This window comes from Nocardia sp. bgisy118, from assembly GCF_057708605.1.
Genome location: NZ_JBYISM010000004.1, coordinates 112,892 through 170,562 on the forward strand (window position 1 = coordinate 112,892; position 57,671 = coordinate 170,562).

Annotated in this window: 45 protein-coding genes (2 of these 45 running past the window's edge); 22 read left to right on the top strand and 23 right to left on the bottom strand. The window is 68.3% G+C overall.

Translation table 11 applies throughout. The features are described from left to right. From AC3EO7_RS06345 to AC3EO7_RS06360, 4 genes are all read left to right on the top strand, one after another. Positions 1 to 2,307, top strand: the 3' portion of a protein-coding gene (locus tag AC3EO7_RS06345; protein ID WP_435590674.1) for a fumarate reductase/succinate dehydrogenase flavoprotein subunit. The gene continues 378 nt to the left of window position 1, outside the view; the window shows 2,307 of its 2,685 coding nt (coding positions 379-2,685); its start codon lies off the left edge, out of view; its stop codon occupies positions 2,305 to 2,307. Positions 2,308 to 2,513: 206 nt separating this feature from the next. Continuing rightward, the gene (locus AC3EO7_RS06350; RefSeq protein ID WP_435590675.1) at positions 2,514 to 3,008 is read left to right on the top strand and encodes a phosphoribosyltransferase; all 495 of its coding nucleotides are present in this window, start codon (positions 2,514 to 2,516) and stop codon (positions 3,006 to 3,008) included. Positions 3,009 to 3,121: 113 nt separating this feature from the next. After that, positions 3,122 to 3,808, top strand: coding sequence for a HEAT repeat domain-containing protein (locus tag AC3EO7_RS06355; RefSeq protein ID WP_435590820.1), 687 nt, complete (start codon positions 3,122 to 3,124; stop codon positions 3,806 to 3,808). Beyond that, entirely contained in the window at positions 3,802 to 4,839 is a 1,038-nt protein-coding gene (locus AC3EO7_RS06360) for a HEAT repeat domain-containing protein (RefSeq protein WP_431969789.1), read from the top strand. Before AC3EO7_RS06355 ends, AC3EO7_RS06360 begins: the two co-directional genes overlap by 7 nt. Before the next feature lie 48 nt (positions 4,840 to 4,887). Here AC3EO7_RS06360 and AC3EO7_RS06365 read toward each other — a convergent pair whose 3' ends face one another. Further along, positions 4,888 to 5,844 (bottom strand): helix-turn-helix transcriptional regulator, encoded by a 957-nt coding sequence (locus AC3EO7_RS06365; protein ID WP_435590676.1) that lies wholly within the window; start codon positions 5,842 to 5,844, stop codon positions 4,888 to 4,890. A 63-nt stretch (positions 5,845 to 5,907) separates the two neighbouring features. Between AC3EO7_RS06365 and AC3EO7_RS06370 the strand changes: the two genes are divergently transcribed. Then, positions 5,908 to 6,324, top strand: coding sequence for a VOC family protein (locus AC3EO7_RS06370; RefSeq protein ID WP_435590677.1), 417 nt, complete (start codon positions 5,908 to 5,910; stop codon positions 6,322 to 6,324). A 150-nt stretch (positions 6,325 to 6,474) separates the two neighbouring features. Here AC3EO7_RS06370 and AC3EO7_RS06375 read toward each other — a convergent pair whose 3' ends face one another. Together AC3EO7_RS06375 and AC3EO7_RS06380 are read right to left on the bottom strand one after the other, a co-directional pair. Then, on the bottom strand, positions 6,475 to 6,858 hold the full coding sequence (locus tag AC3EO7_RS06375) for a hypothetical protein (RefSeq protein WP_435590678.1): 384 nt from the start codon (positions 6,856 to 6,858) through the stop codon (positions 6,475 to 6,477). Positions 6,859 to 6,968: 110 nt separating this feature from the next. Continuing rightward, positions 6,969 to 7,391 (bottom strand): MarR family winged helix-turn-helix transcriptional regulator, encoded by a 423-nt coding sequence (locus tag AC3EO7_RS06380; protein WP_435590679.1) that lies wholly within the window; start codon positions 7,389 to 7,391, stop codon positions 6,969 to 6,971. 92 nt (positions 7,392 to 7,483) lie between these two features. Here AC3EO7_RS06380 and AC3EO7_RS06385 point away from each other — a divergent pair, with 92 nt between their 5' ends. After that, complete coding sequence (locus AC3EO7_RS06385; RefSeq protein ID WP_435590680.1) at positions 7,484 to 9,043, top strand: MFS transporter; 1,560 nt, start codon at positions 7,484 to 7,486, stop codon at positions 9,041 to 9,043. A 25-nt stretch (positions 9,044 to 9,068) separates the two neighbouring features. On the opposite strand, the gene AC3EO7_RS06390 is transcribed toward AC3EO7_RS06385, so the two are convergent. Then, complete coding sequence (locus AC3EO7_RS06390) at positions 9,069 to 9,569, bottom strand: MarR family winged helix-turn-helix transcriptional regulator (protein WP_435590681.1); 501 nt, start codon at positions 9,567 to 9,569, stop codon at positions 9,069 to 9,071. An 85-nt stretch (positions 9,570 to 9,654) separates the two neighbouring features. On the opposite strand from AC3EO7_RS06390, the gene AC3EO7_RS06395 reads away from it, so the two are divergent. Then, positions 9,655 to 10,770, top strand: coding sequence for a serine hydrolase domain-containing protein (locus AC3EO7_RS06395; protein ID WP_435590682.1), 1,116 nt, complete (start codon positions 9,655 to 9,657; stop codon positions 10,768 to 10,770). Between the two features lie 10 nt (positions 10,771 to 10,780). On the opposite strand, the gene gndA is transcribed toward AC3EO7_RS06395, so the two are convergent. The 3 genes from gndA to AC3EO7_RS06410 form a co-directional block, all read right to left on the bottom strand. Further along, positions 10,781 to 12,226, bottom strand: coding sequence for an NADP-dependent phosphogluconate dehydrogenase (gene gndA / locus AC3EO7_RS06400; RefSeq protein WP_435590683.1), 1,446 nt, complete (start codon positions 12,224 to 12,226; stop codon positions 10,781 to 10,783). A 203-nt stretch (positions 12,227 to 12,429) separates the two neighbouring features. Then, the gene (locus AC3EO7_RS06405; RefSeq protein ID WP_431969780.1) at positions 12,430 to 12,846 is read right to left on the bottom strand and encodes an organic hydroperoxide resistance protein; all 417 of its coding nucleotides are present in this window, start codon (positions 12,844 to 12,846) and stop codon (positions 12,430 to 12,432) included. A 142-nt stretch (positions 12,847 to 12,988) separates the two neighbouring features. Beyond that, entirely contained in the window at positions 12,989 to 13,270 is a 282-nt protein-coding gene (locus AC3EO7_RS06410; RefSeq protein ID WP_431969779.1) for a hypothetical protein, read from the bottom strand. 282 nt (positions 13,271 to 13,552) lie between these two features. On the opposite strand from AC3EO7_RS06410, the gene AC3EO7_RS06415 reads away from it, so the two are divergent. Continuing rightward, the gene (locus AC3EO7_RS06415) at positions 13,553 to 13,699 is read left to right on the top strand and encodes a hypothetical protein (RefSeq protein ID WP_431969778.1); all 147 of its coding nucleotides are present in this window, start codon (positions 13,553 to 13,555) and stop codon (positions 13,697 to 13,699) included. A gap of 90 nt (positions 13,700 to 13,789) precedes the next feature. Then, the gene (locus AC3EO7_RS06420) at positions 13,790 to 14,143 is read left to right on the top strand and encodes a hypothetical protein (protein ID WP_431969777.1); all 354 of its coding nucleotides are present in this window, start codon (positions 13,790 to 13,792) and stop codon (positions 14,141 to 14,143) included. 23 nt (positions 14,144 to 14,166) lie between these two features. Here AC3EO7_RS06420 and AC3EO7_RS06425 read toward each other — a convergent pair whose 3' ends face one another. Then, a complete protein-coding gene (locus tag AC3EO7_RS06425) occupies positions 14,167 to 15,114 on the bottom strand; it encodes an antibiotic biosynthesis monooxygenase (protein WP_431969776.1) in 948 nt (315 codons plus the stop codon). A 10-nt stretch (positions 15,115 to 15,124) separates the two neighbouring features. Then, positions 15,125 to 16,528 (bottom strand): amidohydrolase family protein, encoded by a 1,404-nt coding sequence (locus tag AC3EO7_RS06430; protein ID WP_435590684.1) that lies wholly within the window; start codon positions 16,526 to 16,528, stop codon positions 15,125 to 15,127. A 236-nt stretch (positions 16,529 to 16,764) separates the two neighbouring features. Between AC3EO7_RS06430 and AC3EO7_RS06435 the strand changes: the two genes are divergently transcribed. Together AC3EO7_RS06435 and AC3EO7_RS06440 are read left to right on the top strand one after the other, a co-directional pair. Continuing rightward, entirely contained in the window at positions 16,765 to 17,766 is a 1,002-nt protein-coding gene (locus AC3EO7_RS06435) for an Acg family FMN-binding oxidoreductase (protein WP_435590685.1), read from the top strand. A gap of 288 nt (positions 17,767 to 18,054) precedes the next feature. Further along, positions 18,055 to 18,807: an LGFP repeat-containing protein gene (locus AC3EO7_RS06440; RefSeq protein ID WP_431969773.1), complete on the top strand. Its 753-nt coding sequence runs from the start codon at positions 18,055 to 18,057 to the stop codon at positions 18,805 to 18,807. 12 nt (positions 18,808 to 18,819) lie between these two features. Here AC3EO7_RS06440 and AC3EO7_RS06445 read toward each other — a convergent pair whose 3' ends face one another. Next, a complete protein-coding gene (locus AC3EO7_RS06445; protein ID WP_435590686.1) occupies positions 18,820 to 19,194 on the bottom strand; it encodes a hypothetical protein in 375 nt (124 codons plus the stop codon). Between the two features lie 265 nt (positions 19,195 to 19,459). Between AC3EO7_RS06445 and AC3EO7_RS06450 the strand changes: the two genes are divergently transcribed. The 4 genes from AC3EO7_RS06450 (at position 19,460) to AC3EO7_RS06465 (ending at position 22,755) form a co-directional block, all read left to right on the top strand. Further along, on the top strand, positions 19,460 to 19,936 hold the full coding sequence (locus tag AC3EO7_RS06450) for a MarR family transcriptional regulator (RefSeq protein WP_431969771.1): 477 nt from the start codon (positions 19,460 to 19,462) through the stop codon (positions 19,934 to 19,936). 100 nt (positions 19,937 to 20,036) lie between these two features. After that, the gene (locus AC3EO7_RS06455; protein WP_435590687.1) at positions 20,037 to 20,864 is read left to right on the top strand and encodes an NmrA family NAD(P)-binding protein; all 828 of its coding nucleotides are present in this window, start codon (positions 20,037 to 20,039) and stop codon (positions 20,862 to 20,864) included. An 86-nt stretch (positions 20,865 to 20,950) separates the two neighbouring features. Continuing rightward, positions 20,951 to 21,784 (top strand): ADP-ribosylglycohydrolase family protein, encoded by an 834-nt coding sequence (locus AC3EO7_RS06460; RefSeq protein WP_435590688.1) that lies wholly within the window; start codon positions 20,951 to 20,953, stop codon positions 21,782 to 21,784. 161 nt (positions 21,785 to 21,945) lie between these two features. Further along, entirely contained in the window at positions 21,946 to 22,755 is an 810-nt protein-coding gene (locus tag AC3EO7_RS06465) for an APH(3'') family aminoglycoside O-phosphotransferase (RefSeq protein ID WP_435590689.1), read from the top strand. A gap of 7 nt (positions 22,756 to 22,762) precedes the next feature. Here the strand turns inward: AC3EO7_RS06465 and AC3EO7_RS06470 are convergent, their stop codons facing one another. From AC3EO7_RS06470 to AC3EO7_RS06485, 4 genes are all read right to left on the bottom strand, one after another. Then, positions 22,763 to 24,124: a DUF8176 domain-containing protein gene (locus tag AC3EO7_RS06470; protein ID WP_435590690.1), complete on the bottom strand. Its 1,362-nt coding sequence runs from the start codon at positions 24,122 to 24,124 to the stop codon at positions 22,763 to 22,765. Beyond that, entirely contained in the window at positions 24,111 to 25,412 is a 1,302-nt protein-coding gene (locus tag AC3EO7_RS06475; RefSeq protein WP_435590691.1) for a hypothetical protein, read from the bottom strand. Before AC3EO7_RS06475 ends, AC3EO7_RS06470 begins: the two co-directional genes overlap by 14 nt. Further along, positions 25,409 to 25,732, bottom strand: a complete 324-nt coding sequence (locus AC3EO7_RS06480; RefSeq protein WP_431969765.1) for a hypothetical protein — start codon at positions 25,730 to 25,732, stop codon at positions 25,409 to 25,411. Before AC3EO7_RS06480 ends, AC3EO7_RS06475 begins: the two co-directional genes overlap by 4 nt. Before the next feature lie 313 nt (positions 25,733 to 26,045). Continuing rightward, positions 26,046 to 26,339: a hypothetical protein gene (locus AC3EO7_RS06485; protein WP_431969764.1), complete on the bottom strand. Its 294-nt coding sequence runs from the start codon at positions 26,337 to 26,339 to the stop codon at positions 26,046 to 26,048. A 217-nt stretch (positions 26,340 to 26,556) separates the two neighbouring features. Between AC3EO7_RS06485 and AC3EO7_RS06490 the strand changes: the two genes are divergently transcribed. Further along, positions 26,557 to 27,972, top strand: coding sequence for an MDR family MFS transporter (locus AC3EO7_RS06490; RefSeq protein WP_435590692.1), 1,416 nt, complete (start codon positions 26,557 to 26,559; stop codon positions 27,970 to 27,972). A gap of 12 nt (positions 27,973 to 27,984) precedes the next feature. On the opposite strand, the gene AC3EO7_RS06495 is transcribed toward AC3EO7_RS06490, so the two are convergent. The 3 genes from AC3EO7_RS06495 to AC3EO7_RS06505 all read right to left on the bottom strand — a co-directional run bounded on the left by AC3EO7_RS06495 (position 27,985) and on the right by AC3EO7_RS06505 (position 30,534). Then, a complete protein-coding gene (locus tag AC3EO7_RS06495; RefSeq protein ID WP_431969762.1) occupies positions 27,985 to 28,743 on the bottom strand; it encodes a hypothetical protein in 759 nt (252 codons plus the stop codon). After that, positions 28,740 to 28,949 carry a hypothetical protein gene (locus tag AC3EO7_RS06500; protein ID WP_431969761.1) on the bottom strand — a complete coding sequence of 70 codons (210 nt, stop codon included), beginning with the start codon at positions 28,947 to 28,949 and terminating at the stop codon, positions 28,740 to 28,742. The genes AC3EO7_RS06495 and AC3EO7_RS06500 overlap by 4 nt, the downstream gene beginning before the upstream one ends. A gap of 148 nt (positions 28,950 to 29,097) precedes the next feature. Continuing rightward, positions 29,098 to 30,534, bottom strand: a complete 1,437-nt coding sequence (locus AC3EO7_RS06505; RefSeq protein ID WP_431969760.1) for an amino acid permease — start codon at positions 30,532 to 30,534, stop codon at positions 29,098 to 29,100. 165 nt (positions 30,535 to 30,699) lie between these two features. Here AC3EO7_RS06505 and AC3EO7_RS06510 point away from each other — a divergent pair, with 165 nt between their 5' ends. From AC3EO7_RS06510 to AC3EO7_RS06520, 3 genes are all read left to right on the top strand, one after another. After that, entirely contained in the window at positions 30,700 to 31,392 is a 693-nt protein-coding gene (locus AC3EO7_RS06510; protein WP_431969759.1) for a TetR/AcrR family transcriptional regulator, read from the top strand. Continuing rightward, the gene (locus tag AC3EO7_RS06515) at positions 31,385 to 32,572 is read left to right on the top strand and encodes a serine hydrolase domain-containing protein (protein WP_435590693.1); all 1,188 of its coding nucleotides are present in this window, start codon (positions 31,385 to 31,387) and stop codon (positions 32,570 to 32,572) included. Before AC3EO7_RS06510 ends, AC3EO7_RS06515 begins: the two co-directional genes overlap by 8 nt. A gap of 65 nt (positions 32,573 to 32,637) precedes the next feature. Next, the gene (locus tag AC3EO7_RS06520; protein ID WP_435590694.1) at positions 32,638 to 33,630 is read left to right on the top strand and encodes an LLM class flavin-dependent oxidoreductase; all 993 of its coding nucleotides are present in this window, start codon (positions 32,638 to 32,640) and stop codon (positions 33,628 to 33,630) included. Positions 33,631 to 33,679: 49 nt separating this feature from the next. On the opposite strand, the gene AC3EO7_RS06525 is transcribed toward AC3EO7_RS06520, so the two are convergent. Beyond that, on the bottom strand, positions 33,680 to 34,507 hold the full coding sequence (locus AC3EO7_RS06525; RefSeq protein ID WP_435590695.1) for an NADPH-dependent oxidoreductase: 828 nt from the start codon (positions 34,505 to 34,507) through the stop codon (positions 33,680 to 33,682). A 136-nt stretch (positions 34,508 to 34,643) separates the two neighbouring features. On the opposite strand from AC3EO7_RS06525, the gene AC3EO7_RS06530 reads away from it, so the two are divergent. After that, complete coding sequence (locus AC3EO7_RS06530) at positions 34,644 to 35,402, top strand: siderophore-interacting protein (RefSeq protein WP_431969755.1); 759 nt, start codon at positions 34,644 to 34,646, stop codon at positions 35,400 to 35,402. 179 nt (positions 35,403 to 35,581) lie between these two features. Here AC3EO7_RS06530 and AC3EO7_RS06535 read toward each other — a convergent pair whose 3' ends face one another. The 5 genes from AC3EO7_RS06535 to AC3EO7_RS06555 all read right to left on the bottom strand — a co-directional run bounded on the left by AC3EO7_RS06535 (position 35,582) and on the right by AC3EO7_RS06555 (position 40,920). After that, positions 35,582 to 36,316: an HD domain-containing protein gene (locus tag AC3EO7_RS06535; protein WP_435590696.1), complete on the bottom strand. Its 735-nt coding sequence runs from the start codon at positions 36,314 to 36,316 to the stop codon at positions 35,582 to 35,584. A gap of 64 nt (positions 36,317 to 36,380) precedes the next feature. After that, positions 36,381 to 37,328, bottom strand: coding sequence for a GlxA family transcriptional regulator (locus tag AC3EO7_RS06540; RefSeq protein WP_435590697.1), 948 nt, complete (start codon positions 37,326 to 37,328; stop codon positions 36,381 to 36,383). Positions 37,329 to 37,414: 86 nt separating this feature from the next. Further along, positions 37,415 to 38,965 (bottom strand): dolichyl-phosphate-mannose--protein mannosyltransferase, encoded by a 1,551-nt coding sequence (locus tag AC3EO7_RS06545; RefSeq protein ID WP_435590698.1) that lies wholly within the window; start codon positions 38,963 to 38,965, stop codon positions 37,415 to 37,417. A gap of 9 nt (positions 38,966 to 38,974) precedes the next feature. Next, on the bottom strand, positions 38,975 to 39,637 hold the full coding sequence (gene yczE, locus AC3EO7_RS06550; RefSeq protein ID WP_435590699.1) for a membrane protein YczE: 663 nt from the start codon (positions 39,635 to 39,637) through the stop codon (positions 38,975 to 38,977). Positions 39,638 to 39,696: 59 nt separating this feature from the next. Continuing rightward, positions 39,697 to 40,920: a cytochrome P450 gene (locus AC3EO7_RS06555; RefSeq protein ID WP_431969750.1), complete on the bottom strand. Its 1,224-nt coding sequence runs from the start codon at positions 40,918 to 40,920 to the stop codon at positions 39,697 to 39,699. A 388-nt stretch (positions 40,921 to 41,308) separates the two neighbouring features. Between AC3EO7_RS06555 and AC3EO7_RS06560 the strand changes: the two genes are divergently transcribed. Continuing rightward, the gene (locus AC3EO7_RS06560) at positions 41,309 to 42,943 is read left to right on the top strand and encodes a GMC oxidoreductase (protein WP_435590700.1); all 1,635 of its coding nucleotides are present in this window, start codon (positions 41,309 to 41,311) and stop codon (positions 42,941 to 42,943) included. 399 nt (positions 42,944 to 43,342) lie between these two features. Beyond that, positions 43,343 to 57,671, top strand: the 5' portion of a protein-coding gene (locus AC3EO7_RS06565; protein ID WP_435590701.1) for an amino acid adenylation domain-containing protein. 2,945 nt of this gene lie beyond the right edge of the window; 14,329 of the gene's 17,274 nt are visible here — the first part of the coding sequence; the start codon lies at positions 43,343 to 43,345; its stop codon lies off the right edge, out of view.

The window sequence follows — 57,671 nt, forward strand, 5'->3', positions numbered from 1 at the left end:
CGCTCCGGGTCGTACGTGCTGCCGATGCCGGAGGGCAAGGACGTCAAGAAGGCGCTGTATCGCGTGCTGCGCCAGCGCTCGATGCGGGAGAAGATCCGGATCGAGAACCGGCTCATGCCCGTTCGGGTGCTCACCGAGAACGGTCGCGCGGTCGGCGCCGCCGCGTTGCACACGCGTACCGGCGAATTCGTGGCGGTCGGCGCGAAAGCGGTGATCCTAGCCACCGGACCTTGCGGACGACTCGGGCTACCCGCCAGCGGCTACCTGTACGGCACCTACGAGAACCCGACCAACGCGGGCGACGGCTACGCGATGGCCTATCACGCCGGTGCGGAACTCTCCGGCATCGAGTGCTTCCAGATCAACCCGCTCATCAAGGATTACAACGGTCCCGCCTGCGCCTACGTCGCCAATCCGTTCGGCGGCTATCAGGTCAACGCCGAAGGCGAGCGGTTCGTCGACTCCGACTACTGGTCGGGCCAGATGATGGCGGAGGTCAAGCGCGAGATCGAATCCGCGCGCGGCCCCATCTATCTGAAGGTGTCGCACCTGCCCGACGAGACGCTGTCCACGCTCGAAGGCATCCTGCACACCACCGAACGCCCGACCCGCGGCACCTTCCACGCCAACCGCGGCCACGACTACCGCACCCACGACATCGAGATGCACATCTCCGAGATCGGTTTGTGCAGTGGCCATTCCGCCTCGGGCGTGTGGGTGGACGAACACGCGCGCACCACCGTGCCCGGCCTGTACGCCGCGGGCGATCTGGCCTGCGTGCCGCACAACTACATGATCGGCGCGTTCGTCTACGGCGATCTCGCGGGCGCGCACGCCGCCTCCACCCTCGCCGATCTCGAAGCGCCGCAGGACCTTCCCGAGGACCAGCTGTCCGAAGCGCACGAACTCGTCTACCGGCCGCTGCGCCAATCGGACGGGCCGCCGCAGCCCCAGGTCGAATACAAGCTGCGCCGCTTCGTGAACGACTATGTGGCGCCGCCGAAGACGGCCACCAAGCTGTCCATCGCGGTGGAGACGTTCGAGCGGATGCGCACCGAGGTCGACGGCATCGGCGCGCGCACCCCGCACGAGCTGATGCGCGCGGTGGAGGTCTCGTTTATCCGCGATTGCGCCGAGATGGCGGCGCGCAGCTCGCTGACCCGCACCGAATCCCGGTGGGGCCTCTACCACGAGCGCGCCGATCTGCCCGAACGCGACGACAATGCCTGGCGCTATCACCTGAATCTGCGCAAGGACGCGGACGGGGCGATGGAGTTCCTCAAGCGTCCGGTCGCGCCGTATCTCGTGCCGGTGCCCGGACTGGACGACGTGCCGTCGACGGACCCCACCATCGTGGCGGTCGAACAGCCGCGGCTGCGCTCGGGCCGACCTCCGCAGCGCGACGACACGGTGGTCGTCACCGAAGCCGCGGCGCCCGCCGCTCCCCCGTCACCGCGACTCGTCACCCTGCTCGCCTTGGATTCGCCTACGGTGCGGGATCTTTCGAGCTATCTCGTGGATGCCAACGCCGGTGTGCGTGGCGCGGCGATCTCGGTGCTCACCGAGCACACGCCGGACGGTTTCGCGTCCGCGCTCGCGAACGCGCTGGGCGACGCCGCCGCGTCGGTGCGGCGGGTGGCCGCCGAAAGCCTGCGGGAGCTGGTGGAAGTGCTGCCGGACGCGACAGGGCTGCCCGAACACCTCGACTCCGCCGACCCGCTCGTCCGCGCCACCGTCATCGATGTGCTGCGTGCCCTGCGCGCGGGCAGCGCGGCGCAATTCGGTGCGGCGCTGGCCGATCCGGACCACCGGGTGCGCATCGAAGCGGTGCGCGCGCTGGTCTCGCTCGACGACCGCGCCGGGGTCGCCGCGTTGGCGGACGATCCGAACCGAGAGGTGCGGATCGCGGTCGCCAACGGTCTGGCGGCCATCGGCGAGGGCGGGGTAGAGGTCGCGCGGACCCTGTCCGCCGACCGCGACCCGCTGGTCCGCGCGGCGGCGCTCACGGCGTTCGCCGCGCTCGGCGCCGGACCGGACGACGGCGCGAATCTGTCCGTCGCACTGCGTGATTCGGCCTGGCAGGTGCGCGTCGGCGCGGCCCGCGGCCTGGCGGGGGCCGCGCCCGAGCCGGCGATCCCCGTGCTCGCCGAGGCGTTGCTCGACCCGCACCTGGACGTCCGCAAGGCCGCGGTGCTCTCGCTCAGCACTTGGCGCACGGACGAATCGGCTCGCGAGGCGCTGAAGCGCGCGATCGACGACACCGACGCCGACGTGCGCGCTTACGCCCGGCGGGCGGTCGACGCGTGATCGCGCACTGTACCCATTGGTCGGGGGTCGCCTCGCCTCGCCTGGGCGCGGCGAACGCAGCCCGCCCTCCGCTCCGCACTCGGCCCCTGCGGCGTCCAACGCGGAACCGCAGGGCGGGCGCGGGCTCCGGCCGCGCCCGTTCCGCCGCCGCGCCGGATAACCATCCGTATGCTCGGAAACCACATTCGAGCGAGAGGAAAGGTCCGATGGCGGATCGGGAAGTGCTGTCCTGGGAGCAGTTCGGCATCGCGGGACGGGAGCTGGCGACCGAGATCGCGGCCGACGGCTTCCATCCCGACCTGATTCTGTCCATCGCCCGCGGCGGCCTGTTCGTCGCGGGCGCCCTCGGCTACGCGCTGGATGTGAAGAACCTGCACGTGATGAACGTCGAGTTCTATACCGGCGTCGATCAGCGCCTCGACATGCCGGTCATGCTGCCTCCGGTCCCCAAGTCCGTCGACCTCGAGGGCGCGACGGTGCTCGTCGCCGACGATGTCGCCGATACCGGCGCAACGCTGAAGCTGGTCCGCGACTTCTGTTCCGCGCACGTCGCCGAGGTGCGCTGCGCGGTGATCTACCAGAAGCCGCGCTCCGAGGTAGCGTGCGAGTACGTCTGGCGACACACCGACAGGTGGATCAACTTCCCGTGGTCCACCGAGCCGCCCGTGGTGCAGCGGGCCGCGCGCGTACTGGACGCGTAGCCGAACCCGGTGCTCGGGCCGGGCCACGAGTGCGATGGTGGACGATGCCCACGGCGGTCACGCCCGTGGACTTGACCTTGTCACTGTGTGAAGGCCTTGACTGGCTGTCGGAGGTGGTTCCCATCAACTCGACACACAGGAATACACAGGACAGGCGACTGCTCGACGCGTTGGCGGCCGGTAACTCGTCGACTCGGCTCGAGGCGGCTCTGGCGGCCGGCACGAATCCCGAGCCCGGTTTCGTCGATGCGCTGATAGAACGGTGCGCGATCGAGCCGGACTTCTTCGTGCGCGACATGCTCACATGGGCGCTTACCCGTCTTCCTTCGGAGATCACGGTTCCGAAGCTGCGCGCGGAGCTCCGTTCCGAGCACGCTCAGGCTCGCAGCCAAGCGTTGCACACGCTGTCCAAGATCGGGGACCCGAGTGTGTGGCCGGCGATCACGCGTTCGTTGCTGCGCGATGCCGACGACGACGTCGCGCGGAGTGCATGGCGCGCTGCCGCGGTTCTCGTGCCCGACGGAGCGAAGGAAGGGCTGGCCGCCGAACTGGCCAGGCAATTCGGGCGCGGCGACCGGGAGGTACGGCTGAGTTTGAGCCGTGCGCTCGTCGCGCTCGGCGATGTGAGCGAGCCGCTCCTTCGGACGGCGATGGCAAGTCACGACCCGATGGTGCGGGCGCATGCGCGCGCCACGGAGCGGCTCCTGCGCGACCCGGATGCCGGATTCGACCTCGCCGTCGATCAGGCGAGACGGGTCGTCGCGCTCGGTCCGGACCGGGAGGAGACAAGCGCGTGCTGATCGGTGAGGTGGCGCGCCGCTCGGGGGTGAGCGCCAGGATGCTCAGGCACTACGACTCCCTCGGGCTGGTACGGCCGACCGGACGAACCGTGGGTGGCTACCGGGAATACGCCCCCGAGGACATCCGGCGGATCTTCCACGTGGAGGGGTTGCGTTCCCTGGGGCTGTCCCTGAGCCAGATCGGGCGCGCTCTCGATGATGCCGAATTCACCCCGGCCGCACTGGTCGGCGACCTCATCCGAAAGACCGAGGAACGACTGCACCGGGAGCAAGAGCTCCTCGAGCGGCTCCGGACGGTCGATGCGGCCGAGCCCTTCGACTGGCAACACGTCCTGCGTATCATCGAGCTCCTGCACGGACTCGGTTCGCAAAGCGCCGCCCGGCGGCAGCAGGCCGTCCTGGCCCCGGCCGAGGATGTCTCGATGCCTGCCGAGCTGCTGGCCGAGGCGCTCCTCACCGAATCCGATCCAAACGTTGCCGGGGCCCTGCGGTGGGCCCTCGCACGGGCCGGCGGTGACGGTGCAGCGCGAGTGGCATCCGGAATGAGGTCAGACGACGTCGACGTCCGGAGGCGCGCGGTCTTGGCGCTGGCCGAGATACCGGGCGACGAGGCGACCGCGGTGCTCACGGACGCGCTCGGGGACGCGGACGCGACGGTCCGCAGACACGCTGCTCTCGCACTGGGTGCGCGTGGCGTGACCCAGGCTGTGCCGGAACTTGTCGGCACGGTGGTCGAGGGCCCGAATGATATCGAGGCGGCCGAGCTTCTGGGAACGTTGGCGTGCGACGAGACGTGGGCAGACCGGATCATGACTGCGCTGATCGACGAGCTGACCGCACATACAGCGGACTCGGCAGTGCGGATACGACTGACCCAGGCACTCGCCGAGATGCCTGGGACCATCGCGCTGGATACCCTGCGGCAACTGGCCCGCGACGATGATCGGGCCGTGGCCCTCCTCGCCTCTGCCCTCGTGGAAACGCTCGAAATACGGCCGGACGACGAACTGGGCAACCCTAGGAAAACGTAGGCGCGAACAACATCCCTGCGGCGACGCCGCGCGCGATGCACAGCCTTGTTACAGGTTGTCGACCCGCAGAGCGGCCACCCTGTCCAGGAGGGCTCGGCGGACGGTGTCGGGGCTCAGTACGCGCAGTGTGGCGCCCAGACCCATCAGATAGGTGACGAGAGAGTCGATGTCGTTGGCGCCGATATCGATGAGGGTGGCGTCGGGGCCGTCGGGGCGGTGGGTTCCGATGGTGGCCGGCACGATTCGCAAGGCTTGCTGGAGTGGCACGGCGAGCCTGATCGTGGTGTAGAGCGGGTAGGTGACCGCGGCGATCGCTTCGGTGACCAGCGTGGCGGGGTCGGGCGGGTTGTCGTGTTCGATGCGATGTCCGGTGAGTTCGGTGTGCAGTACCCGGTCCACCCGGAATGTACGCCATTGCTGTTTGTCGACGTCTTCGGCGAGGAAGTACCAGCGGCGGTTGGCGCGCACCAGACGATAGGGGTCGACGTAGCGGCGGGTGATGCGCTGGTGATGATCGCGGTAGGTCAGCGCAAGGCGTTCGCTCTGTCGGCATGCCGTGGCCAGAGCCCACAGCACGGACGCGTCGGCTTGCGGGGATACCTCCGCCCCGTCGGCGGTGTGGGCGAGGGTGCGGTTCACCGCGTCGAGGTGGCGCGCGAACCGTTCGGGTAGCAGGGTTTGCAGTTTGAACAGCGCCGACAATGCCGAGACGCTGCTGCCGAGCACGCCGCCCGCCGCGGCTTCCCGCAACGCCACGGCCACTGCGAAACCCTCTTCTTCGTCGAGGGCGAGCGCTGGAACCCGTGGTCGACGAGCCAGGCGATAGCCTCCCCACGGGCCGGGATCGGAATCGATGCCGTACCCCAGTTCCCGCAGGCGTGCGATATCGCGGCGTACCGTCCGGTCGGTCACTCCCAGCCGCCTGCTCAATTCCTGACAGGTCCATGCCGGGCGGGAGTCCAGCAGAGCCAATACATGCAGCAACCGCGTGGTAGATCCGATCACAGTCGGTATTCTCGTCCGGATCCAGGACCGGACCTGTCCTGGTCGGACCCTACGGTGTGGACCATGACTGCTGAACAGACAACACAGAACCGTGCCGTCGCCGAACCTCGGCCGATAATCCGTTGGCTCTCAATAGATTTCGACTGCTCAGATCCTGTCGAGTTGGCACAGTTCTACAGCCGTGGACTCGGCCTGCCGGTGCTCTACACCAGCGATGATTTCGTCCTGCTCGGGACCGGAGCCGGTGGGCCGGGGTTGGGTTTCATCCGCATCCTGGACTATCGACGCCCGAGTTGGCCGGAATCGGTGGTGGCCAAGCAGGCCCATCTGGAGTTCGGGGTCGATGATCTGGATTCTGCGCAAGCGTGGATGGGCGAGCTGGGCGCGGTACTGACCGCCTTCCAACCCGACATCAGCCACCGCCGGGTGATGCTCGATCCCGCGGGGCACCCGTTCTGCCTGACCACCCACGGTGTCTGAACCGTAGTATCGAATTCCGTGAGTCGGGTCGCCGGTGCTGTGGCGCAGATGTTCGAACCCGACGCGGTCCCTGCATAGCGGCGTTCAGCGGCAATCCAAGCATGGTGCCGACCAAGGAGATTCGTCGCAACGTGTTCCCCGAAGCTGCATTCACCCGACACGGCGCTCGGTTCGCGCCACACTCGGCAGACGGTCGCCGATTGCGGGATCGGCCGCGGCCAGCGCCTCGGCGATCGGCGTACCGGTGCGTTCAGCGAAAATCAGTCGCTCCCGAACTTCGCGCGGCGTGCGGGGCCGATAGCCAGGACCAGTGCCACAGCAGCCGCCGGAGAAGTTCAGCCCGGATTCGAGCACGGCTTCGAGCGCTCGCCAACTCGCCTTGTCGACTTTCCTGGGCACCTCCAGGTGCGGACCGGCGTCGAGGAGGTCCCCACGGCATTGCGGGCAGCGGGCCGGCCCCTGTCCGATCGAGTACTTGTAAGAGCCCCGGCAGCGCAGGCACACCAGATGTGTCCGGCTGGGGTAGATGCACATGCGGGCAACGTACATTCGCGACTCCGTCGGGTCGAGTCATTTCGGCCCTGGGATGCACGAGCCAGCGGTCGAGCAGCTGCAGGCGGCTCTCACGATGGCGCCCGATCCTGTCAGTGACAGGCGTCCGCGATTCCTGACATCCACTCGCGAATCGCCTTGCGCTGCGCGGGAGTAAGGCCGGCTTCCAGCTCCGCCTCGCGCCGCGCGACGGCCACCCGCGCCGCCGCGTATCGCTGCATTCCCGCCTCGGTCACCTGGATCTGATGCGTACGACGATCGGTCGGATGCGGGCGGCGTTCGATCAGGCCCTCCTTCTCCAGTCCGCCGATCATCTCGTTCGCGGCCTGCCGGGTACTCGCCACCTCTCGCGCGATATCGGCCACCGACATCCCCGGCTGTGCGGCGGTCATCATCAGCGTGGCGTACTGCGAGGTCGACAGTCCGAACTCCTTGAGCTCCTCACCGATCGCCGCCCGCATATTCAGCCAGACCTTGCGAACGATGAAGGTCAGCGACCCGCCTTCGGCATCCACGCACAGCCCTTTCCCAGATCTGATTGACAGGTTCCTGACGATAATGCACGCTCTACAACGTCAGGTTCCTACCAATCGTATCGAAGGTTTCCATGACCACGCCCGCGACACTGCCGAACGTCAGGCAGCGGTTGATCCTCGCCGTACTCCTGCTGTCCTCCTTGCTCATCTGGATGGACAACACGATCCTCAGCACCGCTCTCGAAACTCTCTCCGATCCGGTCCGCGGTTTGAATGCCAGCCCCGCACAACTGCAATGGACAACCGGCTCTTACACATTGGTCTTCGCCGCGCTGATGTTCACCGCAGGCGCCCTCGGCGATCGCTTCGGGCACCGGGCCGTGCTCGCCACCGGGATGACCGTCTTCGCCGCCTCGTCCATGTGGGCCGCCTACTCCGCCGACGCCGGGCAGCTCATTGCCGCCCGCGCCGCCATGGGGGTCGGCAGCGCGCTCATCATGCCCGCGACGATGGCCATCCTCACCTGGACCTTCACCGGGCCCGCGCGGGCGACCGCCATCGGTATCACCTCGGCGTCGGCCGGTGTGGGTATCGCGGCGGGACCCCTGATCGCGGGTGTGCTGCTCGACCGTTTCTGGTGGGGCTCGGTGTTTCTCGTCAACGTCCCGGCCGTTGCGCTCGGGTTGGTGGGGATCGCGACGCTCATCCCGGACTTCCGCAGTCCCACCCGGCGTCCGCTGGATCTTCCTGGATTGGCGCTGTCCATCACTGGGCTTGCGCTCCTGGCCTACGGCCTGATTCGCGCGGGTCAGGTCGCGACCTGGGGGCGCGTGGATGTCTGGCTGCCGGTCACCGCGGGTATTCTGCTGCTGGCCGCCTTCGTGATCGTCGAATTGCGCAGTGCCCAGCCCAGTTTCAACCCACGACTGCTCGCGCAGCGCACCTTCGGTGGCGGCAACGCCGCCATCGGCTTGCTGCTGTTCGCCATGACCGCCGTCGGTTTCTACGGCGCTTTCTATCTCCAAGGCGCACGTGGCTTCTCGGCATTGCAAGCGGGACTGGCCAGCTCCCCGGGCGCACTCGGCGCGATTGTCGGCGGCCCGCTCGGCATCCGCTTGGTCCGCCGCTGGGGGCTGCGTCCCGTCACCGTGACCGCACTGACCATCGCGGGACTGGCCATGGGTACCTTCGGCTGTTTCGGACTGGACACTTCGATGGTCTGGTACGAGATCCTCGTCCTCATCCAGGGCCTTGCCATCGGCCTGGTCATCGGCTCGGTGACAGCGGCCCTCATGGCCACCCTGCCGATGGAACAGGCCGGCGCCGGATCGGCCGTCACCAACACCGTGCGTCAGACCGGCAGCGTGCTGGGTATCGCGGTGGGCGGGACGATCATGTCCCTCGTATACAGCCGTGGCATCGAATCGGCGCTGCCCGGTCTGCCCCCTGACGTGCAGGATCGAGCGCGCATCTCCGCGGAACAGGCCCGGCATGTCGCCGACGCCGTCGGGCTGCCCGACCTGGCGCGCGCCGCCGACGACGCGTTCGTGCACGCCATGCACGTCGGCGCGGTCTGGACCATGCTCATCGCACTCTCCGGAGCGGCCGTACTGGCCATCGCCCTGCGACCCACGCGTCAAACATCCGGCATCCTCATCACCCGGCGCGAGTTCCAAGACGCGGACGCGTAGCCGAGCCCAGCGATGCGAGCGACGGTCAGCGCGCGGCGCGTTCGGCGACGATGGTGTCGAGGCGGGCGCCGAGTGCGTTGACCTGGTCGCGCAGCTCCGTCACCGTCTCGATGGAATAGTCGACGTCCGCCAGCACCGCGGCGATCATCTGCCTGGCTTGCTGTTTCAGTGCGAGCCCCGCCTCGGTGGCGTGCAGATGCACGGCCCGCCGGTCGTGCGAGCTGCGCACGCTCTCGACCAGGCCGCGCGCCTGGAGCCGCTGCACGAGCGGAGAGACGGTGCCGTAGTCGAGCCGTAGCCGATCGGCGAGCTGCTTCATCGTCATTCCCGGGTTCTCCCAGAGCGCGAGCAGCGTGAGGTACTGCGGGTAGGTCACCCGCATGGCGTCGAGATACGGCCGGTAGGCCGCGGTCATCGAGCGCGAGGTCGAGTACAGGGCAAAGCACAGCTGGGCCGCGAGCGAGAGCACGTCATCGGTGCCCGCGGCGGCGGCCTCGACCGCGCCTGTATGCGCTTCTTCGGGCATATCTGCACTGTACGAGAGTGCGGGTGCTTCGTGAACCGTCGAAAATCGGTGGCTCGAGCGGACGTCCCGGATTAGCTTGCCCCGTATGGCTGAGATCCACGGACGGTGCGCGAGCGAATTCGGCACGGTGGCAGATACTTTGGCGGCATCGTTGGATCGCGACGACGTGGGCGCCTCGGTGGCGGTGTCGGTGGGCGACGAGCTCGTGGTCGACATCTGGGGCGGATATACCGACGAGTCGCGCACCGCGCGGTGGCAGCGCGACACCATCACCAACGTCTGGTCGACGACCAAAACCATGACGGCGCTGTGCGCGCTGGTCCTCGCGGACCGCGGCGACCTCGATCCGGCGGCGCCGGTGGCCGAGTACTGGCCCGAATTCGGCGCCGCGGGCAAGGAAAGCGTGCTGGTACGGCACGTGCTCTCGCATACCGCGGGCTTGCCGACCTGGGACGAGCCGATGACGGTGGAAGATCTCTACGAGTGGCCGACCGCTACGGCACGGCTTGCGGCGCAACCTCTCCGCTGGTCGCCGGGGACGGCGGCCGGCTACCACGGGCTCACCCAGGGTTATCTGGTGGGCGAGATCGTCCGGCGGATCACCGGTCGCAGTCTGGGTGCCTTCTTCGCCGAGGAGATCGCCGGGCCCCTGGAGGCCGACTTCCACATCGGGTTGCCCGCCGAGCACGACCACCGCGTAGCACCGATCATCGCGCCGCCCGCGAGCCCGGGGCGCGACGATTCCGCGCCGCGCGGCCCCGGCAATCCGTCGGTGCCCGCCGCCGCGGCCAACACCGCTGCCTGGCGGCGTTCGGAGATTCCGGCCGTCGGCGGATTCGGCAACGCCCGCTCGGTGACCGCCGTGCAGTCGGTGCTGGCGAACGCCGGCGCCTGGCGCGGCGTGCGGTTGCTGTCGCGAGAAGGCTGCGAACGCGCCGTCCACGAGCAGTTCCGCGGCATGGACACCGTGCTGGGCACACCGATGCGTTACGGCCTCGGATACGGTCTCGGCGGCGGCGAATCCCCCAGCGCCCGTACGTGTTTCTGGGGCGGCTGGGGTGGCTCGCTCGTCTGGGTCGACATGGACACGCGGATGACGGTGTCCTACGTCATGAACCGGATGCTCGACGACGACCGATCGCTCACCGACGACCGGTCGTTCGACATCGTCGCGGCCGCTTACGACGGGGTCACGGCGTGACCCGCGCCGCTCAGCCCGCGGCGACCTCGCTGCGGTCGCCGCTCCACAGCGTGTGGAACTTGCCCTCGGCGTCGATGCGCTCGTAGGTGTGCGCGCCGAAGAAATCGCGCTGTCCCTGGGTGAGCGCGGCGGGCAGCCGCTCGGCGCGCAGCGCGTCGTAGTACGACAGCGAGGACGCGAAGGCCGGGACCGGGATGCCGAGCAGGGTCGCGGTGGACACCACGCGCCGCCAGCTGTCGATGGCCGTCTCGATCGCTTCGCGGAAGTACGGCGCGAGGATCAGGCTCGGCAGAGCGGGATCCTGGTCGTAGGCCTCCTTGATCCGGTTCAGGAACCGGGCCCGGATGATGCAGCCGCCGCGCCAGATCGTCGCCAGGTCGCCCGGACGCAGATCCCAGTTGTATTCGGCGCTGCCCGCGGCGATCTGGTCGAAGCCCTGCGCGTACGCGACGACCTTCGACGCGTACAGCGCCTGGCGGATGTCCTCGGTGAATTGCTCGACGTCGGTGGGCTTTTCGGCCAGCGTGCCGGAGGCGAGGCCGACCGCGGCCTTGCGCTGCGCGCGGGAACCGGACAGCGCCCTGGCGAAGACCGCCTCGGCGATGCCGGTCACCGGGACGCCGAGATCGAGCGCGGACTTGACGGTCCAGCGACCGGTGCCCTTCTGCTCGGCGGCGTCGACGATGACGTCCACCAGCGGGCGGCCGGTCTTCGCGTCGACCTGCGCGAGCACCTCGGCGGTGATCTCGACCAGGTAGCTCTCCAGATCGCCGGAGTTCCACTGGGTGAACACATCCGCGATCTGCTTGGCGTCCAGACCGAGCGCGTCGCGGAACAGGTGGTAGGCCTCGCCGATCAGCTGCATGTCGGCGTACTCGATGCCGTTGTGCACCATCTTGACGAAGTGCCCGGAACCGTCGGGGCCGATGTGGGTGCAGCACGGGGTGCCGTCGACCTGCGCCGCGATCGACTCCAGCAACGGACCCAGCGACTCGTAGGACTCCTTCGGTCCGCCCGGCATGATCGCCGGACCGTTGAGCGCGCCCTCCTCGCCGCCCGAGATGCCCGCGCCGACGAAGTTCAGTCCGCGCTCGCGCATGGCGGCCTCGCGGCGAATCGTGTCGGTGTAGAGGGCGTTGCCGCCGTCGATGATGATGTCGCCCTGCTCCATCACCGCGGCGAGCTCCTCGATGACGGCGTCGGTCGCGTCACCGGCCTTGACCATGATCAGCACCCGGCGCGGCTTCTCCAGCGCCGCGACGAACTCCTCGACGGTCTCGGTGCGAACGAAATCGCCGTCGCCGCCGTGCTCGGCGAGCAGTGCGTCGGTCTTGGCCACGGAACGGTTGTGCAGCGCGACGGTGTAACCGTGCCTGGCGAAGTTGCGGGCGATGTTGCTGCCCATGACAGCCAGGCCGGTAACACCGATTTGTGCACGCGCGGTAGAGGTCGGCATCGATCAGCTCTCTTCGTTCGTCAGGTCCGGTGGGTGTGCGAAAACTGGTTCCGCGGCGGCACCGTCGGCTCGTGCGAGCGACGCGGCCACCCTGTTGCCAAAGCTACTGGATGGCCGGTCGACCGCACCGAGACGGGTCGGAGGGATCTGATGAACGTGCGAGCGCGAATGGGCGAGCCGATCCGGGTGCGCGGACTCGCGGATCAGGCCAGCACGAGATCGACGTCGATGTTGCCGCGGGTGGCGTTCGAGTACGGGCAGACCTGGTGCGCCGCGTCGACCAGGGAGCGCGCCAGGGCGGGGTCGACGCCGGGCAGGTCGACGGTGAGGGTGACGGCCAGACCGAAACCGTCCCCGTTCGGGCCGATGCCGACCGCGCCGGTCACCGCGGAGTCCGCGACCTTCACCTTCTCGCGGCGGGCGACGAGCTGGAGCGCGCTGTGGAAGCAGGCGGCGTATCCCGCGGCGAACAGCTGTTCGGGGTTGGTGCCCGCACCGCCCGCGCCGCCGAGTTCCTTCGGGATGCTCAGTTCCAGGTCGAGCGCCTGGTCGGAGGAACGGACGTGCCCGCCGCGTCCGGCGCCGGTCGCGGTGGCCTGTGCGGTGTAGAGGGTGCTCATGGGGTGCCTTTCTCGAAGAACGTGCCGTGCCCCATGAACGGTAGCGGGCAACTCAGTTGCACACAACTAATATGGGATGTGAAACGGGCCGCACACCGCGGGCGGAGTCGGTTCCGCCCGCGGTGTGCGACCCGCCGAGCGGCTAGATCACCGCGTTCATGATCGTCCCCGCGCTGGTCGCGACGGCGCCTCCCGCCATCGCGCTGGCGATCATCTTCGGCGACTGTAGACCGCCACCGCTCCACTTTTCCCAGGCGAAACGGCCACCGCCGTAAGTAATGGCGGTGATCCCGGACAGCTGAACGAGCCAGGTGAAGTACCGACCCATTTGCATGAGCTTGTCCGCCAGCGGCGGCTCTTCCGGGGTCGGATTGCTGTACTGCGCGAGGACAGTGTCGTGTAACGCGCAGAGGATCGTGCTCACTGTCATACTCCTTCGCGGATGCTGGAGTGATGCTGGGGATTCGTTTTCACGAGAGCGCGATACTTCGAAAACGGAGAACTCTCCCATTCAACCCCACCAAGATCATGTGATGGGCCGGACACACCCAATTCGTTATGACTCGACTCACACCGGCGCACCCGTGCCATGGCAGGCCCGCGGTTCTAGGATTCGAGGGGTGCAGGGGGATTGACAAGGGAACAGGCGCGACGCGGCGCTGTCCCTGTTTCGACGCCGACCTCACGCTGATTCCGGGGAGGGCACATGGCTTTTCTGCTTCTACTGCTCTTGCTCATGCTCGCCGTCACCGTCTCCGTCGTCGTTGCCGCCTACGGCACGGTGATCGCCACGTACTGGTTCGAAATGCGCCACCGCCGCGCCGACCCGCCGGATCTGACCGCCGCGCACTGAGCGGTCGACCGCGAGTTTGGGAGCGATCGGTCCGGCAACTCCGGTCACGGGCGTTTTCGACGCCCGTGACCGCGATCGGAGGTGAGCCGGATGGTGAACGACGTCGAGAAGCGCTGGTCCGATCCGGAGGGATTTCGCCAAGCCGTCCGGTACGACCTCGCGGTTCTCGGCACGGCGGCGCTCGTCGCGCTGGTGGCCACGGTCTGGGCCGCAGGCCGGGAGGCGTGCCTGTCCGGTCCGCTGCTGTGCGACGCCGCCTCGAGTATTGCGGTGCTGCTCGTGCCCGCCGTCGTCCTGCTGGCGGGCGGCATCGGCGCCTTCGTCATCACTTATCTGCGCTGGCGGCGCGGCCGGGTCTGGCCGATCTGGCAGGGCGCCGGGTGGTTCCTGTTCGTCATGATGCTCGTCTACGTCTCGATCGGCGGGACCGCGATGGCCCGCTGACCGACCCGGGCGCCCGGGGCCGTTCATCGGTTGTAGTCCCAGTAGTGCAGCCACTTGACCGACTCGAACAGCAGCAGCGTCAGACCGTAGAGGGCCACGACGATCGCGGCCCCGAGCGCACTCACGCGCCAGCCCGCGCCGTCGACCGGATCGACCCACCACCGGAAACAGGCGGCCACGGCGGGCGAGAGTATCCAGCTCATCAACGCGACGCTCACGATCTGGCTGAGCCACATCGCCAGCCAGGGCGGCGCGCCGTTCTCGTCCAGCACCGGGCCGAGGAACCTGGACAGCGTCATCACCGTCGGATACAGCACGAGCAGCACCAGCATCGCGATCTTCCAGGTGGGCGTCACCCGAGTCTGGCCGTCGACGGTGCGCAGCGTCGAACCGAACGGCGTGGTGTGCGCGACGACCGAGAAATCCTCGGTCAGTTCGGCGCGCAGCGCGGGCAGGGCCGCGGCGCGCTCCTTCGAGCGCATCCAGTCCGACAGGTGCTGGGCCGTGCGAAATCGCAGCACCGTGAACCACCGGCCGGTGTCGCCGCGAGGGAACAGCGCGACACCCTCGAATCCGGGGAACGTGGCGCTCAGGGTGACCAGTTCCGCCTCCGCCGCAACGAATTCCGCCGCTTTGCCCCGGGTGACGCTGTGATGGAACACCCCGACGCCGGGCGGCGGCAACCCTCCCTCGACGATGACCAGATCCGAGCTCTTCCGGTGAAAGCCGAGCGAATCTCCCTCGGCGAGCGCATGGGACCTGGCGGTCGAGTCCAGGAAGTCGTTCACCTGCCGCTCTGTTCCGAAGGTGGCGCTGAACCCTGGTTCCAGGGCCGGGTCGTCGCTCACCGCGCGGCAACTCTCCACGAATCCCTCGGCGACCGAGGCCATTTCGGTCATCCGATCCAGCCAGGCGGCGAAGGCCGCGCTGTCCGCGGGACGATGGAAGACGGTGACGGCGGTGGCGTTCATCGGCGGCCCGCTAGCGGTCGTCGACGCGGCGACCTCGGACGTAGACCTGCGCGATCGTCGATTCGTCCATCCCCATCAGCAACGCGAACAGCGTCTGATCGCGCGCGAGGACGGAGTCGTCGGATCGAATCCCTTGCGCCAGAGTGCCTTCCAGCGCCGGTGTGCCCGTGGGATCGATGACGACGAAATCGGCCTCCTTGCCGACATCGAAGTTGCCGAACCGGCTCTCCATGTCGAGGGCGCGCGCGCCGGCCAGCGTTCCGGTGAACAGCATCTCCGCCGGATGCATCGACACTCCGTCCTCGCCCGGCTCGGAGATGTGCACCTTGAACGCCGCGGAGAGCACCCGCGGGATCGACCATTCGTCGCCGCCGCCGTAGTCGGTGCCCGCGGCCACCGTGACGCCCGAGGCGATCGTCCGCTTCCACGGCATCGTGCCGGACCCGAGGAACTGCTGCGACACCGGGCAATGCGCGATCGAACTGCCGGTCTGCGCCAAGCGCCGCAGTTCCGAATCCTGGCAGTGCACGCTGTGCGCGAGGATGCTGCGCCTGCCGAGCAGGCTCTTGCCGCCCACTTGCGAGCCGGGCAGGAACTTCCCGTCGTAGGTGTCCAGGTAGGAATCCACCTGGTACGCCTGCTTGGTGCTGTCGACCTCGCCGGTGCCGGGACGGTTGTTCTCGTTCAGGTGGCTGTGGAAATAGACGCCCTGATCGCGCACGGAGTCGTAGAGCTCGCCGAGGTTGCGCAGCGTTTCGCGGGTCACCGCCAGCGCGAAGCGCGGAACCACCGCCACATGCAGCAGGGCCGTGTCGACGTCGCCGGTGTCGATGGCATGCCAGGTGTCGATCTCCGATTTGGTCAGCCGGATCGCCTCGTCCTCGGAGGTCATCAGCGGCGCGACGGACGCCTCGCCCGTGGTCTGGATACCGCGGCCGCTGACCATGCGCAGGCCGCGCCGGCGCGTCTCGGCGAACAGCGCGTCCTGGGCGTGCGGAAACGCCGACCCGAAGACCATCGCGGCGGTGGTGCCCGCGGCGAGACGGCGGGCGCAGAATTCGACGGCCGCCCGATGCGCGTACACGGGGTCGGCCAGCTGGGCTTCGGACGGGTAGATGCAGCGCGTGAGCCATTCGAGCAGCTGGCCGCCGCCGTAGGCGTCGCCCGCGAAGGTCTGCGGGAAGTGGATGTGGGTGTCGACAAAGCCGGGAAGCAGGAAGCCCGGGCGGTGGTCCATCGGGGGCACGCCGCGGAATTCGGCCGGGATCTCGTCTCGGGCGCCGCAATAGGCGATCCGCCCGTCCCCGCCGACGATCAGAGCGCCGTCCGGTATGGAAACCAGCGCGTCCGCCGCCTCCTGGACGGTCGCTTGTCCAGTGACGTGAAAGATGTGCCCCAAGTGGACTTGGCTCACGCGTCGAGCACAACACAGCGCGCCGCGCAGTATTGGCAATTCCCGCAAAAAGACATCTTGACCTGCAACTCAGGTGACAACATTTTCTAAGGACGGCGTCTTCATACATTCCTGGCAAACCATTGGCATCGGAGGCGAGATCGAAGTTGCCGGTGACGGAAGGTGACCGGCGCCACCGATGCGACGGACCCGCCTGCTCCTCGATGCCCGCTCACCTCGTGCAATACTCGATAGGCATGACCGCAGAAAACGCTCGTGCCGGATCTGCAGTTCCCGATGCCTCGGCCGTCGCCGCCGCGCTGCAGGTAGCCCGCCGCGCTCCCTCCCTGCACAACTCCCAGCCGTGGCGCCTGATCTTCGACGGCAAGCGGCTGCACCTGTACAGCGACCCCGATCGGTTGCTTCCGATGGCCGATCCGGACGGGCGCCAGCAGGTGATCAGCTGCGGCGCACTGTTGCACCACATCAGGACCGCGTTCGCCGCAAATGGCTGGCACACCGAGGTCGTTCGGCTGCCCGATCCGGCGCGGCCGCGCTATCTGGCCGCCCTCGCCTTCCGGCCCTGGCCCGATCCGCCCGAACGCATCCGCAATCAGGCCCGCATCATCGGGCGCAGGTACTCCGACCGACTGCCGATGGACGCACCCGACGGCTGGGACGCCCTCCTGCCCGGCGTGACGGAAGTGGCGCGCGCGTGCGAGATCACGCTCGACGACCTGCCCGACTCGGTGCGCGACCGACTCGCCGCCGCGTCCGATCAGGCCGCCGCGCTGCGTCGCTACGACAAGCCGTATCAGAGCGAATTGCGCTGGTGGACTGGACATTTCGATATATCCGAGGGCATCCCTCCGACCGCGCTCGCGACCACGGCCGAGGCGGGGCGCGTGCCCGTTCGCCGCGACTTCCCCCTCGCGCCGGGAACCACCCGCCGGACGACGGCCGAGGATCGAGCCCGTCTGCTGTCATTGAGCTCCTCGGGCGACACGCCCGCGCAGTGGTTGCGCACCGGCGAGGCGCTGTCGGCGGTGCTGCTGGAGTGCACCGGCGCCGGGCTCTCGACGTGTCCGCTCACGCACATCACCGAGCTGCCCGCAGCCCGGCGCGTGATCGCGGCACTGATACCCGGCCACCTGCGCCCTCAGGTAGTCGTCCGCGTGGGCAGCGCACCCGAACCGGATCCCGTGCCGCCGACACCCCGTCTGCCGATCGAGGACATCCTCACCATCACCGCCGAATAGCCGGGACGCGCCCGTTCGGCACGGACATCATCGCGCCCACAGCGAACCGGACCAAGGAAACGAATCGCAAGGTTTGCTAACGACCGCGCACGGATCGCCGATGCACCTCGTGTCGACGACGACACCGGCACCCTCGGCCACGTGGCGCAGAGCTGCGCTTTCGCTCCGGTCGTGCGCGAGTCGGGACGGGCATCGCACGCCGACGCCAGTACGCTGACCTCGCACGTCGACACCGGGCGCTTCGCGATCCCGGTCCGCCCTCCGGTTCACACCTGTCAAGGAGTTCACTTGGCTCGGCAACGTCGCACCAGCAGCCTGTCCGCGTCCCGTCGCGGCGCCATCGCCACCACCGCGCTCGCGCTCGCGCTCGCCGCGGGCATCGGCGCCGCCGCCGCGCGCCCCGTCGGCGCCTTCGATGTCGGCGGGGCCATCGAGGTCGAATACGACCGCGCGGGCGGGCCCGCCGCCCTCGGCGATCCCGTCACCCCCGAACTCGACGCGGGCCGCGGCGGACGATTCCAAGCCTTCGAACGCAACGCCTCCGTCTATTGGCATCCCGAGGCCGACGCCCACCTGATCGGCGGCTCGATCCGCGACAAGTGGGGCACGTTCGGTTGGGAGAACGGCGTCCTCGGTTACCCCGTCACCGGAGAACTCGCCACACCGGGCAGACCGGGCAGCTTCAACCACTTCCAAGGCGGATCCATCTACTGGTCCCTCGGCACCGACGCACACCAGATCGGCGGGGCCATTCGCGACAGGTGGGGAGCCTACGGCTGGGAAGGTGGTGCCCTCGGCTTCCCCATTACCGACGAAGCCACCGCCGCCGCGGACAACGGCCGCTACAACCTCTTCGCAGGCGGCGCCATCTACTGGTCCGCACCCACCGGCGCCCACGTCGTCTGGGGCGCCATTCGCGACGACTGGGTCCGCGCGGGAGCCGAGAACGGCCGCTACGGCTACCCCACCGGCGAAGAATACGACTACCAGGGCGGCAAGGCCCAGGACTTCCAAGGCGGTCGAATCACCTGGATGCCCTGAGCCTTTCGAACGCTAGTTGCTCGTGGCGGTTCCGTTCAGCCGGAACCACCACGACTGCGCGTTGCGAGTGGGCTTGATGACGAAGTTCTGGGCCATATGGGTACCGAAGCTGCACCTGATGCTCATCGTGATGTTGTTGTTCCGATTCAAGGTGACGGGAATCCATACGATGTCGTCGCCCGCGTCGCCGCCGTTCTTCCCCGACGTGTGGTTGTGGTAGGTCACGAACGCGACCTTGTTCCGCGGCCCGGTGCAGTCCCAGCCACCCCACTTCGGCACGATGCCGTAGACGCCCGCCGAAGCGGCCTGCGCGGGAGGCGGCGCCAGAAGCACACTGCCGAGGACCATTGCCGCGACGACCATTGCGCGCCGGTGAAAGCTGTTCATGCGATTCCCTTTCCGGTAACGCCCCGAAGTATTCCGGCCCGGTCGCTGCCGTGATGCCGTTCGGCGAGCGGACATCCGAGGTCACCTCCGTGTCCGCTTCGTCACGGTTCCCAGCCGCTCGGCGCACGCGGCTGTGCAGCACGGCAGGAGTTCCGGTGCTGCCGGTCAACGGAGTTCGAGATAGCAATAAATTGCTTGCTCCTCCGCGACGGCGCCAGGGAATTCTTCGTATGATATGGAAACCATACGAAGGAAGGGCGAGACGATGAGCCGGGAAGCCGCGAAACGTCAGCACCGCCGCGAGACGCAGACGGTCAAACGCGGGCTGCGCGAGCTGAATACGCAACTCGCCCTGTTGAACCGGCGCTTCGGCGGCAAGGTGGAGCTCAGGGACGTGGACTGGACCTGCCTGGATCTGATCGACCTGCACGGCCCGCTGACGCCGACAGCGCTGGCCCGCACGGCGAATCTGCACCCGGCGACGCTGACGGGCATTCTCGACCGGCTGGAGCGCGGCGGCTGGGTCGTCAGGGAGCGCGACCCCGAGGCCGCCGACCGGCGGGCGGTGACCGTGCGCGCGCTCGGCGATCGCAATCACGAGCTGTTCGACCTGTTCGCCGGCATGAACGGCCGGATGGACGAGCTCTGCGAGGACTACACGCCCGCCGAACTGGAACTGATCGCCGGGTTCCTGCACCGCACCGCGACCGCGGGCCGCGCAGCCGCCGACGAGCTCGCCTGAGCACACGCGAGACGCCGGAAACTGTTACGAAAACCATATGAAGTCTTTACGGTCGCCAGATAATATGAGATTCATATCTTATGACCGAGAGAGGAACCTCATGTATCTCGTCACCGGCGCCACCGGCGTCATCGGCCGACCGTTGGTCACCGCGCTGACCTCCGCCGGACTCCCGGTCCGGGCGGTTTCCCGGCACCCCCACGTCGCGCTGCCCGACGGCGTCGACCTGGTGTCGCCCGAGGATCTGGATCTCGCGGGTGTCGAATCCCTGTTCGTCCACCCGCGAGCGACGAAGGACTCCGTCGACGACCTGCTCCGCCGAGCTGTCGCCCACGACGTCCGGCGCGTCGTCGTCCTGTCGGCCATCAATGCCGACGACGAACCGGCGCATCAGCCGTCCCGGTTCAATGGCGATCGCAACACCGAAGTGGAGCGAGCGGTGGTCGCCTGCGGGCTGCCGTGGGTGAGCGTGCGGCCCAGCTCGTTCGCGATGAACACCCTGGCGATGTGGCGCGGTGTCATCTCGATGGGCGACAAGGTGTTCGGTCCGTATGCGGCGTTCTCGGAGGCCGTCATCCACGAAAAGGACGTCGCCGACGTGATCGCTCGCGCCATGGTCGACGACGCGCTCGACGGACGACGGCTCTCGATCACCGGCCCCGAGGCGCTCAGCCTGGAGCAGCTCGTCACGATCATCGGCACGGTGATCGGCAAACCCCTGAGATACCAAGAGGTTCCGGCCGAGGCAGCCGCGTCGGCGATGATCGCGCACGGCCTGGACGAGGGGTTCGTGCACGCACTGATGAACCGCTACGCTCGCGAACTCGAGCGCCGACCGGTCGTCACGGAGGAGCTGGCGACGATCCTGGGACGGCCCGCGCGCTCGTTCGCCGACTGGGTCGCCGATCATCGGAACGAGTGGTCGTAACGGGAATCCGTAATACGCTGCCGGGTAGCAGGATTACCTGGATCGCCGACCGTCCGGGTCGGTGATCCCGACAGAAGGGGCGGCGGGTGCTGGTCGAATCAGCGATCGGCGATGCGTACGGTGCGGGATTCGAGTACGCGGATCCAGCGTTCGTGGCGGCGCACAACACACTGCGGGGCTACGTGCAGCACCCGAAGCATCTCGGCATCCGCCCTGGCGCGTACACCGACGACACCCAAATGACCTTGGCCATCGCCGAATTGCTGGTCGCCGGGGATCCGTGGACGTCGCTGGGGCTGGCAGACAGATTCGTCTCGGCATTCCACCGCGACCCGCGCGAGGGCTACGCCGGACGGTTCTACGACTTCCTGCGCTCCGTCCACGACGGCGCGGAATTCCTGCGCCGGATCCGGCCCGACAGCGACAAGAGCGGCGCCGCCATGCGGGCGACGCCGATCGGCCTGCTCCCCACTGTCGACGAGGTGCTGCACCATGCCGCGGTGCAGGCGGCGGTCACCCACGACACTCCGGCGGGGATCGCCTCTGCGCAGGCCGCGGCGCTGGCGGTCCACTACTGCCACCACGAGCTCGGCCCGGTCGCGAACCTCCCGCAGTGGGTGGACAGTCACGTCCCGTCCGGATGGTCGCGGCCGTGGCGCGGCAAGGTCGGTTCCAAAGGACGCATGAGCGTCGGCGCCGCCCTCACCGCGTTGTCCACCAGCGGCACGATGAGCGAATTGTTGCGCACCTGCGTCGCGTTCACCGGAGACGTGGACACCGTCGCGACGATCGCCCTCGCCGCCGCCGCGCGCTCATCCGAAATCACACAGGACCTTCCGTCTGTGCTGCTGGAGAACCTGGAGAACGGGACGTACGGCCGCGACTACCTCGCTCGCCTGAACAGCCGGCTACTGGGCTGAGAGCACCGACGCGCCAGTTCCTGTCGACCTCGGCGCGGTCACGACACCTGCGCGGGCGGCCACTGTCTGCTGCTGGAGACCGGCAGGCTGCGCGCCGAGGGCGATCCGGAATCGACGGTCGAGCTCGGTTCGTATCGAGAACGCGCTGCTAACGTCGAATCGTGTCCGACGCGCTGACCCGATACCGATCCGTTCTCCCCGCCGACGGCGAGTGGGAGCCGGTCGACAGCGGGGAGTCGGAGGCCGCCGTATTCCGCGCCGCCGACGGCTCGCGGTACGCGAAGTGCGTCACGGAGAACGCGGCGGCCGAGCTGACGCAAGAGCGCGATCGTTCCGAATGGCTGTGCGCCCGTGGAATTTCCGGGCCGCGACCGCTCGAGTGGCGCGAGAACGCCGACGCTGCCTGCCTGGTGACGAAGGTGGTGCCCGGCGTGCCCGCCGACCGCGTGTCCGCCGAGGCGCTGGCCGCCGCGTGGGAATCGATCAGCGACGCGGTCCACCGTCTGCACGAACTACCGACCGATACCTGCCCGTTCGAACGCGGCGTCACCACGATGTTCGCGAAGGCGCAGGACGTGGTGGCCCGCGGCGCGGTGAACACGGAGTTCCTGCCGGAGGAGCAGCTTGACACGCCTCCGGCGGTGCTGCTGGCTCGGCTGGCCGCCCAGGTGGACCGGTGGGTCGCGCGGGAGTCCGTGGAATCCGTGGTGTGCCACGGAGATCTATGCCTGCCGAACATCGTCCTGGATCCGGACACGCGGTCGGTCACCGGATTCCTCGATCTGGGGCGCCTCGGTGTGGCCGATCCGTACGTCGATATCGCTCTGCTGCTGGCCAATTCGCGCGAGACCTGGCCCGACGAACGGTGGGCGCTGGACGCCGACCGCCGCTTCGCCGAACGCTACGGCATCGACCTGGACGCGGAACGGCAGCGCTTCTATCTGCATCTCGATCCGCTCACCTGGGGCTGACGCGGAGTCAGGCCATCGAGATACCGGTGATCAAGGTGCGTCCGGTGAGGGTCTTCGTGGTGATGATCTGGGTGAAGGTCTTCGGCAGCTGACCCGGGTACTGCTGGGTGAGCCGGACTTCCCAGTGCGACTGCCCATCCCCCGCCCCGGCGGCGGTGCGGGTGATCTGCACGCAGTAGCGGGTGCCGACCGGCACCTGATCGATGCCGCGCTGGATCTGCTCGGCGGGCGGGACCGTCGCGTCCTGGGCTACCACGGCGCGGGCGGCGACGCCCGAGCGTTGCACGTAATAGGCGCGTTCGAAAGCCATGATCGCCGAGGGGCCGTCGAGGGTGCCACCGATATCGGTGCCCGAGACGACATCACCGGTGCGGCGCTGTTCGCATCCCGGAGTCGCCACCGCCGCCGGGGATTCGGGTCCGGTCGGCGTCGGCGACACGGTCGGCCGGGCGTCGTCGGCCGCGGGCACCGGGCGCGTCGGCGTCGGCGCGGCGCGAGTTCCGGAGCTGGGCAGCACCGCCCACAGAATCGAACCCACCGCGACGAGCACGCCGAGACCGATCAGCACCGCGAGAAGCTTGTTGCCGCGCTCGGGCTGCTGCTCCGGCTGGCGCGGACGCGGACGGCGCAGCGCCGGACCGGGATTGCCGCCGGTCCGGTCGATGATCGCGGGGACCACCGGAACACCCTCGTCGCCGCCGCGCTCCGGCTCGGGCTCTTCGTCGACCGGAACCCGGATCTCGACGGTCGGCGAATCCGAGGGTTCCTCGGAGCGGATCGGCGGGTCGAGCCATTCGGCCCACTCGCCCATCCGTCGCGGTGGCTGACGCACCGGTGGCTCGGCCCGAGGCGGCTCGGGCTCGTAGAACGGCGTCGGCCCGGCGAACGGCGATGTGGTGCGCGGTGATTCAGGCTCGTAGAACGGCTCCGGCATCACAGGCGGCGCAACGGGCGGCTCGGACGGCGATCCGGTGCGCAGCGGCTCGGGCTGGTAGAACGGCTCCGGGCCCGCGAGCGGCGATCCGGTGCGCGGCGATTCGGGCTCGTAGAACGGCTCCGGCATCACAGGCGGCGCAACGCGCGGCGGCTCCGACGGCGATCCGGTCCGCGGCGGCTCGGTCCCGTAGAACGGCTCCGGCATCACAGGCGGCGCGACGCGCGGCGGCTCTGGTTGGCGTGGCGGTGTGCGCGGCGGTTCCGGCGCACGCAGGGGTGCGCCGGACGACGCCGAGGACCGACGCGCCGCGGGCCGTCGCCGTCGACGCTTACCGGTCGGCGGCGCGGGCAGTCGCAGCATCGGCAGCCCGGTGTCGAACGGATTCGGCTGGCCCTGCTGGTTGTTCGAGGGGCCCTGGTCAGGGCGCGTCATCGCCGAAGTCGCCGATCACGGCGGCCGGGACGGTGACCGATTCCGGAATCATCGCGGCCGCGGGAACAGTCACGCCGAGCTGGCCGTCACGCGGCCTGCGGTCTTGGTCGCCGCCCATCGGCGGCGGCATCGCGACGCCACCGTGCGTGCCCGGCTGTCCGGCAGGCTCGGGCGGTTTGGGCGCTGTGTCCTGCGGCGCGGGCGTGGGCGGAATGATCGACGCGGGCGGCGCGGGCCTGTGCTCGGGCTTCGGGGCATCCGGTTTCGCGCTCGGGCCCGTCGCGTTCTGCGACGGGTTCGACGGCGACGTGCCGCCGCCGAAGTCGATCACCTTCGATGGCGTGCCGGACGTGCCACCGTTGTTGGCGCCGTTCGTGGTGCTGCCCGGGTTGACGAGTTCCGGGATCGCCTGCTCGATGACCTTGTCCGCGGACGCCGCCACGGTGTCCATGGCGTGCGTGCCGACTTCGACGATCTTGTCGATCAGATGCGTGCCGATGTCGACGCCCGCGGAAATGGCCGCGGTGCCCAGCTGCACGCCCGCCGAGACGAGCTGCTGTTGCAGCTGGAGTTGGGCGACCTGCGCCGGATCCAAGGGCTGGCCCTGCACGGTGACGCCAGGAACGGCGGCGGTCGAGGTGCCGCCGATGGACGGCTGGCTCGTGCCGCCGATACCGCCCGGCGAGGTGACCGTGAGCGGACCCATCTCGTCCAATCGACGGGTGTGGTCGTTCATCTCGGTGCGCGCGGTGCCGACGGTGGTGATCGCGTCGCGCAGCGCCTGCGCCGCGCGCTCGATGACGGCGTCGGTGTCGGGCGCGGCGGTCGCGTTGCCGAGGATCACCCTCGCGTCGCGGCGGAAGTCGGCGATGATCTGATCCACCCGGCGCGCGGCGCGGGCGCTGGTGGCCTGCGCGTCGCCCAGCACCGCGAGGTAGGCGGGGCCGCGATCGGAGATCTCGCCGATCTCGGTCTGAGTGGTGCGCAACGCGGGCACGGCGGCGTCCGCGCCGCGCGAGGTCCAGGTGGATTCCAGCGCGTACAGACCGTCCCGGTGCGGGCCCTCGGACTCGGCGGCGTGCGTGGACGCGGCCGACAGGGCACCGGTGATGGCGCGATCGGGCAGGGTGGCGCCGGTGCCGAGCGTGGCGCGCAGCGAGAGCATCGGCTGCACCAGAGCCGCGACGATCGGCGGGTCCGAGGTGGGATCGTTGCTGACGACCGGCAGCGTGTCGGTGCTGGTCTGCTCGGTGGGGCGCCGTCGGCGCAGCGCGCTGAGCCGCCTCATGCCAGCTCCTCCCCGGTCTTCGCCAGGGCTGCGGCGGTGTCCGCGTCGCCGGTCTGCATGGCCGCACCGTAGTCGCGGAGCACCTGACCGTAGGCGGCCACCAGCTGACCCGCGGTGGACAGTGCCTGGGTGTGCTCGGACACCGCGGTGGTGAACCGCGCGACGAACTCCGCCCCGACCATGCCGAGATCGGCGTCGAGCTTCTGCGAGTTCACCGCGCCGGAGGCGGCGGCCGAGGCCTGGGCCAATTGTTGCGCCACGGTCTCCGCTATCGCGGTGTAGGCGGCCATCGCCGCCGGGTCGAGCTTCAGCGTGTCCATCGTTCCCCCTTCACGGAAAACCAAACTCTCGCTGTCGCATCACGGTTGAGCCGAGCTTAACGGTCCGGTCCGACATCGCGCCGGATCACCACGAAACACCGGCGGCACCGCCTGGCCGTGCCGTGCGGACGTGCCCATCGCCGATGATGTGCGTCCGTCCGGTTCGCGACCTGCGTCCCATAGTCGCACGACTCGCCCCGAGATCGTCGGTCTGTCTTGCAATCCGGGACGAAGCGGACTCGATGCCGCACGGCGGGAACGCTTTCCGAGCCGGACGAACTGGGCTTTCCCGAAACAGCTCGGTCGACAGATCTCAGCGGGAGAGGTCCGGCCACGGCGGGCGCCGGACGATCGCGAGCAAGCCGAGCACCACGGCCACCAGCCCGATCGTCTCGCCGAGAAGGGCGATCCGGCCCGCGTCGACGGCGGGCGTCCAGCTGGCCTGACCGTCCTTGACGACGAAGACGCCGAGCGGCCGCGCCGCGCCACCCAACCAGCCGCCCCGCGCGGCGGTGACGATGACCGACCCGTCGGCGGTCTCCTGCGGCGTCCCGAAGACGAGCGCGCCCGCCGTCTGCGCCCCACCGAGTTGTCCTCGCAACGACATTCCGGCCCCCTTCGCTGTCGAAATCGGATCGCGCCGCGATGAGCCCGCGCGACCACGCCAGCCTACTGGCCGGGGAGGGAGGAAGGCCGTCGAAACCGCGCCGCCCCGATCGGACGCGGCGGTGCCCGGCGCCGCCGGAAATTTCCGTGCGGGAATAGTCGGGACAGCGATACGTTCGTTCGTGATGCTTAGTTGAACGAACGAAAGGGGGCCGCCGGTGGCCACCGAGACCGCGCAGTCGTCCATCGGCCTCCGGTCCGAACGCGGGGCGATACTCGGCTCGCTGATGCTGTCGACCGGGCTCGTCGCCCTCGATTCGACCATCATCGCCACCGCGGTGCTGTCCATCACGGACAACCTCGGCGGGTTCGCCCAGTTCCCCTGGCTCTTCTCGATCTATCTGCTCGCGCAGGCGGTGACGGTGCCGATCTACGGCAAGCTCGCCGACACGGTCGGCCGCAAACCGGTGATCCTGTTCGGCATCGCGGTGTTCGCGCTGGGTTCGCTGCTGTGCGGGCTCGCGCCCAGCATGCTCGCGCTGATCGTCTTCCGCGCGGTGCAGGGCATCGGCGCGGGCGCCATCCAGCCGATGACCATGGTGATCGCGGGCGACCTCTACACACTGACCGAACGCGCCAGGGTGCAGGGCTACCTGGCCAGCGTGTGGGCGATGTCCTCGGTGGCTGGTCCGCTGCTGGGCGGCGTGTTCGCCGACTTCGTCAGCTGGCGCTGGATCTTCCTGGTCAACCTGCCGCTCTCGGCGGTTGCCGCCTCGATGCTGTTGCGCAGTTTCACCGAGCACACGGTGCGGCGCAGCCAGGACATCGACTATCTCGGCGCGGGCCTGCTGACGCTGGGCGCGGGCGCGATCATCCTCGGATTGCTCGAGGGCGGCCAGGCGTGGGCGTGGTCCTCGCCCGCGAGCATCGGCATCTTCGCCGGGGGCGGCTTGGTGCTCGTGCTGTTCGCGCTCGTGGAACGGCGGGCGGCGAATCCGATTCTGCCGCTGTGGGTCTTCACCCGCCGGGTGGTGGTGGCCAGCAGCCTGGTCTCGGTGCTGATCGGCGCGGTGCTGATCGGCCTGACCTCCTACGTGCCGACCTTCACCCAGGGCGTGCTCGGCACCAGCGCGCTGGTCGCGGGGCTCACCGTCGGCGCGCTCACCCTCGGCTGGCCGCTGGCCGCCTCCCAGGCCGGAAAGGTCTACCTGCGCATCGGCTTTCGCGGCAGTGCCCTCATCGGCAGCGGACTCGCCGCACTCGGGGCCGCGTCCACTCTGCTCATCGACGAGCACTCCACGCTGTGGCAGATCTCCGCGTCCTGCTTCGTGATCGGCACGGGCATGGGCCTGGTCGCGACGCCGACCCTGATCGCCGCGCAGACGAGCGCCGAATGGTCCGAGCGCGGGGTGGTGACCTCGGCCAACATGTTCGCCCGCTCGATCGGCAGCGCCGTCGGCGTCGCCGTGTTCGGCGCCATCGTCAACTCCAGGGTCGGCGAGACCGACCACCCCGCCCCGCACACCCTGGCCTCGGCGGTGCACCTGGTCTTCGTGACCGTCGCGGCGATGGCCGCGGTCATGCTGGTGGCCTCGGCCATGATGCCGAACCGCAGCGCCGACGGCACGACCTGATCCGGGCGCGGGTCATTCCGCGGCGCGGCGGCCTTCGATTTCGGCGAGAGCGCGGTCCCGCTGAACTGCGGGCAGCCCGGCGGCCGCCGTGCGCACGGATCGCACGGCGTCCGGCGAGAGCGCGGACAGGGTGCTGTGGAACTCGGGCCACAGATCGTGGTCGGCGGTCGCGGACAGCATGTCCGCGAGCTTCGATTCGGGGACGAGTCCGACGAAGCGTTCGAGCTGCGCGGGCTCGTCCACGAGGAACGCCGTGCGGGTCAGCGCGAGCCCGTCGAGCACCACCACGGTGGCGCGCGCCGCGGCGTCGGAGACCGACGACATCAGATCGCCGAGGGTGATCCAGTCGCCTCGCGCGGCGAGTTGCTCGGCGACGGCTCGCACCGTGGCCGAGGGCAGCCCGGCGATGATGGTCGCCGCGTGGCGGGGGTCGAGCTGGGCGGCGATGTCGGCGAGGAAATCGACGGGCAGGCGTTTGGCCATCTGCACCGCGTGCCCCGGGTCGAGCACCGCCGACATCTTGGCGGCCAGCAGCGCGTTGTGGTGGCGGCCGACCAGCTTGACCAGGATCGGGATGGGAATGACCTTGGTGGCGCCCGCCATTCGGCGCAGCCCGTGTGCCTGGTGGTCGAAGAGCATGTCGGCGACCTGCATACGGAACTGGCGCAATTCCGCGTCGGGCACGTCGCCCAGGTATCCGAGGTCGTCCACCGGGACGCGCAGCGTCCGCGCCAGTTTGACGAGCTGCGGGGCGACGCTCGGCGCGGTCACCGCCCCACCGCCTTCTTCACCGGGCCGCGCAGCATCCGCGGCAGCAGATCCAGCAGGGAGATCGCGGCCTCGTGCAGGTCGTCGAACTGCTTGGCCTCCGCGCGTTCCACGGTCTCGGCCAGTTCGGCCCGGCGGTCCGGCGGCAGCGCGGCGATGGCCGGGGGTAGATCGCCGGGGATCAGTTCGGCCAGCGTTTTCTGCGCCATCGCTACCTCCGTGCGTCGGACGGATCGGGCTCTCGAACTCCTTCGACCAACCGTAGCGAAAGTGGTAGGAAGACGGATCGCCCCGCGCCGGGTGAGCGCGGGGCGATGTGTTCCGAGCGGGGTGGACCGGGTTCGAGGCCCGGCCGCATCACCGCACCGAGACTTCCTCCTGCTCGCGCGCTCCGCCGCCGAGCTTGTCCATCACCACGTAGCCTGCGCACACCAGCACCGTCCACACCGCGCCGACGACGATCGCGGTGCGTCCGCTCTCGGTCCAGAACAGCAGCACCACGACGAGACCGAGGAAGGCCAGCGCCGCCACCGAGGTCACCGGCGCGCCGGGCAGGCGGTAGTCGCTGGCGGGCAGCAGGCCGCGGCTCACCTTGGCGCGGTAGCGCAGATGGCAGACCAGGATCGTGCCCCAGACGAAGATGATGCCGATGGTCGAGACCGAGGTGATGTAGGCGAACGCCTTGTCCGGCGAGATCACGTTCACCACCACGCCGATGACCATCGCCGCGGCCGAGGCGGTGATGCCGACATAGGGCACCGAGCGGCCGCTCAGCTCGCCGAACCGGGCCGGTGCCTCCTGCCGCAGCGACAAGCTGCGCAGCATGCGGCCGGTCGAGTAGATGCCGGAGTTGCACGAGGAGAGGGCCGCCGTCAGCAGCACGAAGTTGATGATGCCCGCCGCGGCCGGAATGCCGATCTGCTCGAACACCTCCACGAACGGGCTCTTGCCCGCGTGGAACGAGCGCCACCCCGCCACCGACATGATGACCACCAGCGCGCCGACGTAGAACAGGCCGATGCGGAAGGGCAGGGTGTTGATCGCCTTGCGCAGCGTGGTGCGCGGATCGCGCGCCTCGCCCGCGGTCACGCCGACCAGCTCGACGCCGACGTAGGCGAACAGCACGATCTGCAACACGAGCAGGGACTGGCCGAAGCCGTTCGGGAACACGCCGCCGTCGTTCCACAGATTCGTCACGGTCGGGTCTGTCGCGTGTCCGATGCCGAAGACCAGCACGGCGATACCGATGCCGATCATGGCCAGGATGGCGGTGACCTTGATGGCGGAGAACCAGAACTCGCCCTCGCCGAACAACCGCACCGAGATCATGTTGGCCGCGAACATCACCCCGAGCACCACCAGCGCGGTGATCCACGGCTCGATGTCGAACCAGTACTGCACGTACTTGCCCGCGACGGTGATCTCGGCCATGCAGGTCGCGACCCACACCGCCCAGTAGGTCCAGCCCGTCACGAAACCGGCGAAGCGGCCGAGGAATTCGTGCGCGTATTCGGCGAAGCTGCCGGAGACCGGCCGGTAGGTGAGCAGTTCGCCGAGCGCGCGCATGATGACGAAGATCGCCAAGCCGGCCGCCAGGTAGGCCAGGATCAGCGCGGGCCCCGCCTGTTCGATGGCTCCGCCCGCGCCGTAGAAGAGACCGGTGCCGATGGCGCCGCCGATGGCGATCATCTGGATCGTGCGCGGGTTCAGACCCCGCGCATAACCCTCCTCGCCCGGCGCGGCCGAATCGGACAGCGCCGCGTCCGCTGGTAGCCGGCGGTCAGAGGCTGTCATACGTAACTGTCCTTCCCCTCATCCGAAAGATCAGCACGTCACGCTACCGGCGACGGCCGGGAAGTCAGCGGGCACGGTCCGCGCGACAACCTTGTTGCTCCTATTCCCTCGCTCTGCCACCATCGATGTCATCAATGATGACAACAACGGTGACAGGAGCAGGTCATGTCGGACAAGACAGCCCGCCCGCACCGGCTGACCAGGGATCGCATCGTGGCAGCGGCGGTGGACATCGCCGCGCGCGGCCGTCCCGACGGGTTGACCGGACGCGCGCTCGGCGAGGAACTCGGCGTCGACCGCTCGGCCGTGTGGCGGCACTTCGCGGACAAGGACACGCTGCTGCGCGCCGTCGGCGACCGGCTGCTGACCCTGGCCTACGAACAGGTGCCCGGCGGGCTCGATCCGAAACCGCGACTGGAGGCGCTGGCCAGGGCGGTCGTCGCGGTCTTCGTCGGGCACCCGTACGTCGGCGCGGCGATCGCCTCGCGCACCACCCGCGGGCCCGGCGAGTTCGCGGTGGTCGACATGATGCTCACGGCGCTGGCCGAGCTCGGCCTCTCCCCCGGTGACGTGGCCCGCTACCAGCGCATGCTCGCGGTGAGCGTGCTGTCCTACGCCGGTGTCAGCGCGAGCTACGCGGTGCTGCCGCAGAAGGTCCGCGACGCCGACGAAAGGTCGTGGACGCGTGAGTATTACGCGGTCGACGCCGAGGAGTACCCGGGCATCGCCGAATACGCCACGCGAGTGGCAGCGGTCGACCAGGACATGGTGCTGGACACCATGATCGAGGCCTTCTGGACCGCGGTCGACGCGCGTACGAAGTCGAATACCAACGAGCGGAACGAATCTCATGACTGACCAGCCCACCCACGGCTCCCGGCTGCGCCGTTACGCGCTGCGGATCGCCGTCACCCTCGGCCTGATCGTGGCCGTGGTCGTCGGCGCCGCCTTCGCCGCCGCACCGCTGTTGCGCATTCCGGGACCGACCACGCTCGCGCACCTGCTGAGCGACGCGCCGTCGACACAGGGCGGCTTGTTCGAGAGCCGGACCGTACCGGCCGCGCCGTCCCCGCGCCCCTTTCCAGTCGCGACGGCGCCGTTGCCGGACACGGTGCCGTGGAAGGGTTCTCGCGTTCCGTTCGCGGAGTTCCTGACCGCTACAGGAACCAACTCGTTCCTGGTGGTACGCGACGGCAAGCTGACCAACGAGTGGTACCGCTCCGGCGTCGGTCCCACCACCAAGCAGTCCTCGTGGTCGGTCGCGAAATCCGTGGTGTCGCTGTTGATCGGCCGCGCCGTCGAGGCGGGCACGCTGCGCGAGGACGACCGGCTCGTCGACATCCTGCCCGAGCTCGCCAACAGCACGGAATACGACACCGTCACCCTGCGCCAGCTGCTGGACATGGCCTCCGGCGTCGACGTCTCGGAGAACTACAACCCGTACTGGCCGCTCACCGGCACGGCCCGCATGTATCTCACCGAGGACCTCGACGGTTTCGTTCGCGACCACCGCGGACTGCGGTTCGCGCCGGGCAGCAGGGGCGATTACCGCAGCGTGGACACCCAGCTGCTCGGCATGGCGCTGGCAAGGGCCACCGGGAAGCCACTGGGTGAGCTACTCGCCCAACAGATCTGGGCTCCGATCGGCGCCGAGGACGACGCGCTGTGGAATCTCGACCGGGCGGGCGGCCAGGAGAAGGCGTTCTGCTGCCTCAACGCCACCGCCCGCGATTTCGCCAAGATCGGCCGGCTGGTGCTCGACGGCGGACGCGCCGGGGCGACCCAGGTGATCTCGCCCGCGTGGATCGAACGGATCTCCACGCCCGCGCCGCTGCCCGTCTCCGACTGGGGATACGGCGCGCAGTGGTGGCACCCGACGGGCGCCGAACCCGATCTGATGGCCATCGGCGTGTACGGACAGTACGTCTACGTCGACCCGCCGAGCCGCACCGTCATCGTCAAGCTCAGCGACCACGGCACCATGCAGGACGAGATGGACACCATCACGGTCTTCCGCGCCCTCGCCGCCGCCCGCTGACGCGCCGGAAATATGTCGGCAGCGCGGGACGTTGCACCGGTGGCCGTCTGCCCTGGAGGAGCCGCATGTTCGACGTCCCGCTGTCCGTTCTGGATCTCGCGCCCGTGCAGACCGGCGCGAGCCCCGGCGAGGCGCTCGCCGCGACGACCGAATTGGCACGGCGGACCGAAGAATTGGGCTATCGGCGATTCTGGGTGGCCGAGCACCACAACATGCCCGGTATCGCCAGCTCCTCGCCGAGCGTGGTGATCGCGCACCTGGCGGCGGCGACCACGCGCATCAGGGTCGGTTCGGGCGGGGTCATGCTGCCCAACCACGCGCCGCTGGTGGTCGCCGAACAGTTCGGCACTCTGGACGCCTTGCATCCGGGCCGGATCGATCTCGGCATCGGACGCGCCCCCGGCACCGACCAGGCCACCGCGCTCGCGCTGCGGCGCACCGCCGAAGGGCTGTCGGCGGAATCGTTCCCCAGCGAGCTGGCCGATCTGCTGCGGTACTTTCGCGGCGTGGGGCCGGGCGGCATCTCCGCCACACCGGGTCGGGGCGCCGCGCCCGAGATCTGGTTGCTCGGGTCCAGCGGCTACAGCGCGCAGGTGGCGGCGGTGCTCGGGGTGCGCTTCGCCTTCGCGCACCACATCAGCCCGACGAACACCGAGGCCGCGCTCGCGTTGTATCGCGACAACTTCCGGCCTTCCGAGCAGCTCGAGCGGCCGCACGCCATGGTCGCCGCGTCCGCGATCTGCGCCGACACCGACGAGCGCGCCGACGCCTTGGCCCGCCCGCGCGACCTGGCCTTCCTCTATCTGACCTCCGGGAGGCCGCGGGCGCTGCCGACGCCGGAGGAGGCTGCGGCCTTCCAGCCCTCCGAGCGGGAGAGCCATTTCATCGCGCAGCGCAGCGCGGGCCAGGTGATGGGCTCGCCGGAGACGGTGCGCGGCCAGCTCGACGACCTGCTGCGCCGCACCGAGGCCGACGAGCTGATGCTCAACACCCTCGTCTACGACATCGAGGACCGCGCCCGCTCCTTCGAGCTCATCGCCAAGGTCGCGGCCGCCTAGTGCGCCGCCGATCCGGAGTCTCAGCGGAGCACGCGGCGCGGCGAACCGCTTAGTGCAGCGGGAAACCGTGCCCGGCCAATGCCTCGCGCAGCCGGTCGCGGCCGTTGAGGCTGCGCGCCGAGGCCAGCCGGTCCAGCACCCGCTCGGTCCAGGAGTGCGCGAGCCCCTGCTCGGCATAGAACTCCGCGATCCGACCCTCGTACTCCGCGACATGCTCGCGCTGGGCCGCCAGCTCGTAGGTTTCGTGATGCAGCACCGCCTCCTGCGGCAGCCGCGGCTTCACCGTGGTCGCCTCGGCCGGGTCGGGATGACCGACCACCAGTCCGAACACCGCGAAAACCTGAGGCGGAAGGCCCAATTCGGCGGCGACCTGTTCCGGCTTGTTGCGCAACGCGCCGATGTAGACGGTGCCGAGCCCGAGCGATTCCGCCGCGACGACGGCGTTCTGCGCGGCGAGTGCGGCGTCGATGAAGCCCACGTAGCTGGATTCGAGGTAGTCGGCGCCCTCCAGCGGGGCGCCGCGGTCGTCGGCGAGTTGCCGGAGCCTGGCGAAATCGGCGGTCCACACCAGCAGCACCGGCGCCTGCTCGATGTGCGCTTGGCCGCCGGCCAGCGCAGCCAGCCGCGCCTTGCGCGCCTCGTCGCGAACCGCGATCACGCTCCACACCTGCAAGTTCGACGAGGTCGGCGCGGATTGGGCGGCGGAGATCACCAGCTTCAGGATGTCGTCGGACACCGGATCCGGCAGGTAGCGTCGCACCGACCGGTGCTCGTGCAGCACCCGCAGGACCGGGTTCCAGTGGGCGGGTTCGACCGGTGTCGCGTCGCGGTAGCGCTGGCGCAGGGCATCGGTCGGGGTCGGTGCTATCTGGGTCATGCCCTCATCTTGACGACCGGCGAGGCGCCCGTCTGCGTTAACCGTCACCGTGAACGGAACGGCACAGCCCGCACCGCCCCTAGTCCGGGTACGGTTGGTAAGGCATACCTAAATCACCGACTGTCCGGAGGTTACCTTGGCACGCCCCCGCACCACTCTCACCGTGCTGCGCACCGAATGGCTGACCCCGCACCTGATCCGAGTCCACTTCGGCGGTCCGGGCTTCACCGCGTTCCGGCCCAGCGAATTCACCGACTCCTATGTGAAATTCATCTTCCCGCGCGACGGCGTCGATGTGCTGCGCACCTACACCGTCCGCTCGGTGGATGTGGACGCCGGAACGCTGGCCGCCGACTTCGTCTTCCACGGTTCGGAAGGCATCGCAGGCCCTTGGGCGGCCTCGGTGCAGCCCGGCGAGACCATCGACGCGTACGGCCCGGGCGGCGCGTACGCCCCGCGCGCCGACGCGGACTGGCATCTGCTCGCGGGTGACGAGGCGGCGCTGCCCGCGATCGCGGCCGCCTTGGAGGCGATGCCCGCCGACGCCGTCGGCCATGCCTTCGTCGAGGTGTCGGGCCCCGAGGACGAACTGAAGCTCGACAAGCCCGAGGGCGTCGAGTTCACCTGGCTGCACCGCGGCGCGCGGCCCGCGGGCGAGCTGCTGGCCGAGACCGTGCGGGCCACCCCGTGGCGTGAGGGCCACGTCCAGGTCTTCATCCACGGCGAGGCGCAGTCCGTGATGCACGATCTGCGCCGCTACATCCGCAGGGAACGGCAGGTGCCCGCGGAGTGGGCCGCCTCGATCTCGGGCTATTGGCGCCGCGGGCGCACCGAGGAGGGCTTCCGCGAGTGGAAGGCAGACCTGGCCGCCAAGGAGACGGTAACCGTCGATTGATACGCGCGTCGGCCCGCGTACGCCCGTTTTCACCGCCCGCACCGGCGCGGTGAAAACGGGGCCGACCGGCTGGGCCTCCCACCGGCGGGCCACCCAGGTCGCGGCCGAACCGTTGAGCGACCGTCCTCGGTGCCGCCCGCTCAACCGCTACGGTGAAAAAATCTTCACGACATCGGAAATCAATCCCCCCAACCGCTCGTGGCCAGGATCGCGTCCCAGGTCAGGTAGGGCAGGTCGGAGTGCCGTTGCCGGAGGATGTCGCCGGGCAGCGAGCCGGGCGGGGCCTTGAGCGGATTCGCCAGCGCCTGCGTTTCGACGGAGTCGGCGAGGGCCCGGCTGCCGCCCAGCCTGGGGTAGCGCGCGTGCACCAGGTCGGCGTAGCCGGGCGGCAGGTCGGCCGGGCTGCCACCGATGTCGATGCCGATGCCCTGCACCGCGATCCAGATCTCCGGCCTGCGCCTGCGGCGGTAGACGGGCGAATCGCTGAGACCCGAGGTGTGCGCGGCGATCGCATCCCAGACGATGTCCACCCGGTCGTCGGTGACGCCGTTGTCCTCCAGGAAGCGGGCGGCGTAGTCCGCGCCGTCGACCTCGAAACGCTGGTCGCCGTTGGCGATGTCGCCGAGGCCGATGTCGTGCAGCGCGCAGATCAGATACATCAGCTCCTCGTCGTAGCCGGACCCGGGCGCCAAGCCCTGCGCGGCCGCGACCGCGCGGCTGAACAGGTAGCCGCGCACGCTGTGATTACGCAGGTGCGGCGCGAGCGCCCGGTCGATCAGTTCGGTGGCGCGGCTCGCCAGCGGCGTGGACGGCAGGGCGAGCGAATCCGCCTGCGCGGCCACCTGATCGGCGGACCAGGCGAGCGCGGCACCGGCCAGACCGGCGCCGAGGGCGGTGCGACGTGATATGGACATGGGTCTCCCCTCGTTCGGTGAAAAGCACCGCGACGCCGCGGGATACGGCGCGCGGAACGGGAATTCAGCGCGCCGCGGCGCGGAATCTGTTGCGGTAGTCGGTCGGCGTGACGCCGAGCCGTTTCAGGAAGGTGCGGCGCATGGTTTCCTCGGAGCCGAGCCCGCTGCGCCGTGCGACGGTCGCCACGCCCTCGTCGCTCGCCTCCAGCAGGCGCTGGGCCGCCTCGATCCGTGCCCGCTCGACGTACTGCGCCGGGGTCACCCCGATCTCCTTGCGGAACAACCTGGTCAGGTGGCGTTCGCTCACCGCGGCGCGTGCCGCGAGCGCGGCCAGGCTGTGGTCGGCGGCCGGGTCGGCGACGACCGAGTCGATCGCCGCGCGCAGTCCGCCTGCGCGCGGCGTCGCGGTGCCGGTGTGCAGGCTGAACTGCGACTGCCCGCCCGGGCGGCGCAGGAACACCACCAGGTGTTTGGCGATCGACCGCGCCGCCTCCGGCCCGTGATCCTCCTCGACCAGCGCGAGCGCCATGTCGATGCCCGCGCTCACGCCCGCCGAGGTGATGATCTCCCCGTCACGCACGTAGATGGCGTCCGGCTGCACGGCGATGCGCGGAAATCGTTGCGCCAGTTCGGTACACGCCAGCCAATGGGTGGTTGCCCTACGTCCGTCCAACAAGCCGGCCTCGGCCAGCACAAAAGCACCGGTGCAGACCGACGCGACGCGACGCGCGTCCGCCGCCGCCGCGGCGACGGCGCGCACCAGCTCCGGCGGAAGCGATTCGCCCACCGCGTATCCCGGCACGAGCAGGGTGTCGGCGCGGGCGGCGAGGTCATCGATGGCGCCCTCCACACCGAGCGGCGCGCCGACGTCGGTGCGAACCGGTGCGCCGTCCGGTGAGGCGAATCGGATGCGATGACCCGCCCAGTGCAGGACCTGCACCGGCCCGGCGACGTCGAGCAACAGCACGCCCTCCGCGATCGCCACCACCACATCGCCACGATCCGATTCCATGAGCCCAGTCTGGGCGGGCGCGGTCATGTCCTCGAGGACACGCAACCCTCGGATCCGGCCACGTCGTCAGCACGGCCGGGCGGCGCCTATCGCCAACTCGGAAGCCACAATTGCCGATTCCAGGTATCCATCGAAATCGGCGTCGCCGTGAGAATCGGCCATATCCAGGCGAAGTCGGCGATCACGATTCCGAGGTACAGGCAGACGATCAGCAATCGCAAACGCCCGCGCTCGGAGGAGGCCGATACGCGGCCCAGGATATCGCCGAGTCCGATCGCGAGCAGCATCACCAGGAACGGCGCCATCGCCGTGGCGTAGAAGAAGTACATCTGACGATCCAGGGACGCGAACCAGGGCAGCCACGCCGCCAGATAGCACATCAGCACGGTCGCGTACCGCCAGTCCCGATGGGCGACGGATCGCCAAGCGGCCCACAGTAGTACGGGGAATGCCAGCCACCAGACAGCGGGCGTGCCGATCAGCACGATGGCTTTCACGCACGGCGCGTCGCCACAGCCGGTCGCCGTACCGGGATCGGGAAAGTAGTACAGCATCGGACGCAGCCCCATCGGCCAAGTCCACGGCTTCGACTCCCACGGATGGTGATTACCCGCCGAATTCGTCAGGTGCGTATGGAATTCGAGAACTGCGCCGCTGTTGTACCACAGCGACCGCAACGCGTCGGGCACGAAGGAAAAGAATCCCCCGGCGCCGACGTGATTTCCGACCGCATATCTGTTGATACCGGTCTCGCTGGCGAACCAGCCGCCGTACGAGGCGAGGTAGAGACCCAACGGAATGACGATCAGCGCGTACATCGACGGGACCAGATCGCGAACGAGCGTACCGACCCACGGCCGGACCACACCGTACGAGCGCCGAGCGACCGCGGTGAACGCCAGCGACATCAGAAAGAAGGCGGCCAAGAAGTAGATTCCCGACCACTTCGTCCCGCAGGCGAGTCCCAGGAATACGCCCGCGCCGAACCGCCACCATCGCACGCCCAACCTCGGCCCGTACGGTGTCGACAGCGTGCGTCCGGCGAGATCGGCATAGGCCGTTCTCGCGCGGATCTCATCGCGATCCACGACGAGACAGCCGAATGCGGCGGTGGCGAACAAAGCCATGAAGATGTCCAGCATTCCGATGCGGGATTGAACGAAAGTCACGCCCTCGGCCACCATCAGAATGCCCGCGATCGCGCCGACCGCGGTCGAACGCGTCAGCCTCCGCGCGATGCGAATCACGATCAGCACCAACACGGTTCCGGCTACTGCGGCGGAAAACCGCCAACCCCAGGCGTTGTAGCCGAAGAGCGCTTCGCCGAGCGCGATCGCCATCTTCCCGACCGGCGGATGGACGATGACGGAAAACCCCGGATTGTCATCGATCCACATCCCGTTGGTCAGCATCTCCCAGCCCTGAGATGCGTAGTACTTCTCGTCGAATACCGGATGTCCGCCGTCGGTCGGATAATTCAGATTGGTGAAGCGGGTGACCGCCGCGAGTGCGGTGAGAAAAGCGGTGACAAGCCATCCGCGAAGACGATCTTCGGGTCCGAAATCCGCGATCGGCCGCAGCGGGCGCGGGCTGGTAAGGGCAGAAGGTACTGGCCGTGGCTCGGTCAGCTGGATCATGCGTCGATACTAGAGGCGCTCCCTGGACAATTCCGCTGAGACAGGCTCGGCCGCGGCGGTTTTCGGCACGGATCGGTGCACGGCGTGGAATCCCGGGAGCCGGCGGTCGACGGCGGGGATCATGAGTTGAATCAGCGGACCGATGCCGAACGCGTAGACGAGGGTGCCGATGCCGACGCTGCCGCCCAGCAGCCAGCCGGTGACCAGCATCGTCACCTCGATGGCGGTGCGGATCAGCCGGACGGACCAGCCCGTGCGCCGGACCAGGCCAGTCATCAGTCCATCGCGCGGCCCCGGACCCATGCCCGCGCCGATGTAGAGCACGGTGGCCGCCGCATTGAGCGCCACGGCCGCGAGCATCGCGGCGACGCGCACCGGCAGCGACTCCCACGTCGGCAGCAGCCACAGTCCGGTGTCCACCGACAACCCGATCACCACGATATTGCTGATCGTGCCGAGGCCGGGCCGCTGCCGCAACGGAATCCACGCGAGCAGCACCACCGCGCCGGTCACCGCGGTGACGGCGCCGAAGCTGAGCGGCACGTGCTCGGCCACGCCCTGGTGGAACACATCCCACGGGTCGAGTCCGAGCCCGGCGCGCACCATGACCGCCATGGAGAACCCGTACAACCACAATCCGCTGTAGAGCGCGACCAACCGCCGGAGAAGCATTCGCCCAGCATGACCGCCACTGGCATCGAGAGACAGATCCAGTAGCCGATAACTGGCTGTCAGTTGGCGGAGAGTGTGGCGGGCATGGAGCGGTAGCTGTTCAGGTTCACCAGGCCACGCGGGATCGGCGGACCGTCCAGACGCAGATCCGGGTACCGCTCGAAGAGGGCTCGCAGCCCGATGGCGCCTTCCAATCGGGCGAGGTGGGCTCCCAGGCAGCTGTGCACCCCGCTGCTGAACGAGAGATGTTCCGCGGCGTTGGCCCTGGTCACATCGAATCGTTCGGGATCGGGGAAGACGGTGGGGTCCTTGTTGGCGCCCTGCAGCAAAAGCAGGATCAGGGAACCGGATTCGACGTGCTGATCGGCGATATCGACGTCGCAACTCGCGAGGCGGCCCGTTATCCGTATGGGTCCGTCGTAGCGCAGGATTTCCTCGACCGCACCCGGCCACAGCTCCGGCTGCGCCTTCAGCATTTCCAGCTGGTCCGGATGGCGTGTCAGCAGGGCGATTCCGTTGCCGAGCATGTTCACCGTCGTCAAGAATCCGGCGTCGAGCAGCAGGGCCGCGTTGGCCACCTGCTCGCGGCGGGTGAGCTCGCCACCTGTCACCAGCATGCTGAGCACATCGTCGCCCGGTTCGGCGGCGAGCCCGGCGATGTGCTGGTCGAAATACCGCTGCCCCTCGGCCAAGTCTTCGATGGCGCGGCGGAAAGCGGCCCAGGTCAGGCCTCGGTCGAGCAGCGGCGCACCGGTGTCTCCCCACCTCAGCAGGGTCGAGTGCATGTCGGCGGGCAACCCGAGAATCTCGGCGATGATCGAGATCGGCAACGGCTCGGAGAAGTCGCTGATCAGATCAGGTCGCGGCGTCGATTTCAGGCGTTCGAGCAGATCATCGGTCACTTCGACAATCCGCTCCTCGAGTTTGGCTATCGCCTTCGGAGCGAATGCCTGCCCGACCAGGCGTCGGTACTTGGTGTGCTCCGGCGGATCGGTCACCAGCATCGAAGGCGGTTCCGCGAGGTTGGGAAGCCCCAGATCCGTCTTGGTCAGTACCCATCGCATCAGCTTCGGCAGGGCTCGATTGTTGGGTGTGAACGTGCCGAAGCGACGGTCCCGCAGGATGAGCCTGCACAGTTCGTGGTCCGCGGTCACGTGCACCTGCTGCGCTATCGTGGGCATCCGGCCCCGCTGCCGGATCTCCTCTACGGAGCGCGGCGCGCCGCGCTCGCGATCCGGACCGACCACGATCTGCGCGAAGGGATCGCCCCGACGTGCCGACACCAAAAGATAGGTCCGTGCCAGGCGATGGAGGAACAGCCACCGTATCCACGCGCGCGCTAACATTTGTCACCTCCCACGCTGGATCTCCCCATGGTAAAGCGCCGCCGCACGCACGGTTGGCAAATTCTCGGCTAGCCGCCGTCGGCGACGTCGCCGACCGGGGCCGGAAGGCATTGCTCATGGTCGTCACGGTGGTCGATCGCACCGACTCCGGCGCTGCGGTCCTGCCACGCAGGTAGCGTGGTAGAGCGGACTACGCCTTGATCAGCAAGCTCCGAGGACACACATCGCAATGATCATCGCCATGTCCCGGCCCGCCCGCGCGTAACCGAGTTTCCCAACACAAACCAAGAGGTACGGGGATGTGATGGAGCGACCTTCAGATCACATGAGGGCCACGACGGACCGGCGCGGCTTCGTCAAAGGCGTCGGCCTGGCCGCCGCGCTGCTGGGTCTTGCGGGTGGAAGCACGCTCGCTTCTCCCGCGTGGGCCGACAGCCCGAATTCGTTGATGTACCGCGTACTGGTGCCGGAGATCTTCGCGCCGCTGCCGGATCCGGCCGACCATGTGCCTGCGATCGTCATCGGCTCGGGGTTCGGGGCATCCATCGCCGCACTGCGCCTGGCACAGTCCGGGACCGAGGTCGCGGTGCTCGAGCGCGGGTCGCGCTGGCCGAATGATCCGTGGCGCTACATCTTCGCCGTCGACACCATCCCGGATGGCCGTGGCTTCTGGCATCGCACCACGTTCACCGGAGTGACCAGGGCCACCATGTCGTTCGATCTGTTCGGCGGGGTCCTCGACGTTTCCAACTACCCGGGCATCGACGTGTGGCGCGGTGCGTGCGTGGGCGGTGGCTCAGTGGTGTTCACCGGAGTGATGCTCGAGCCCGAGCAGCGGTTCTTCGATCATGTGTTCGGCGGTGTGGTCGACTACCACGAGATGCATGACGTCTACTACCCCAGAGTCCGAGATATGTTGCGGCCGAGCCCGATACCGGACGACATCTATCACTCCGTCGCGTTCGCGCACGCGCGGGCCTGGGACGATCAGGTCCGCGCGGCCGGCTATATGCCGCAGCGTATCGACGGCATGTGGAATTGGAACATCATCCGCGACGAGCTGGCCGGGCGATCGAAGCCGTCGGCAACGGTCGGCTGTTCGAACCTCGGCAATTCCAACGGCGCGAAGTTCGATCTGAACCAGAACTACCTGCGCTATGCCGAGGACACCGGCCGCGCCCGGATCTATCCGGGCCACCGTGTGGACGCCATCGCCAAGGAACCCGGACCGTCGGGTCGCTATACCGTTGCCTTGACCAAACTCGCACCCACCGGTGAGGTGCTCCGAACCCGGACGCTGACCTGCGACATGTTGTTCCTCGGTGCGGGCTCGATCGGCACCTCCGAGCTGTTGGTGCGCGCGCGGGAGACCGGCGCGCTGCCGAACCTGAACGAACACATCGGCGAAGGCTGGGGCAGCAACGGCGATGTCGGCTTGGCGCGACCGCTCACCTCACTCGACGTGGGCACGCAGGGCGCACCGTCCGCGAGCCGGATTCTGGACGAGGCGGGCAGACCTGTGTCGCTGGAGAACTGGTTCATCCCCGGCGCGACGCCTTTCGACATCACCACCCTCGGATCGCTGGGCATCGTGCTCGACGACACCCGCGGCCGGTTCGTCTACAACCCGGCCAATGGCAGGGTGGACCTGCAATGGCCTGACGACGGCGCGGCCGGCTACCTCGCGCGAGCGCTGGAAGTCAACGACAAGGTGGCGTGCCACTGCCCGCCCATCGCCCTACCGGTCATAGGCGGGGACGCCTCGTTCACCTCACACCCGTTGGGCGGCGCTGTGATCGGACGCGCGACAGACGGGTACGGTCGGGTACGCGGTTATCGAGGCCTGTACGTGATGGACGGGGCGGCCGTGCCCGGCAGCACCGGAACAGTGAACCCCGCGTTGACGATCAGCGCGCTGGCCGAGCGCAATATCGAACAGATCATCAGTTCTGGGGAGTAGGCCGAGACACACGCTTCGGCATCTTTTCTCCGAAAACGGACAAAAAAGACGCAAGATCGGGCGAAGCGCGTTGGACCTGCACTTATTACATGTCCAAATATGGCCGCGTCATCGATCCCGCCGGGCCCGATGCTCGATCGCGAGCAAGCAGAGGCAATTCGCAATCGGGCACCGAAGTAATTGCATCGAGGTGTCGAGCCATCGCGAATGATTCATTAGTCGAGCCGATCGCTATACGCACCCGATGCGCCTCGACGATCTACGTGGAGGAATCACGGAGCGCCGTCTATCACTTTCGTAAATATTGACGTTATTACGCGACGCGGATCGTGGGTCAGGGGGTATACGCATACCAATCAGTCGGCTTATACTGGGCGCGGTCGGGTCTGGAGGCAAGTGATGACCGTTCCGCGACCGCAGTTCCTGCCCGACCAGGGATCGGGTGGGGACGCCGAGCCAAACGTGTCGGTCACTCAGCCGGTGCCGCTGTCCGCGGGGCAGCGGGGGCTGTGGCTGGCGCAGCAATTGAGCCCGGATGTGCCGATATGTGAGGCACAGTATCTCGAGTTCCATGGGGATCTGGATCTCGACTTACTTCGCAAGGTTTCGATTCAAGCAGGCCACGAATGCCAATCGGGGTATATGCGGCTGCTAGAGATCGACGGTGAGCCGTATCAGTTGTTCGACCCGTCGCTGGATTCGACGGGGCCGCTCATCGATATGCGTGGTGAACCGGACCCCATGACGGCGGCCTTGCAGTGGATGCACCGGCAGTACACCTCGCCTATGGATATGACCCGAGACCGGTTGCTGACATGGGTGATGTTGCAGGTCGGGGATCGGCATTTCCTGTGGTACCTCAAGGGCCACCACGTCGCAGGGGACGGCTACGCCGCGATGACGGTAATGAACCGGGTCGCGGCGCTGTACACAGCGGCGGTGCAGGGCCGGACAGCGGAGCCGAACCGGGCGGCAGACCTGCGCACCCTCTACGAGGCCGATCGCAGTTACCGGGAGTCCAAGCGATTCACCAGCGACCAAGCATATTGGCTGGACAGGCTCGCCGACGTCGAGGACGAGTCCAGCCTGGCCGACGGATACGCACCCGCACGCGCGGACAGTGTCGTGGCAAAAGCCGAACTGCCCACCGAGACGGTAGGGCGGATCGATCATTCCGCGGAGGCGTTGGAGGCGAGCCCGGCCGCGGTGGTGATCGCCGCATTCGGAAGCTATCTGGCCCGTATGACCGGCCGGGACAAGGTCCTGGTCAATATCCCCGTATCGGGTCGTACCACGGCGGTGCTGCGACGGTCCGCTGGAGTCTTCGTCAACGTTGTGCCGCTTCCGATTACGCTCGGTACGGGCGACACGATCGCGACGCTGGTGCGACGCGTGCAGTCCGACCTGATCGGCGCGTTGCGGCACCAGCGGTGCGGCCTCACCGACATTCGCGCCGCCGCGGGACACAACGGGCAGCGGCGTTTCGCGGGCCCGGTGGTGAATGTCATGTTCTTCCCCCAGGAGCTCCGGCTCGGGTCGATGACCGCGGAATTCCATATCCTCAGCTCCGGGCCGGTCGAAGATTTGCTGGTCGACCTGTACCAGGCCGGAGACCCGCCGCAAACGATCCTCCACTTCATGGCCAATCCCAACCTCTACACCGGCCCCGAATTGTCGGCGCATTACACCAGATTCGTGCAGTTCCTCGATGCGTTCGCCGCCGCCGCACCGGACACCGATCTCGGGCAGGTCCACCCCGACAGTGCCCGCCACGGCGCGGAGGCACGGCGCCGCCGCGAGAACCTGGCGTTCTGGCAAGCCACGCTCGCGGACCTTCCTGAGGAGCTCCCTCTGCCGGTTGACAGGCCGCGGCCGACGGTGCTGTCGAATCGGGGTGCCACCCTCGGCTACACGGTGGGTGCCGAGTTGGTTCGGGCATTGGAAAGGTTTGCACGGCAACGTGGTTCGCCACTGTTCATGGTGATTCATGGTGCGTTGGCAGTCCTGCTCGCCCGCTTGAGCGGTTCGACCGACATTCCGATCGGCACGCGGGTCGCCGTACGCCGTGCGTCCGAACTCGACGACGTGGTCGATATGTTCGTCAACACCCTGGTGTTGCGGACCGAGGTCGATCTCGACGAGTCGTTCACCGACCTGCTCGGCCGAATCAGGCAGATCGATCTGGATGCCTTCGGACACGCCGACGTGCCGTTCGAGCAATTGGTGGACCAACTCGCTCCCCACCGGTCCCAGTCCCGGCACCCGATGTTCCAGGTGATGCTGGCTTTCCAGAATCCGGACCGGGTGGCGCCGGAGTTGCCCGCTCTGGATGCGTCGGTGGTCGACCTGCCCGACGAGGTGTCTCGTTTCGACCTACAGATCGTGATGTCGGACGATCATGACAGTGGCGGCATGGCGGTAGCGGTCACCTATGCCACCGATGTGTTCGATGCCGCGACGATCGATTCTTTCGCACACCGGTGGATCCGGATACTCGAGTCGATAGCTACCGATCCCACCGTTGCGGCTGGGGGCATCGAGGTGCTCGAGCCTGCTGAGCGAGCCGATCTGCTGTCACGCTCTGGTGCACCCACGGCGGCGCCCACTACTTTGGCTGACTTGTTGACCGCGGCAGCCGCAAGGGATCCCCACGCCACGGCGATCGTTTTCGAGGGGCAGCAGCTGAGCTATCGGGAAATGGACGAGCGTTCGAATCGGTTGGCCCGGCTGCTGATTCAGCGAGGTGTCGGCCCGGAAGATGTCGTCGCGATCGGCATCCCGCGCTCTCCGGATTCGGTTCTCGCGGTATGGGCGGTCGCCAAGTCGGGTGCTGCGTTCCTTCCGATCGACCCGACCTATCCCGCCGAACGCATCACCCACATGGTGACCGATTCCAAGGCGGCGATCGGTCTGACGGTGGCATCCGCGCGAACGCAATTACCCGATGACATCGACTGGTTGATACTCGAGGACCTCGACGAGGCCGAGACCCGCCCCGTCACCGACGGTGACCGGGTACGCCCGCTGCGTGTCGATGACGTCGCCTATGTCATCTACACCTCCGGATCGACCGGACTACCCAAAGGCGTCGCGGTCACCCACCGCGGCCTCGGCAACTGCGCCATCGTGCACCGCGATGCCATGGGCATCGAATCCGATTCTCGTATAGTGCATTTGGCTTCGCCGAGCTTCGATGTGTCGGTACTGGAATTGCTGTTGGCGTTGTGCGCGGGTGCGATCATGGTCATCGCGCCCAGCGATGTCTACGGCGGCGACGAACTCGGCGAACTGCTCGACCGCGAGCATGTCAGTCATGTCCTGATCCCGCCGACGACGTTGTCCACGATCGACCGCACCCGTTGGCCGCTACCGGATTTGAGATACCTGCTGGTCGGCGGCGAGGGCTACGGCACCGAGTTGGTCGAGCGATGGAGCGACGACGGCCGGAACATATTCAACGAATACGGGCCTACCGAGGCCACCATTGCCGTGACGCTGACTTCCCCATTGGTGGCGGGTGAGTTGGTCACGATCGGTGGCCCGATTCGCGGTGTCTCGCAATGGGTGCTGGATCCGCGGCTGCAACCGGTGCCCGTTGGCGTGGCGGGTGAGTTGTATGTCGCGGGTGGTCTGCTGGCCCGCGGATATCATCGCCGGACAGCTTTGACGGCCGAGCGTTTCGTAGCGTGTCCTTGGGCGCCCGGCGAGCGGATGTATCGCACGGGGGACGTGGTCCGGTGGACAGCCGATGGAGCGATCCAGCATCTCGGCCGGTCGGATTTCCAGGTGAAGATTCGTGGGCTGCGTATCGAACTCGGCGAGATCGATGCGACTCTCGCCACCCATGAGAGCGTCGGTTTCGCCGTGACCATCGGCCACCGCAACGATTCCGGGACCGAGTCGCTGGCTTCGTATGTTGTTGCCGCGTCCGGTGGTTCGATCGATACCACGATCCTGACCGAGTACCTGGCCGACCGGTTGCCGTCCTATATGGTCCCGTCCGCGATCATGGTGCTGGAGAGGATCCCCTTGACGCCGGTGGGCAAAGTGGACCGCAAGGCGCTACCGGATCCGGTATTCACCGACTACCAGGTGTTCCGAGCACCCCGGACAGCACTCGAACGCACGATCGCCAGATCATTCGCCGAGGTATTGAAAATCGATACCGTCGGCCTCGACGATTCGTTCTTCGCCCTCGGCGGGGACAGCGTGGTCGCGACCCGGGTTGCCGCGCGACTCGGGGCCGCGCTGGATACCGAAATTCCGGTGCGGCTGTTGTTCGAGGCGCCCACGGTAGCGGCACTCGCTACCCGCATAGAACAGCATTCCGGCACGAGGCGACAACGCCCACCGCTCATCGCCGGGCCGCGCCCGGATCTCGTGCCCTTGGCACCTGCCCAACAACGGATGTGGTTCTTCAACCAGTACGACACCAGCTCGGGGACATACAACGTGCCGATCGCCATTCGGTTGCGTGGCGAGTTGAATGTCGACGCCCTGCGATCGGCCATGGTCGACGTGCTGCGCAGGCACGAATCTTTGCGGACGCGGTACCCGGACCACGACGGAATGCTGATCCAGCTCATCGAACCCGCCGACCAGATAGACCCCGAGCTGGCCCTGGTATCGGTTCCGCCGAGCCAATTGGACGCAGCGGTAACCGAATTCGTCACCGAGGGCTTCGATGTGAGCACCCGGGCGCCGGTCCGCGCCCGATTGTTCCGCGCTGCCGGTAGCGAGGATCCCGAATACCTGCTGGCCGTCGTGGTGCACCACATCGCCGCGGACGGTTTCTCGATGACACCACTGGCCCGCGACGTGACGACCGCGTACACCACGCGGGTCCGCGGAGAAGTCCCTTCGTGGACACCGCTGCCGATCCAGTACGCGGATTACGCACTGTGGCAACGAGCTACCCTCGGCTCGCCCGACGATCCGGAATCGCTGGGCGCCCAGCAGATCCGGTACTGGACCGAAGCCCTGGACGGAGTTGCCGAAGAACTTCGTTTGCCGACCGACAGGCCACGGCCGGTGGTGGCGTCCAATCGGGGTGCCACCATCGACTACACCTTGGATGCCGAGTTGGTGCGTGCGTTGGAAAGCTTTGCGCGGCAACGTAGTTCGTCGCTGTTCATGGTGATCCACGGCGCGCTGGCGGTCCTGCTCGCCCGGCTGAGCGGTACCACCGATATTCCGATCGGCACACCGATCGCCGGACGAGGCGCGGCCGAACTCGACGATGTGATCGGCATGTTCGTCAACACCCTGGTGTTGCGGACCGAGGTCGATCTCGACGAGTCGTTCACCGACCTGCTCGGCCGAATCAGGCAGATCGATCTGGATGCCTTCGGACACGCCGACGTGCCGTTCGAGCAACTGGTGGACCAACTCGCTCCCCACCGGTCCCAGTCCCGGCACCCGATGTTCCAGGTGATGCTGGCATTCCAGAACCTGGAACAGGTGAAGCTCGAACTGCCCGGTCTCGAGGTATCGGTGGTCGACCTCCCCAACGAAGTGTCTCGTTTCGACCTGCAGGTCGTACTGTCGGACAACCACAACGGTGGCGAGATGGCGGTAGCGGTCACCTACGCCACGGATCTGTTCGACGCCGCGACGATCGACTCTCTCGCACACCGGTGGATCCGGGTACTGGAGTCGGTGGCCACCGATCCCACGGTCCCGGTCGGGATGATCGAGGTGCTCGAGCCCGCCGAACGTGCTGATCTGTTGTCGCGCTCCGGTGCGCCCGCAGCGGCGCCCGCCACACTGGCCGACCTGTTGACCGCGGCAGCCGCACGGGATCCCCACGCCACGGCGATCGTTTTCGAGGGGCAGCAGCTGAGCTATCGAGAGCTGAACGAGCGTTCGAATCGGTTGGCCCGGACACTGATTCAGCGAGGTGTCGGCCCGGAAGATGTCGTCGCGATCGGCATGCCACGCTCCCCCGATTCCATACTCGCGGTATGGGCCGTCGCAAAGTCGGGCGCTGCTTTCCTGCCGATCGACCCGACCAATCCCGTCGAACGCATCACCCACATGGTGACCGATTCCAAGGCGGCGATCGGTCTGACGGTGGCATCCGCGCGAACGCAATTACCCGACGACATCGACTGGTTGACACCGGAGGACCTGCCCGAGGCCGAAAACCGCCCCGTCACCGATAGCGACCGGGTACGCCCGCTGCGTATCGACGACATCGCCTACGTCCTCTACACCTCCGGATCGACCGGACTACCCAAAGGCGTCGCGGTCACCCACCGCGGACTCCGCAACTGCGCCACCGTGCACCGGCATGGCATGCGAATCGCATCGGGTTCTCGCGTTCTGCATCTGGCTTCGCCGAGCTTCGATGTGGCGGTACTGGAATTACTGGACGCGGTGTACTGGGTCGCGACCATGGTCATCGCGCCCAGCGATGTCTACGGCGGCGACGAACTCGCCGAACTACTCGAGCGCGAGCACGTCAGTCACGTCCTGATCACACCTTCGGCGTTGTCCACTATCGACCACACCCGTTGGCCGCTACCGGATTTGAGAAACCTACTGGTCGGCGGCGAGGACTGCGGCAGCAAGTTGGTCGAGCGATGGAGCGGCGACGGCCGGAGCATGGTCAACGAATACGGGCCCACCGAGACCACTATCGCCGCGACGCTGACCTCCCCATTGACGGCAGGCGAACCGGTCACCATCGGTACCCCGATTCGCGGTGCCTCCGCGTGGGTGCTCGATCAACGACTACAACCCGTAGCAGTCGGCGTGACAGGCGAATTGTATATCGCGGGCGCCTTGCTGGCCCGCGGATACCACCGCCGGGCGGGGCTGACCGCCGCGCGTTTCATAGCATGCCCATGGGCGCCCGGCGAACGCATGTACCGCACCGGAGACTTGGTCCGATGGACGGCCCACGGAGCGATCGAACATCTCGGCCGGTCGGATTTCCAGGTCAAGATTCGTGGTCTGCGCATCGAGCTCGGGGAGATCGATGCGTCGCTCGCCGCCCATGAAACCGTCGATTTCGCCGCAACGATCGGTCACCGCAGCGATTCCGGGACCCAGTCGCTGGTTTCGTATGTTGTTGCCGCGCCTGGTAACTCGATCGATACCACGATCCTGACCGAGTACCTCACCGGCCGGTTGCCGTCCTATATGGTCCCGTCCTCGATCATGGTGCTGGAGCGGATTCCCTTGACACCCGCGGGCAAGCTGGATCGCAAGGCGCTGCCGGATCCGGTATTCACCGGCAACAAGGCGTTCCGAGCACCCGAGACACCGCTCGAACGCACGATCGCCGAATCGTTCTCCGGTGTACTGGGTATCGACACGGTCGGCCTCGATGATTCGTTCTTCGCCCTCGGCGGCGACAGCATCATGTCGATCCAGCTGGTCACCCGGGCCAGGGCGGCGGGTGTGGTGTTCTCCGCGCGCGACGTGTTCGAGCGCAAAACGGTTGCCGGGCTGGCCCAGATCGCCGTCCGCGACAGCACCGCGGCGACCTCCCTTCCGAAAGAACTGCCCGGCGGGGGTGTCGGGCCGATACCGCTGACGCCGATCATGCGACGGCTGATCGAACGCGCGGAGTCGGGGTTCGGCCGCTTCTCGCAGGCAGTGGTGCTGGCTCCGCCTGCGGGGATCGACCAGCAGAGGCTGGCGGCCACGGTGCAGGCGGTACTCGATCGGCACGACATGCTGCGCGCGCGGCTGCGCCGGGGCGCCGAGGGGAGCTGGACGTGGGAGGTGCTGCCGGTCGGGAAGATTCGCGCCGACGACGTCGTCCACCGGGTCGCGATGGAGGGGAAGCCGGGCAGCGTCGAGTTCCGTGCGTCGGCGGCGGCGGAATTGGATGCCGCCGCAGACCGGCTCGATCCGGGCGCCGGGATCGTGATGCAGGTGGTCTGGTTCGATCCGGTCGACGCGGCAGAACCGGGCAGAGTGCTTGTGCTGGTGCATCATTCGGCGATCGACAGCGCGTCCTGGCGGGTGCTGGTTGTGGACTTCGCGGGCGCATGGGCGCGGATCGAGTCCGGCGAGCCACCCGATCCGGCCCCGGTCGGGACATCGATGCGCAGGTGGGCGCACGGGTTGGTCGAGGCAGCCCAGCGCCCGGAGCGGGCCGCCGAGCTCGACTTGTGGCAGGCGATGGCAACCGGGGACGATCCGGTGATCGGGTCCCGGCCCCTCGACCCCGCGATCGATGTTGCTGCCACGGCCCGCACGGTCGAGGTCGACGTGCCCCCCGAGGTGACCGAGGCGCTGTTGACAGACGTGCCCGCGGCATTCCACGGCAATGTGGGCGACGGGCTGCTGGCCGCGCTGGCGGTAGCGGTGACGAAGTGGCGGCGCGAGCGTCGAACGGAAGCCTTCGGCGGCCCGCTCGCGGACGTGGTGATCGGTCTCGAAGGGCACGGCCGTGCGGAAGGTACCGTCCCGGGCTCGGATCTCACCCGGACGGTCGGCTGGTTCTCCACGAGTTTTCCGATGCGCCTGGATCTGTCGGGCATCGATCTCGACGACGCGTGCACCGGTGGGCCGGCTGTGGAGGCAGCGGTCAAGTCCGTCAAGGAACAGCTGCGCGCTGTCCCGGACCACGGAATCGGCTACGGCTTGTTGCGGTATCTCAACGAGGACACCGGACCGATACTCGGGACGCTGCCGACGCCGCAGATCGCGTTCGACTACGTCTCCACGAAGATTCCCGAAGGAACGCAGTCGGCCGGATGGATGCGGGTGGGCGACGACCTCGCGGGTGCCGAACTCGCCGGTGTGCAGAATCCGGATATGCCGGTGTCGGCGGTGCTCGACATCACGGCCTTCACCCTCGACGATGCGGGCAGGCCGCGGTTGCGGGCGATCTGGTCGTATCCCGCCGGGGTACTCACCGTCGACGAGGTGCGCGAGGTGGCGGAGTCGTGGCGCCGGGTCTTGACCACGTTGGCGAGACATGTCCATCGCGCCGGTGCCGGGGGACGGACGCCATCGGATCTGGATCTGGTCAGGCTCGGGCAGCCCGAGATCGAGCGACTCGAAGACAGCTATCCGGCGTTGAGCGACGTCTGGCCATTGACTCCGTTGCAGGAGGGGTTGCTGTTCCATGCGCTGGTGTCCGAGGAGTCGATGGACGCCTACCTGGTGCAGTTGGTCCTCGAGCTGCGTGGGCGGGTCGACCCGGAGCGGCTGCGCCGAGCCGGGCAGGTGCTGCTCGACCGGCATGCGAATCTGCGCACCGCATTCGTCACCGACACCGCCGCCGGACCGGTGCAGGTGGTCAACGAAAACGTCGAGGTCCCCTGGTCGGAGCTCGACCTGTCCGGGCTGGAGGACGGTGCACGGAATCGCGAGTGGGATCGACTGATGGCCGCGGACCGGGCGGCCCGGTTCGACCCGGCTCGCGCCCCGCTGCTCCGCTGGATGCTGGTCACCACGGGGCCCGAGCACTACCGGCTGGTGCTGACCAATCATCACCTGCTGCTCGACGGCTGGTCGACGCCACTGCTCCTGAAGGAGTTCCTGATCCTCTATGCCACCGACGGCGACGCCGCGATCCTGCCCCGCATACGTCCCTACCGGGACTTCCTGGCGGAGATCGTCAAGCGGGACCCGGCCGCGTCGCTCGACGCCTGGGCCCGCGCGTTCGACGGCGCCGACGGGCCGACCCTGGTGGCTCCGGCCGATCCCGGCCGCCCCTACACCGAATCACGTGAGGTACACGGCGAACTGACCGAGGAACAGACCGCGTCGCTGGCAGGCATGGCGCGGGCCCGTGGCGTCACCCTCAACACTGTGATCCAGATGGCATGGGCGATCGTGTTGGGCGCGTTCACATCCCGGGAGGATGTGACGTTCGGCGCCACGGTGTCCGGACGGCCTCCACAGATCGCGGGCATCGAGTCGATGATCGGGCTGTTCATCAACACACTGCCGGTGCGCGTCCGTCTCGATCCCGCCGAGAGCTTGGGGCAGCTGCTCGACCGAATCCAGGCGGAGCAGGCCGGGCTGCTCGATCACCACTACGTGGGTCTGACCGACATCGAGCGGGTGGCCGGGCCCGCGGCGGTATTCGACACGATCACGGTGTTCGAGTCCTTCCCGATCGATCGCGGCGGGCTGACCGCGGACACCGATATCGCCGGCATGCGGCTGCTCGACGTGACCGGCACCGACGGCGCGCACTATCCACTGGGAGTGGTCGCGCGGGTCGACACGCAACTGCACGTCGAAATCAAGTATCTGCCCGAACTCTTCGACCAGGACACGATGGATGCGACCCTGCGGAGGGTCCTGCGCGTCATCGGCGTCATTGCCGCCGACCCGGATCTGCCGCTGGCGCGACTGGATCTGCTCTCCCCGGCGGAACACCGGGAGTTGACGCCGGTTTCGGGCGACCCGGCGGTGCCGGAGCAGGTGTTGCCAGAGTTGTTGGCGGCGGCGGTGGAGAGGGATCCGGGGGCGGTCGCGGTGGTATGCGGGGATCGGTGGTGGACGTACGGCGAGCTGGATGCGGAGTCGAATCGGTTGGCCCGATTGTTGATCGGTCGGGGTGTGGGGCCGGAAGCGAGTGTCGCGGTGGGATTGCCGCGGTCGATCGATTCGGTGCTGGCGGTGTGGGCGGTGGCCAAGTCGGGGGCAGCGTTCGTGCCGGTGGACCCGCAGTACCCAGCCAGTCGGATCGAGCACATGCTCACCGATTCGGGTGTGGCGGTAGGAATCACACGGTCGGAGTGGCGAGACCGGCTGCCTGGGCCGGTGCCGTGGTTGATCCTGGACGAGTCGGCTGTCGAAGCGGAGGCCGCCGGGTTGCCGGCGGTGCCGGTGACCGATGCGGAGCGAACATCGCCGGTCCGGGTCGACAGTGCGGCGTACGTGATCTACACGTCCGGCTCGACAGGTGTGCCGAAGGGTGTGGTGGTGTCGCATCGAGGGCTGGCGAATCTGGTGGCCGAACAATGTTCGCGGTTGAACATCGGGGCGAGCGCGCGAGTGCTGCATTTCGCGTCTCCCAGTTTCGATGCGGCGGTCTTCGAACACATGTGGGCGCTCGCGACGGGTGGGCGGCTGGTGATTGTGCCCCCGACCGTCTACGGCGGGGGCGAGCTGGCGCAGATCCTGTTGCGCACGAAGGTGACCCATGCCGCGCTGACGCCCACGGCCTTGGGGACGGTCGATCCCGACGGGCTCGAGGACCTCGGGACCGTCGTGGTCGGTGGCGAGGCGCCCTCACCCAAACTGGTGTCGCGGTGGGCACCGGGCCGGAGATTCTTCAACGCCTACGGTCCAGCGGAGGCCACGATCATGACCGATGCGGGTGCGCCGATGGTGGCAGGTGAGGCGGTGACGATCGGCGGCCCGACCCGCGGGGTCGGTCAGGTCGTGCTCGACGCGTGGTTGCGGCCGGTGCCGGTCGGGGTCGTCGGAGAGTTGTATCTGGCGGGCCCGGGTCTGGCTCGCGGTTACCGCAACGGGTTGGGTCTGACGGCGTCGCGGTTCGTCGCCGATCCGTTCGCAGGTCCGGGGCAGCGCATGTATCGGACCGGTGACCTGATGCGGTGGCTGCGGCTGCCGGACGGGACTCTGGCGCTCGACTACGTGGGCCGGTCGGATTTCCAGGTCAAGGTTCGTGGTTTCCGCATCGAGCTCGGCGAGGTCGAATCGGCTCTGGTGGCCTGCCCGGGTGTGGCCCGTGCAGTGGCGACCGTGCACCGGGACCCCGCTACTGGCGCCCGGTTGATCGGGTATGTGGTGCCCGAGCACGGCTCCGATCTCGACGCGCCCGCGGTCCTCGCGTTCGCCGCGGAGCGGTTGGCCTCGCACATGGTGCCCGCGACCGTGATGGTGCTCGACGCGCTGCCTGCGACGGCGAACGGCAAGCTCGACCGCGACGCTCTGCCCGAGCCGGACTTCACCACGGGCCGAGCCGAATTCCGGGCACCGGCCACCGAAGTGGAGACGACGCTGGCGGAACTGTTCGCCGAGGTATTGGGTATCGACACGGTCGGCGCCGACGATTCGTTCTTCGCCCTTGGCGGCGACAGCATCATGTCGATCCAGTTGGTGACGCGAGCCAGGTCGGCGGGTGTGGTGTTCTCCGCGCGCGAGGTGTTCGAGCGTAAGACGGTTGCCGGGCTGGCCGAGATCGCCGTTCTCGACGACAGCGCCGCGGCGACTTCCCTTCCGGCGGAACTGCCCGGCGGGGGTGTGGGACCGGTACCGGTGACGCCGATCATGTGGTGGATGATCGAGCGCGGCGGCTTCGACCGCTTCTGCCAGTGGGTGATGCTCACTCTGCCAACCGCTATCGACGCCACCGGAATCGGTGCCACCGTCCAGGCGGTGATCGATCACCACGACATGCTGCGAGCTCGACTACAGCCGGAACCCGCGCACACCTCGGGGTGGACGCTACGGGTGCAACCGACCGCGATGCCCGCCGCCGGGCTGGTCCGGCGCGTGCCGGTGGATGTGGCACCGGACAGCAGGGCCTTCGCGGCGCTCGCCGACGCCGAGGCGAACGCGGCGGCCGAACGCCTCGACCCCGCAGCCGGAGTCGTGCTGCAGCTGGTCTGGTTCGACTGGGCCGGACAGCCGGGACGGCTGCTCGTCGTCGCGCACCACCTGGTGATCGACGGCGTGTCGTGGCGGATCCTCATCCCCGATTTCGCCGCGGCGTGGGCCCAGCTGAGTGCCGGGCAACGGCCACGGCTCGCGCCCGTCGGCACCTCGATGCGACGCTGGGCGCATGCTCTGCACACCGCGGCCGGGAGCCTCGACGAACTCGACTGGTGGCGGTCCACTCTCGCCGCCGACGATCCGCCGATCGGCGCCCGCCCGATCGACCCGGTCGTGGACGTGCAAGCTACCGTCGCCACCGTCGAGGTGGCGCTCCCTACCGCGGTGACCCGCGCCGTACTCACCACCCTGCCCCGGGCGTTCCACGGCAACGTGGACGACGCCCTGGTGGCCGGGCTCGCGCTGGCGCTGACTCGATGGCGGCGCCGCCACGGCGACACCGTCACCGAGACGCTGCTCACCCTCGAAAGCCACGGCCGCCACGACACGGTGCTCCCCGGCGCCGACCTCACCCGCACCATCGGATGGTTCACCACCACCTACCCCGTCCGGCTCGACCTGTCGGACATCGACATCGACGACGCCTTCGCCGCCGGGGGTGCCGCCGCAGCGGTCGTGAAGTCGGTCAAGGAACAGCTCCGGCAGGTCCCCAACCACGGGATCGGCTATGGGCTGCTGCGCCACCTCAACGCCGATACCACCCGCGTCCTGCGTGAACTGCCCACCCCCCAGGTGAGTTTCAACTATCTCGGTCGGCTCGACACCACTCCCGCAGTGGTGCGCGACATCGGGTGGATGCCCGTCGGCGACGGCCCCGAGGGCGGCAGCGTCCAGAATCCCGACGCACCAGTCGCAGCCCTGCTGGGCATCAACGCGGTCACCATCGATACATCGGACGGGCCTACCCTGACCGCCGCCTGGGAGTATCCGACCGGCCTGCTCACCTCGTCCGAGGTCACCGACCTCGCGGGACTGTGGCGCGACGCGGTGACCGCTCTGGCCGCACACGCGTCCCGCCCCGGCGCAGGCGGGCTCACCCCCTCCGACGTCGACCTCGTCGACCTCGACCAAGGCGCGATCGACCGGCTCGAGACCGGACGTCCGACACTGGACGACATCTGGCCACTCACGCCGCTGCAGTCAGGGTTGCTGTTCCACGCCCAGCTCGCCGACGGCACCCTCGACGCCTACATGGTGCAACTCTGTCTGGAACTCGGCGGGCGCGTCGACACGGACCGGCTGCGCCGCGCCGCGCAGGCTCTCATCGGACGGCACCCGAACCTGCGGACCGCGTTCGTGCGCGACGGCGCACGCGAAGCGGTCCAGGTGGTACACCAGCACATCGACGTGCCGTTCACCGAGATCGACCTGGCCGGGCGCGACGACACGGAAGCTGCGCTCGAACAGCTCATGGACACCGACCGCCGCGCATGCTTCGACGTGACCGCGGCGCCGCTGCTACGACTCACCCTGATCAACACCGGGCCCCGGCAGTATCGGCTGCTGTTGAGCATGCATCACATCCTGATAGACGGCTGGTCCACGCCACTGCTGATCCGGGAACTGCTGACCCTCTACGCCGGCGACAGCGACCCCACGGTGTTGCCCCCGGTGCGTCCCTACCGCGACTACCTGAGGTGGCTGAACACCCAGGACCGGGACGCGGCGGAAGCCGCGTGGACGCGGACATTCGAGGGCACGACCGAGCCGACTCTGCTGGCGCCCGCGGACCGCGGCCGCCGCCCCACCATCGCCGCGCGCGAAGTCCAGGTGCAGCTGAGCCAGCAGCGCACCGCGGCCCTCGTCGCGGTGGCCCATCGACACGAGGCCACCCTCAACACCCTCATCGAAGCCGCCTGGGCGATCGTGCTCGCCACCTCGACCGCCCGCGAGGACGTGGTCTTCGGCACCACCGTCTCCGGGCGTCCGGCGCAGATCTCCGGCATCGAATCGATGATCGGGCTGTTCGTCAATACCGTGCCCGTCCGGATCCGGCTCGATCATCGCGAAACTCTGGCCCAGCTACTCCGGCGAATCCAAACCGAACAAGCCTCGCTGCTCGACCATCACCACCTCGGGCTCGCCCAGATCCAGCGCGTGGCCGGTCCCGGCGCGATGTTCGACACCGTGACCGTCCTCGAGTCCTACCCGGTCGACCGGGCCGGGC

Excerpts from the sequence above, each read along its gene's own strand:
- AC3EO7_RS06405 (WP_431969780.1), bottom strand. The coding sequence starts at position 12,846 with ATGAGCACCCTCTACACCGCACAGGCCACCGCGACCGGCGCCGGACGC.
- AC3EO7_RS06370 (WP_435590677.1), top strand. The coding sequence starts at position 5,908 with ATGACTGCTGAACAGACAACACAGAACCGTGCCGTCGCCGAACCTCGG.
- AC3EO7_RS06420 (WP_431969777.1), top strand. The coding sequence starts at position 13,790 with ATGGTGAACGACGTCGAGAAGCGCTGGTCCGATCCGGAGGGATTTCGC.
- AC3EO7_RS06445 (WP_435590686.1), bottom strand. The coding sequence starts at position 19,194 with ATGAACAGCTTTCACCGGCGCGCAATGGTCGTCGCGGCAATGGTCCTC.
- AC3EO7_RS06535 (WP_435590696.1), bottom strand. The coding sequence starts at position 36,316 with ATGTCCATATCACGTCGCACCGCCCTCGGCGCCGGTCTGGCCGGTGCC.
- AC3EO7_RS06480 (WP_431969765.1), bottom strand. The coding sequence starts at position 25,732 with ATGGACACGCTGAAGCTCGACCCGGCGGCGATGGCCGCCTACACCGCG.
- AC3EO7_RS06560 (WP_435590700.1), top strand. The coding sequence starts at position 41,309 with ATGAGGGCCACGACGGACCGGCGCGGCTTCGTCAAAGGCGTCGGCCTG.
- AC3EO7_RS06505 (WP_431969760.1), bottom strand. The coding sequence starts at position 30,534 with ATGACAGCCTCTGACCGCCGGCTACCAGCGGACGCGGCGCTGTCCGAT.
- yczE (WP_435590699.1), bottom strand. The coding sequence starts at position 39,637 with ATGCTTCTCCGGCGGTTGGTCGCGCTCTACAGCGGATTGTGGTTGTAC.
- AC3EO7_RS06515 (WP_435590693.1), top strand. The coding sequence starts at position 31,385 with ATGACTGACCAGCCCACCCACGGCTCCCGGCTGCGCCGTTACGCGCTG.
- AC3EO7_RS06500 (WP_431969761.1), bottom strand. The coding sequence starts at position 28,949 with ATGGCGCAGAAAACGCTGGCCGAACTGATCCCCGGCGATCTACCCCCG.
- AC3EO7_RS06375 (WP_435590678.1), bottom strand. The coding sequence starts at position 6,858 with ATGTGCATCTACCCCAGCCGGACACATCTGGTGTGCCTGCGCTGCCGG.
- gndA (WP_435590683.1), bottom strand. The coding sequence starts at position 12,226 with ATGCCGACCTCTACCGCGCGTGCACAAATCGGTGTTACCGGCCTGGCT.
- AC3EO7_RS06525 (WP_435590695.1), bottom strand. The coding sequence starts at position 34,507 with ATGACCCAGATAGCACCGACCCCGACCGATGCCCTGCGCCAGCGCTAC.
- AC3EO7_RS06475 (WP_435590691.1), bottom strand. The coding sequence starts at position 25,412 with ATGAGGCGGCTCAGCGCGCTGCGCCGACGGCGCCCCACCGAGCAGACC.
- AC3EO7_RS06435 (WP_435590685.1), top strand. The coding sequence starts at position 16,765 with ATGACCGCAGAAAACGCTCGTGCCGGATCTGCAGTTCCCGATGCCTCG.
- AC3EO7_RS06350 (WP_435590675.1), top strand. The coding sequence starts at position 2,514 with ATGGCGGATCGGGAAGTGCTGTCCTGGGAGCAGTTCGGCATCGCGGGA.
- AC3EO7_RS06540 (WP_435590697.1), bottom strand. The coding sequence starts at position 37,328 with ATGGAATCGGATCGTGGCGATGTGGTGGTGGCGATCGCGGAGGGCGTG.
- AC3EO7_RS06545 (WP_435590698.1), bottom strand. The coding sequence starts at position 38,965 with ATGATCCAGCTGACCGAGCCACGGCCAGTACCTTCTGCCCTTACCAGC.
- AC3EO7_RS06415 (WP_431969778.1), top strand. The coding sequence starts at position 13,553 with ATGGCTTTTCTGCTTCTACTGCTCTTGCTCATGCTCGCCGTCACCGTC.
- AC3EO7_RS06520 (WP_435590694.1), top strand. The coding sequence starts at position 32,638 with ATGTTCGACGTCCCGCTGTCCGTTCTGGATCTCGCGCCCGTGCAGACC.
- AC3EO7_RS06385 (WP_435590680.1), top strand. The coding sequence starts at position 7,484 with ATGACCACGCCCGCGACACTGCCGAACGTCAGGCAGCGGTTGATCCTC.
- AC3EO7_RS06395 (WP_435590682.1), top strand. The coding sequence starts at position 9,655 with ATGGCTGAGATCCACGGACGGTGCGCGAGCGAATTCGGCACGGTGGCA.
- AC3EO7_RS06425 (WP_431969776.1), bottom strand. The coding sequence starts at position 15,114 with ATGAACGCCACCGCCGTCACCGTCTTCCATCGTCCCGCGGACAGCGCG.
- AC3EO7_RS06510 (WP_431969759.1), top strand. The coding sequence starts at position 30,700 with ATGTCGGACAAGACAGCCCGCCCGCACCGGCTGACCAGGGATCGCATC.
- AC3EO7_RS06390 (WP_435590681.1), bottom strand. The coding sequence starts at position 9,569 with ATGCCCGAAGAAGCGCATACAGGCGCGGTCGAGGCCGCCGCCGCGGGC.
- AC3EO7_RS06450 (WP_431969771.1), top strand. The coding sequence starts at position 19,460 with ATGAGCCGGGAAGCCGCGAAACGTCAGCACCGCCGCGAGACGCAGACG.
- AC3EO7_RS06470 (WP_435590690.1), bottom strand. The coding sequence starts at position 24,124 with ATGACGCGCCCTGACCAGGGCCCCTCGAACAACCAGCAGGGCCAGCCG.
- AC3EO7_RS06485 (WP_431969764.1), bottom strand. The coding sequence starts at position 26,339 with ATGTCGTTGCGAGGACAACTCGGTGGGGCGCAGACGGCGGGCGCGCTC.
- AC3EO7_RS06455 (WP_435590687.1), top strand. The coding sequence starts at position 20,037 with ATGTATCTCGTCACCGGCGCCACCGGCGTCATCGGCCGACCGTTGGTC.